The organism is Pseudonocardia hydrocarbonoxydans, assembly GCF_006539565.1.
GTDB lineage: Bacteria > Actinomycetota > Actinomycetes > Mycobacteriales > Pseudonocardiaceae > Pseudonocardia > Pseudonocardia hydrocarbonoxydans.
Genome location: NZ_BJNG01000041.1, coordinates 1 through 57671 on the forward strand (window position 1 = coordinate 1; position 57671 = coordinate 57671).

At 75.8% G+C, this 57671-nt stretch carries 52 protein-coding genes (1 of these 52 running past the window's edge); 32 read left to right on the top strand and 20 right to left on the bottom strand.

Going from position 1 to position 57671, the window contains the following annotated elements; genetic code table 11:
- The 4 genes from PHY01_RS22220 to PHY01_RS22235 form a co-directional block, all read right to left on the bottom strand.
- Nucleotides 1–443 (bottom strand): MaoC family dehydratase (locus PHY01_RS22220; RefSeq protein ID WP_141281510.1); only part of this gene is annotated, 443 nt, incomplete at its 3' end.
- Nucleotides 440–862, bottom strand: a complete 423-nt coding sequence (locus PHY01_RS22225) for a GlcG/HbpS family heme-binding protein (RefSeq protein ID WP_141281512.1) — start codon at nucleotides 860–862, stop codon at nucleotides 440–442. The genes PHY01_RS22225 and PHY01_RS22220, both read right to left, overlap by 4 nt.
- Nucleotides 863–892: 30 nt before the next feature.
- Nucleotides 893–2509: a peptide chain release factor 3 gene (locus PHY01_RS22230; protein WP_141281514.1), complete on the bottom strand. Its 1617-nt coding sequence runs from the start codon at nucleotides 2507–2509 to the stop codon at nucleotides 893–895.
- 514 nt (nucleotides 2510–3023) lie between these two features.
- Nucleotides 3024–3752 carry an inositol monophosphatase family protein gene (locus PHY01_RS22235; RefSeq protein ID WP_141281605.1) on the bottom strand — a complete coding sequence of 243 codons (729 nt, stop codon included), beginning with the start codon at nucleotides 3750–3752 and terminating at the stop codon, nucleotides 3024–3026.
- Between the two features lie 66 nt (nucleotides 3753–3818).
- Between PHY01_RS22235 and PHY01_RS22240 the strand changes: the two genes are divergently transcribed.
- Both PHY01_RS22240 and PHY01_RS22245 read left to right on the top strand, forming a co-directional pair.
- Nucleotides 3819–4475, top strand: a complete 657-nt coding sequence (locus tag PHY01_RS22240; RefSeq protein ID WP_141281516.1) for a response regulator transcription factor — start codon at nucleotides 3819–3821, stop codon at nucleotides 4473–4475.
- A gap of 3 nt (nucleotides 4476–4478) precedes the next feature.
- Entirely contained in the window at nucleotides 4479–5747 is a 1269-nt protein-coding gene (locus PHY01_RS22245; protein WP_141281518.1) for an ATP-binding protein, read from the top strand.
- On the opposite strand, the gene PHY01_RS22250 is transcribed toward PHY01_RS22245, so the two are convergent.
- The gene (locus tag PHY01_RS22250) at nucleotides 5744–6253 is read right to left on the bottom strand and encodes a GtrA family protein (protein ID WP_141281519.1); all 510 of its coding nucleotides are present in this window, start codon (nucleotides 6251–6253) and stop codon (nucleotides 5744–5746) included. The genes PHY01_RS22245 and PHY01_RS22250 overlap by 4 nt on opposite strands.
- 46 nt (nucleotides 6254–6299) lie before the next feature.
- Here PHY01_RS22250 and PHY01_RS22255 point away from each other — a divergent pair, with 46 nt between their 5' ends.
- From PHY01_RS22255 to PHY01_RS22285, 7 genes are all read left to right on the top strand, one after another.
- On the top strand, nucleotides 6300–7496 hold the full coding sequence (locus tag PHY01_RS22255) for a 5-(carboxyamino)imidazole ribonucleotide synthase (RefSeq protein WP_281283695.1): 1197 nt from the start codon (nucleotides 6300–6302) through the stop codon (nucleotides 7494–7496).
- Nucleotides 7489–7992, top strand: a complete 504-nt coding sequence (purE, locus tag PHY01_RS22260; RefSeq protein WP_174824150.1) for a 5-(carboxyamino)imidazole ribonucleotide mutase — start codon at nucleotides 7489–7491, stop codon at nucleotides 7990–7992. Before PHY01_RS22255 ends, purE begins: the two co-directional genes overlap by 8 nt.
- A 182-nt stretch (nucleotides 7993–8174) precedes the next feature.
- A complete protein-coding gene (locus tag PHY01_RS22265; protein WP_170183929.1) occupies nucleotides 8175–9083 on the top strand; it encodes a helix-turn-helix domain-containing protein in 909 nt (302 codons plus the stop codon).
- Between the two features lie 340 nt (nucleotides 9084–9423).
- Nucleotides 9424–11088, top strand: coding sequence for a DUF4331 domain-containing protein (locus PHY01_RS22270; RefSeq protein WP_141281523.1), 1665 nt, complete (start codon nucleotides 9424–9426; stop codon nucleotides 11086–11088).
- A 102-nt stretch (nucleotides 11089–11190) separates the two neighbouring features.
- Nucleotides 11191–12507 carry a tetratricopeptide repeat protein gene (locus PHY01_RS22275; RefSeq protein ID WP_141281525.1) on the top strand — a complete coding sequence of 439 codons (1317 nt, stop codon included), beginning with the start codon at nucleotides 11191–11193 and terminating at the stop codon, nucleotides 12505–12507.
- On the top strand, nucleotides 12504–14027 hold the full coding sequence (locus tag PHY01_RS22280; protein ID WP_246086076.1) for a High-affinity nickel-transporter: 1524 nt from the start codon (nucleotides 12504–12506) through the stop codon (nucleotides 14025–14027). Before PHY01_RS22275 ends, PHY01_RS22280 begins: the two co-directional genes overlap by 4 nt.
- 24 nt (nucleotides 14028–14051) lie before the next feature.
- Entirely contained in the window at nucleotides 14052–14384 is a 333-nt protein-coding gene (locus tag PHY01_RS22285) for a hypothetical protein (RefSeq protein ID WP_141281527.1), read from the top strand.
- Between the two features lie 254 nt (nucleotides 14385–14638).
- Here the strand turns inward: PHY01_RS22285 and PHY01_RS22290 are convergent, their stop codons facing one another.
- Complete coding sequence (locus PHY01_RS22290; protein WP_141281529.1) at nucleotides 14639–15313, bottom strand: TetR family transcriptional regulator; 675 nt, start codon at nucleotides 15311–15313, stop codon at nucleotides 14639–14641.
- Between the two features lie 59 nt (nucleotides 15314–15372).
- On the opposite strand from PHY01_RS22290, the gene PHY01_RS22295 reads away from it, so the two are divergent.
- Together PHY01_RS22295 and PHY01_RS22300 are read left to right on the top strand one after the other, a co-directional pair.
- A complete protein-coding gene (locus PHY01_RS22295) occupies nucleotides 15373–16527 on the top strand; it encodes an acyl-CoA dehydrogenase family protein (protein ID WP_141281531.1) in 1155 nt (384 codons plus the stop codon).
- A 195-nt stretch (nucleotides 16528–16722) separates the two neighbouring features.
- The gene (locus tag PHY01_RS22300; RefSeq protein ID WP_246086077.1) at nucleotides 16723–18105 is read left to right on the top strand and encodes a nitrate/nitrite transporter; all 1383 of its coding nucleotides are present in this window, start codon (nucleotides 16723–16725) and stop codon (nucleotides 18103–18105) included.
- Nucleotides 18106–18182: 77 nt separating this feature from the next.
- On the opposite strand, the gene PHY01_RS22305 is transcribed toward PHY01_RS22300, so the two are convergent.
- Complete coding sequence (locus PHY01_RS22305) at nucleotides 18183–18953, bottom strand: isocitrate lyase/PEP mutase family protein (protein ID WP_246086078.1); 771 nt, start codon at nucleotides 18951–18953, stop codon at nucleotides 18183–18185.
- Nucleotides 18954–19092: 139 nt separating this feature from the next.
- Here PHY01_RS22305 and nirB point away from each other — a divergent pair, with 139 nt between their 5' ends.
- The 4 genes from nirB to PHY01_RS22325 are packed head-to-tail and all read left to right on the top strand — an operon-like array spanning nucleotide 19093 to nucleotide 23823.
- Nucleotides 19093–21603, top strand: coding sequence for a nitrite reductase large subunit NirB (gene nirB, locus PHY01_RS22310; protein ID WP_141281535.1), 2511 nt, complete (start codon nucleotides 19093–19095; stop codon nucleotides 21601–21603).
- Entirely contained in the window at nucleotides 21600–21947 is a 348-nt protein-coding gene (gene nirD, locus PHY01_RS22315) for a nitrite reductase small subunit NirD (RefSeq protein WP_141281537.1), read from the top strand. Before nirB ends, nirD begins: the two co-directional genes overlap by 4 nt.
- 5 nt (nucleotides 21948–21952) lie before the next feature.
- Nucleotides 21953–23131, top strand: coding sequence for a uroporphyrinogen-III synthase (locus PHY01_RS22320; RefSeq protein WP_218030284.1), 1179 nt, complete (start codon nucleotides 21953–21955; stop codon nucleotides 23129–23131).
- A complete protein-coding gene (locus PHY01_RS22325) occupies nucleotides 23128–23823 on the top strand; it encodes a sirohydrochlorin chelatase (protein WP_141281541.1) in 696 nt (231 codons plus the stop codon). Before PHY01_RS22320 ends, PHY01_RS22325 begins: the two co-directional genes overlap by 4 nt.
- A 149-nt stretch (nucleotides 23824–23972) precedes the next feature.
- Here PHY01_RS22325 and PHY01_RS22330 read toward each other — a convergent pair whose 3' ends face one another.
- Entirely contained in the window at nucleotides 23973–24251 is a 279-nt protein-coding gene (locus tag PHY01_RS22330) for an MGMT family protein (protein ID WP_141281615.1), read from the bottom strand.
- A complete protein-coding gene (locus tag PHY01_RS22335; RefSeq protein ID WP_141281543.1) occupies nucleotides 24251–25003 on the bottom strand; it encodes an alpha/beta fold hydrolase in 753 nt (250 codons plus the stop codon). The genes PHY01_RS22330 and PHY01_RS22335 overlap by 1 nt, the downstream gene beginning before the upstream one ends.
- Nucleotides 25004–25134: 131 nt before the next feature.
- Between PHY01_RS22335 and PHY01_RS22340 the strand changes: the two genes are divergently transcribed.
- Both PHY01_RS22340 and PHY01_RS22345 read left to right on the top strand, forming a co-directional pair.
- On the top strand, nucleotides 25135–28383 hold the full coding sequence (locus tag PHY01_RS22340; protein WP_246086079.1) for an ATP-dependent helicase: 3249 nt from the start codon (nucleotides 25135–25137) through the stop codon (nucleotides 28381–28383).
- A gap of 3 nt (nucleotides 28384–28386) precedes the next feature.
- Nucleotides 28387–31836, top strand: a complete 3450-nt coding sequence (locus PHY01_RS22345; RefSeq protein ID WP_141281545.1) for an ATP-dependent helicase — start codon at nucleotides 28387–28389, stop codon at nucleotides 31834–31836.
- Here the strand turns inward: PHY01_RS22345 and PHY01_RS22350 are convergent.
- Nucleotides 31811–32335 carry a DUF1697 domain-containing protein gene (locus PHY01_RS22350; RefSeq protein ID WP_141281547.1) on the bottom strand — a complete coding sequence of 175 codons (525 nt, stop codon included), beginning with the start codon at nucleotides 32333–32335 and terminating at the stop codon, nucleotides 31811–31813. The two genes, PHY01_RS22345 and PHY01_RS22350, sit on opposite strands and share 26 nt — an antisense overlap.
- A gap of 52 nt (nucleotides 32336–32387) precedes the next feature.
- Between PHY01_RS22350 and PHY01_RS22355 the strand changes: the two genes are divergently transcribed.
- Nucleotides 32388–34133 (top strand): hypothetical protein, encoded by a 1746-nt coding sequence (locus PHY01_RS22355; RefSeq protein WP_141281549.1) that lies wholly within the window; start codon nucleotides 32388–32390, stop codon nucleotides 34131–34133.
- Here PHY01_RS22355 and PHY01_RS22360 read toward each other — a convergent pair.
- Nucleotides 34115–34501 carry a DoxX family protein gene (locus PHY01_RS22360; protein ID WP_246086080.1) on the bottom strand — a complete coding sequence of 129 codons (387 nt, stop codon included), beginning with the start codon at nucleotides 34499–34501 and terminating at the stop codon, nucleotides 34115–34117. The genes PHY01_RS22355 and PHY01_RS22360 overlap by 19 nt on opposite strands.
- 102 nt (nucleotides 34502–34603) lie before the next feature.
- On the opposite strand from PHY01_RS22360, the gene PHY01_RS22365 reads away from it, so the two are divergent.
- Complete coding sequence (locus PHY01_RS22365) at nucleotides 34604–35608, top strand: potassium channel family protein (protein ID WP_141281619.1); 1005 nt, start codon at nucleotides 34604–34606, stop codon at nucleotides 35606–35608.
- Here the strand turns inward: PHY01_RS22365 and PHY01_RS22370 are convergent.
- Both PHY01_RS22370 and PHY01_RS22375 read right to left on the bottom strand, forming a co-directional pair.
- Nucleotides 35569–36882, bottom strand: coding sequence for a HAMP domain-containing sensor histidine kinase (locus tag PHY01_RS22370; RefSeq protein ID WP_141281553.1), 1314 nt, complete (start codon nucleotides 36880–36882; stop codon nucleotides 35569–35571). The genes PHY01_RS22365 and PHY01_RS22370 overlap by 40 nt on opposite strands.
- A complete protein-coding gene (locus PHY01_RS22375; RefSeq protein WP_141281555.1) occupies nucleotides 36879–37541 on the bottom strand; it encodes a response regulator transcription factor in 663 nt (220 codons plus the stop codon). Before PHY01_RS22375 ends, PHY01_RS22370 begins: the two co-directional genes overlap by 4 nt.
- A 112-nt stretch (nucleotides 37542–37653) precedes the next feature.
- On the opposite strand from PHY01_RS22375, the gene PHY01_RS22380 reads away from it, so the two are divergent.
- Nucleotides 37654–38331, top strand: coding sequence for a hypothetical protein (locus PHY01_RS22380; RefSeq protein WP_141281557.1), 678 nt, complete (start codon nucleotides 37654–37656; stop codon nucleotides 38329–38331).
- Here PHY01_RS22380 and PHY01_RS22385 read toward each other — a convergent pair.
- From PHY01_RS22385 to xylA, 3 genes are read right to left on the bottom strand one after another with little or no spacing between them, the layout of a single operon-like run.
- Complete coding sequence (locus PHY01_RS22385) at nucleotides 38328–39425, bottom strand: ROK family transcriptional regulator (RefSeq protein WP_218030285.1); 1098 nt, start codon at nucleotides 39423–39425, stop codon at nucleotides 38328–38330. The two genes, PHY01_RS22380 and PHY01_RS22385, sit on opposite strands and share 4 nt — an antisense overlap.
- A 2-nt stretch (nucleotides 39426–39427) precedes the next feature.
- Nucleotides 39428–40819: a xylulokinase gene (locus tag PHY01_RS22390; protein WP_141281559.1), complete on the bottom strand. Its 1392-nt coding sequence runs from the start codon at nucleotides 40817–40819 to the stop codon at nucleotides 39428–39430.
- Nucleotides 40816–42000 carry a xylose isomerase gene (gene xylA / locus PHY01_RS22395; RefSeq protein ID WP_141281561.1) on the bottom strand — a complete coding sequence of 395 codons (1185 nt, stop codon included), beginning with the start codon at nucleotides 41998–42000 and terminating at the stop codon, nucleotides 40816–40818. Before xylA ends, PHY01_RS22390 begins: the two co-directional genes overlap by 4 nt.
- Before the next feature lie 55 nt (nucleotides 42001–42055).
- Here xylA and PHY01_RS22400 point away from each other — a divergent pair, with 55 nt between their 5' ends.
- The gene (locus PHY01_RS22400) at nucleotides 42056–42889 is read left to right on the top strand and encodes an exodeoxyribonuclease III (RefSeq protein WP_141281563.1); all 834 of its coding nucleotides are present in this window, start codon (nucleotides 42056–42058) and stop codon (nucleotides 42887–42889) included.
- 29 nt (nucleotides 42890–42918) lie between these two features.
- Here PHY01_RS22400 and PHY01_RS22405 read toward each other — a convergent pair whose 3' ends face one another.
- Nucleotides 42919–44292 (bottom strand): MFS transporter, encoded by a 1374-nt coding sequence (locus PHY01_RS22405; protein WP_141281565.1) that lies wholly within the window; start codon nucleotides 44290–44292, stop codon nucleotides 42919–42921.
- 160 nt (nucleotides 44293–44452) lie between these two features.
- Between PHY01_RS22405 and PHY01_RS22410 the strand changes: the two genes are divergently transcribed.
- The 7 genes from PHY01_RS22410 (at nucleotide 44453) to PHY01_RS22440 (ending at nucleotide 51955) form a co-directional block, all read left to right on the top strand.
- Entirely contained in the window at nucleotides 44453–45160 is a 708-nt protein-coding gene (locus PHY01_RS22410; RefSeq protein ID WP_170183930.1) for a DUF4142 domain-containing protein, read from the top strand.
- 20 nt (nucleotides 45161–45180) lie between these two features.
- Nucleotides 45181–45870 (top strand): class F sortase, encoded by a 690-nt coding sequence (locus PHY01_RS22415; protein ID WP_170183931.1) that lies wholly within the window; start codon nucleotides 45181–45183, stop codon nucleotides 45868–45870.
- Between the two features lie 126 nt (nucleotides 45871–45996).
- Nucleotides 45997–47262 carry an aldehyde dehydrogenase family protein gene (locus tag PHY01_RS22420; RefSeq protein ID WP_170183932.1) on the top strand — a complete coding sequence of 422 codons (1266 nt, stop codon included), beginning with the start codon at nucleotides 45997–45999 and terminating at the stop codon, nucleotides 47260–47262.
- Nucleotides 47263–47272: 10 nt separating this feature from the next.
- A complete protein-coding gene (locus PHY01_RS22425; RefSeq protein ID WP_141281571.1) occupies nucleotides 47273–48547 on the top strand; it encodes a M16 family metallopeptidase in 1275 nt (424 codons plus the stop codon).
- A complete protein-coding gene (locus PHY01_RS22430) occupies nucleotides 48544–49917 on the top strand; it encodes a M16 family metallopeptidase (RefSeq protein ID WP_141281572.1) in 1374 nt (457 codons plus the stop codon). The genes PHY01_RS22425 and PHY01_RS22430 overlap by 4 nt, the downstream gene beginning before the upstream one ends.
- On the top strand, nucleotides 49914–50900 hold the full coding sequence (gene nudC, locus PHY01_RS22435; protein WP_141281574.1) for an NAD(+) diphosphatase: 987 nt from the start codon (nucleotides 49914–49916) through the stop codon (nucleotides 50898–50900). The genes PHY01_RS22430 and nudC overlap by 4 nt, the downstream gene beginning before the upstream one ends.
- Nucleotides 50901–51052: 152 nt before the next feature.
- Complete coding sequence (locus PHY01_RS22440; RefSeq protein WP_141281576.1) at nucleotides 51053–51955, top strand: type IV toxin-antitoxin system AbiEi family antitoxin; 903 nt, start codon at nucleotides 51053–51055, stop codon at nucleotides 51953–51955.
- Nucleotides 51956–52027: 72 nt separating this feature from the next.
- Here PHY01_RS22440 and PHY01_RS22445 read toward each other — a convergent pair whose 3' ends face one another.
- Entirely contained in the window at nucleotides 52028–52267 is a 240-nt protein-coding gene (locus PHY01_RS22445; RefSeq protein WP_141281578.1) for a mycoredoxin, read from the bottom strand.
- Nucleotides 52268–52326: 59 nt separating this feature from the next.
- Here PHY01_RS22445 and PHY01_RS22450 point away from each other — a divergent pair, with 59 nt between their 5' ends.
- The 4 genes from PHY01_RS22450 (at nucleotide 52327) to PHY01_RS22460 (ending at nucleotide 55406) form a co-directional block, all read left to right on the top strand.
- Complete coding sequence (locus PHY01_RS22450; RefSeq protein ID WP_141281580.1) at nucleotides 52327–54360, top strand: ATP-dependent DNA helicase UvrD2; 2034 nt, start codon at nucleotides 52327–52329, stop codon at nucleotides 54358–54360.
- A gap of 125 nt (nucleotides 54361–54485) precedes the next feature.
- Nucleotides 54486–54662 carry a hypothetical protein gene (locus PHY01_RS26700; protein ID WP_170183933.1) on the top strand — a complete coding sequence of 59 codons (177 nt, stop codon included), beginning with the start codon at nucleotides 54486–54488 and terminating at the stop codon, nucleotides 54660–54662.
- Nucleotides 54663–54849: 187 nt separating this feature from the next.
- Complete coding sequence (locus tag PHY01_RS22455) at nucleotides 54850–55155, top strand: WhiB family transcriptional regulator (protein ID WP_141281628.1); 306 nt, start codon at nucleotides 54850–54852, stop codon at nucleotides 55153–55155.
- Nucleotides 55156–55187: 32 nt separating this feature from the next.
- Nucleotides 55188–55406, top strand: a complete 219-nt coding sequence (locus PHY01_RS22460) for a hypothetical protein (protein WP_141281582.1) — start codon at nucleotides 55188–55190, stop codon at nucleotides 55404–55406.
- An 86-nt stretch (nucleotides 55407–55492) separates the two neighbouring features.
- Here the strand turns inward: PHY01_RS22460 and PHY01_RS22465 are convergent, their stop codons facing one another.
- A complete protein-coding gene (locus PHY01_RS22465) occupies nucleotides 55493–56815 on the bottom strand; it encodes an ABC1 kinase family protein (RefSeq protein WP_170183934.1) in 1323 nt (440 codons plus the stop codon).
- Nucleotides 56812–57671 carry the 3' portion of a hypothetical protein gene (locus PHY01_RS22470; protein WP_141281586.1) on the bottom strand. Its footprint extends 145 nt past the window's final position, so the window shows 860 of its 1005 coding nt (coding positions 146–1005); its start codon lies beyond the right edge, outside the window; it ends in the stop codon at nucleotides 56812–56814. Before PHY01_RS22470 ends, PHY01_RS22465 begins: the two co-directional genes overlap by 4 nt.

A 57671-nucleotide genomic window follows, 5' to 3' on the forward strand; every position in this document is an offset into this window, starting at 1 on the left:
TCGCCGCGGGTCCCGAACATCCCGGTGAACGTGCTGCGGAAGACCTCGGTGTCGTCGCGGTGCAGCTGGGCGCGCAGCCGCACCAGCCCGAGCCCGGGGCGGCTGCGCGAGAGCCGGGCGTCGAGGATCTCCATCGTGGCGCGCAGCTGGTCACCGGCGAACACCGGCGCGGGCCAGGCGATGTCCTCCCCGCCGGGCGAACCCAGCGAGGTGGCCCGTGCGAGCACCGAGTCGACGTAGAGGCGCATCCACAGGCCCGCGGTGAACCAGCCCGACGCCGCCACCGCGCCGAACCAGGACGCCGCGGCGGCCTCGGGGTCGACGTGGAAGGGCTGGGGGTCGAAGCGGCGGGCGAAGGCGACCATCTCGTCGCCGTCGACCACCGTGGAGCCCAGCTCGAACACCCGGCCCGGGGTGAGGTCCTCGAAGGCGAGCTCGGTCATGCCAGGGCGGCCAGTCCCGCCTCGGCCACCTCCTGGTCCTGCGAGTAGTGCCCGCCGCTGACGCCGATCGCGCCGACCACGGCCCCGGCGACCTGGATCGGGTAGCCGCCACCGAAGATCACCAGCCGGGCGATGCCGGTGGTCGCGCCGGCCGCGAGCGGGGCGTCGTCCTTGATGAAGTCGTGCCATCCGTGCGTCGGCATCCCGAACCCGACGGCGGTGTAGGCCTTGTCCTGCGCGACCTGCGTGGACAGCAGCGCCGCGCCGTCCATCCGGGAGAACGCCTTGAGGTTGCCGCCGGTGTCGGCGATCGCGATGCACATCGGGACGCCGATCTCGGCGGCCTTCGCCTCCGCGGCCGCGATCACGCGGTGCGCGGCGTCGGTGGTGATGGTCGGGTTGTCGACGGTGTCGGCCACGGTGCCTCCTGGGGTCGGGTGTCGATCACGTTATCGGTCGACGGCCCCGGCCAGCAGCGGCTCCATCATCACGCCCTCGTGCTTGCGCCGGATCGTCTCCATCCGCCACTTGTTGACGAACACCGCGAGCAGTGCGCCGTCGACCGACCGGTGCAGCACCTCGGTCTCGCTCTCCCGGTTCAGCACCTCGGCGCCGGCCTCGTCGGTGAGCCGGGCGACGGTGTAGTTCAGCTGCTCCAGCGTCACCGGCGCGCCGAACTCGTCGGTCAGCCGCGCGGTGACCACCTCGAACTGCAGCGGCCCGACGGCGGCCAGCACCGGGGCCTGGTCGCCACGGCGGTCGGAGCGCAGGACCTGGATGACGCCCTCGGAGTCGAGCTGGGAGATCCCGCGGCGGAACTGCTTGTAGCGGCCCGCGTCCTTGGCCCGGACCACCGCGAAGTGCTCGGGGGCGAAGCTGGGGATCGCCGGGAACTCGACCGGCTCGTCGGCGTAGAGCGTGTCGCCCGGCCGCAGCGCACCGGCGTTCACCAGGCCCACGATGTCGCCGGGGAACGCCTCCTCCAGCGTGGTGCGCTGCTGGCCGAACACCGCCTGCGCGTACTTCGTGGCGAACGGTTTCCCGGACCCGGCGTGGGTGAGCACCATGCCGCGCTCGAAGCGGCCGGAGTTGATCCGCAGGAAGGCGGTGCGGTCACGGTGGCTGCGGTCCATGCCGGCCTGCACCTTGAACACCAGGCCGGACAGCGGGCGGTCCAGCTCGCGCGGCTTCCCGTCGGCGTCCGGACGCGGGGCGGGGGCCGGGGCCAGGTCGACGAGCGCGTCGAGCAGCCGCCCGACGCCGATGCCGAGCCGGGCCGCGCCGAACAGCACCGGGGTGGCGGTGCCGGCGAGGTAGTCGTCCTCGTCGAACTGCGCGCCGATCTCGCGCAGCAGCTCCAGCTCGTCGACGACGGTCTCGAGGTAGAGCGGCTCCTCGGCGGCGGCCCGCTCGGGGTCGAGCACCTCGACCTCGCCCTTCGTCGCCCCACCCGCGGTGCGCGTGTAGCGGCGCAGCTCGCCCGTCGCGCACTCGACGACCCCGCGCAGGTCGCCCGCGATCCCCACCGGCCAGGTGACGGGCATCGGCCGCAGCCCGATCGTCTGCTCCACCTCGTCGAGCAGCTCGAGCGCCTCGCGGCCCGGGACGTCCCACTTGTTGACGAAGGTCAGCACCGGGATCTTGCGGCTGCGGCAGACGTCGAACAGCTTGAGGGTCTGCGCCTCCAGGCCCTTCGAGGCGTCGAGCAGCATCACCGCGGCGTCGACGGCGGCGAGCACCCGGTAGGTGTCCTCGGAGAAGTCGCCGTGGCCGGGGGTGTCGAGCAGGTTGATCACGTGGTCGCGGTAGGAGAACTGCAGCACCGCGGAGGTGATCGAGATGCCGCGGGCGCGCTCCATCTCCATCCAGTCCGACGTGACGCCCTTGCGCCCGGCCTTGCCGTGCACCGCGCCCGCCGAGTCGATCACCTCGGCGTGCAGGGCGAGCGCCTCGGTGAGCGTCGACTTGCCGGCGTCGGGGTGGGAGATCACGGCGAAGGTCCGGCGACGCAGGGCCTGTGCGGCGATCTCGCCGCTGGCGCGGGGGCGGGTGGGTGACTCGGTCATGGTGCCCACCAGGCTACGGCCGCCCCGCGAGTCCCCCGTTCCCCGCCCGCGAGTCCCCCGTTCCCCGCCCGCGAGTCCCCCGAATCACGCCCGCGAGTCCCCCGGACCCCGTGGCTGAGGTTCGGGCGACCCCTCGGGTGGCGGACACGCGGCACGGGGAACCCGGGAGGGGGCCGACGCCGGTCACCGGCGCCGGCGACGAACTGCAGTGGGGGGGCTCTACTCCGACCCGGTCGGAGTAGAGCCACCCCACTGCAACCCCGGAGTCGCGGCGGCCGTGCCGTGAGCGTGGAACCGGGCGGCCCTCGCCGGAGCCCGCGTCGGCGGCCGCCCGCGGCGGACGGGGCGGGAGGGCGCGGGCTCGAGTCGTACGACCTGGGGTCGCCGGCCGAGCAGCCGACGGGCCGACGTCCTCGCCCACGAGCTGATGAGCGGGGACTCGCCCACGGAATCCGGGGGACTCGCGCGCGGAGAACGGGGGACTCGCGCGCGGAGAACGGGGGACTCGCGGGGGTCAGGGGGTGAGGTGGTGCAGGGCCGCCTCGTGGAGCGCCCCGTTGCTGGACAGTCCGTCGCCGCCGGTGAACCCCTCGTCGCCGGACAGCGAGGTCAGCCGTCCGCCCGCCTCCCGCAGCAGCGGGACGAGGGCGGCGAGGTCCCACGGGCTCGCCCCGGCGTCGACGGCGAGGTCGATGGCACCCTCGGCGACCAGGCAGTGCTGCCAGAAGTCGCCGAAGGCGCGGGTCTCCCACACCGCCGCCCCGAGCCGCTCCCACCGCAATCCGAGCCCGCGGGAGTCGGTGGTGGAGACGTAGGCGTCGGCGAGGTCGGACACCCCCGACACCGCGATGCGCCGCGTACCGGCGGCGTCGCGGGTCCACGCCCCGGTGCCGGGCGCGGCCCACCAGCGCCGGCCCAGCGCCGGGGCGCTGACGACGCCGACCGTCGCGGTGCCGTGCTCGGTCAGCCCGATCAGCGTCGCCCACACCGGGACGCCGCGGGAGAAGTTCTTGGTGCCGTCGATCGGGTCGAGCACCCAGCCGCGTGCCGCCCCGTCGACGGTGCCGCCCTCCTCCTCGCCGAGGACGGCGTCGCCGGGCCGCTCGGCCGTGACCAGCGCCCGCAACGCCTCCTCGACGGCGGTGTCGGCGTCGGTGACGGGCGTGCGGTCGGGCTTGCGGTCGACGCGCAGATCGGCGGCGCGGAACCGGGCGAGGGTGATCGCGTCGGCGGTGTCGGCCATGCGCAGGGCCAGGTCGAGGTCGGAGTCGCTCACGGGAGGCAGTCTGCCGGGCCTACTGTGGCGGTCATGACCACCGTCCTGCTCGCCGAGGACGACGCCGCCATCGCCGAGCCGCTCTCCCGCGCCCTGACCCGCGAGGGCTACGCGGTCACGGTGGCCACCGACGGCGTCGCGGCGCTCGACCGGGTGCACGCCGGCCACGTCGACCTGCTGGTGCTCGACCTGGGGCTGCCCGGGATGGACGGCCTGGAGGTCTGCCGCCGGGTCCGGCTGCACCAGCCCGACCTGCCGGTCCTCATGCTCACCGCGCGCACCGACGAGGTCGACTTCGTCGTCGGCCTCGACGCGGGCGCCGACGACTACGTCGGCAAGCCCTTCCGGCTCGCCGAGCTGCTGGCCCGGGTCCGGGCGCTGCTGCGCCGGCTCACCCCGGAGGCCGTCGAGGTGGCCGGGGTGCGGATGGAGCTGTCGGGGCGCCGCGTGCTCGTCGACGGGGCGGAGGTCAACCTGGCCAACAAGGAGTTCGAGCTGCTGCGGGTGCTGCTGCTGCGCGCCGGGCAGGTCGTCACCCGCGAGGAGATCCTGCGCGAGGTGTGGAACGACCCGGAGATGAAGACGTCCAAGACGCTGGACATGCACATGTCGTGGCTGCGCCGCAAGATCGGCGGGGAGCGGCGGATCGCCACCGTCCGCGGTGTCGGATTCCGCTTCAACACCGACTGACCCGTGCGCCGCCGCATCCTGCAGTCGACGCTGCTGGTCGTCGCGCTCACCGCACTGGTGCTCGGCGGCCCGCTGGCGATCACCACCTGGCAGCTCGTCGACGACTTCGACCGGGCCGAGCTGACCTCGCGCCTGGAGCAGGTCGCGACGCGGCTGGAGGGACCCGGGTCCGCCGTCGACATCGCCGGGCTGGAGCTGGCCGTGCCCACCGGCGGGCGGCTGACCCTGGAGCAGGCCGGGCGCCCGCCGCTGGTGATCGGCGACGACGTGGGCGCGGACCCGGTCGTGGAGACGCTGCCGATCGGGTCGGGCGGCACGATCACCCTGGAGGAGCCGCGGGCCGTGCTGCTCAGCCAGCAGGTGCAGGTGACGCTGGTCGTGCTGTTGCTCGTCGTGCTCTCGGTGGCCACGGGCACCGTCGTGGCCACGCTGACGGCCCGGCGCCTGGCCGAGCCGCTGCGCGACGTCGCCGACCGCGCCGCCCGGCTGGGCGCGGGCGACTTCCGCTCCGCGCCCGCCCGGCACGGCATCCCCGAGCTCGACGCCGTCTCCGAGGTCCTCGACACCTCCGCCGTCGCGCTCGCCGAGCTGGTGCAGCGCGAGCGTCAGCTCGTCGGCGACGTCTCCCACCAGCTGCGCAGCCGGCTCACCGCGCTCCAGCTGCGCCTGGACGAGCTGGCCACCCACCCCGATCCCAGCGCCCGCTCCGAGGCCCTGGCCGCGCTCGACCAGGCCGAGAAGCTGGCCGCCGTCCTCGACGAGCTGCTGGAGGCCGCCCGCGCCGCCCGTGCCGCGGGCGCCGAGCCGCTGGACCTGCGGGCCGGGTTGGAGGCCGTCGCCCAGGAGTGGCGCCCGGCGCTGCGGGCAGCCGGGCGCGGGCTCAAGGTGCGGGTGCCCGACGGCATGCGGGCGCGGGTCACGCCCGCGCGCATCCGCGAGGCGGTGGGCGCGCTGCTGGACAACGCGCTGCGCCACGGCGCCGGCACCGTCGTGCTGGCCGTGCGGGCCACGGAGAAGAGCGTGGTCGTCGAGGTCACCGACGCCGGGGACGGCGTGCCGGAGGAGCTGGTCGCGCACGTGTTCGAGCGCGGCGTGTCGGTCGGGTCCTCGACCGGGATCGGGCTGGCGCTGGCCCGCGCGCTGGTGGAGGCCGACGGCGGGCGCCTGGAGCTCTCCCGCGCCCGGCCCCCGACGTTCACGATCTTCCTGCCGGCCGCCCGCGCGGACGACGTCGTCGCACCGGCGGCGCGGCGGGCGAGCAGCCCGCGTTAGCCCTGGTCGGGCCGGCGCCGCACCTGCTCGTCGGGGAAGACGAAGCGGCGGAAGGCCCACCAGCGGAACGCCATCCCGAGCAGCACGCCCACGATCTGGCCGCTGACGAAGTCGGCGACCTCCTGGGTGAACAGGCTGACGTCGGGCACCGACAGGTGCAGCAGGTAGCGCGAGACGGCCAGCGGAGCGGTGTAGACGGCCACGCCGATGCCGCTGACCAGGAAGAACAGCGCCGCCTCGTGGTGGGTCTCGCGCCCGCCGCGGGTGCGGAAGGACCACTCCCGGTTGAGCACGTAGGACGCGATGGTGGCCACCAGCACCGCGATCACCTTCGCGGTGAGCGGCTTCTCGACCAGCACGGTGTTCTTCAGGAGCAGGAACACCGCCGTGTCGATGACCCAGGTGGTACCGCCGACCATCGCGAACTTGATCAGCTCGCGGTGCCGGATCGCGACGGAACGGTAGGGCTGGGGGATCTGGGCCAGCACCGACTCGACGACGGACACCCGGTGAATCGTGCCAGAGCCCCACGCTGGGTAGGCTCCCGGCACCGTGAACCCTCTCCCCGTCGTCGGCATGGTCGGTGCCGGCCAGCTCGCCCGGATGACCCACCAGGCCGCCATCGCGCTCGGCCAGTCGTTGCGGGTGCTCGCGGCGGGCAGCGGCGAGCCCGCCGCGCAGGTGTGCGCCGACGTCCGCCCCGGCGCCGCCGACGATCTCGCCGCCGTCCGGGCGTTCGCCGCGGGCTGCGCCGCGGTCACCTTCGACCACGAGCAGGTGCCGCAGGAGGTCCTGCGCGCGCTGGTCGCCGACGGCGTCACCGTCCACCCCGGCCCGGACGCCCTGCTGTTCGCCCAGGACAAGCTGGTGATGCGCCGCAGACTGAGCGGGCTGGGCGCCGCGGTCCCCCCGTTCGCCCCGGTGGAGCGCGCCGCCGACGTGACGGCGTTCGCGGCGGAGCACGGCCTGCCGGTCGTGCTCAAGGCCGTCCGCGGTGGGTACGACGGGCGCGGTGTGTGGATGCTGCGCGAGCCCGACGACGCGCTCGTCGACGAGCTGCTCGCCGCCGGCACGCCGCTGATGGTCGAGCAGGCGGTGCCGCTGCGCCGCGAGCTGGCCGCGCTCGTCGCCCGCTCGCCCTACGGTCAGGCCTCGGCGTGGCCGGTGGTCGAGACCGTGCAGGAGGCCGGGCAGTGCGTGCAGGTGCTCGCCCCCGCCCCCGGGCTCGACGAGGAGGTGGCCGCCGGGGCGCAGCGCCTGGCCCTGCGCCTGGCCGACGCGCTCGGCGTCACCGGGCTGCTGGCCGTCGAGCTGTTCGAGCGGACGGACGGCGTGCTGCTGGTCAACGAGCTGGCGATGCGGCCGCACAACTCCGGGCACTGGACGATCGAGGGCGCGCGGACCTCGCAGTTCGAGCAGCACCTGCGCGCCGTCCTGGACTACCCGCTCGGCGCCACCGCCCCCACCGCCGCCGCGGTGGTGATGGCCAACGTGCTGGGCGCGGCCGCCCCCGTCGCGATGGCCATGGACGAGCGGGTGCACCACCTGTTCGCGCGGTTCCCCGACGTGAAGGTGCACCTCTACGGCAAGACCGAACGCCCCGCGCGCAAGATCGGTCACGTGACGGTGCTCGGCGACGACATGGCCGGCGTCCGGCACCGCGCGGCGCTGGCGGCGCACTGGCTCTCCACCGCGGAATGGTCCGACGGCTGGTCGATCCACACCCCGCAGGAGGCGGCACGTGCCTGACCCGATCGTCGGCGTGATCATGGGCAGCGACTCGGACTGGCCCGTGATGGAGGCCGCCGCCGACGCGCTCGCCGAGTTCGACGTCCCCTTCGAGGTGGGGGTGTACTCCGCGCACCGCACGCCCCAGCGCATGCTCGACTACGCCCGTGACGCCGCGGGCCGCGGCCTGCGCGTGATCGTCGCGGGGGCGGGCGGGGCGGCGCACCTGCCCGGGATGGTCGCCTCGGCGACGCCGCTGCCGGTGATCGGCGTCCCGGTCCCGCTGGCCCGGCTCGACGGCCTGGACTCGCTGCTGTCGATCGTGCAGATGCCGGCGGGCGTGCCGGTGGCCACGGTGTCGGTGGGCGGGGCGCGCAACGCCGGCCTGCTCGCCGTGCGGATCCTCGCGGCCGCCGATCCCGCGCTGCGGGCCCGGATGGAGACCTTCCAGGTCGACCTGCACGACTCCGTCCTGGCCAAGGACGCCGCCCTGCGGGCGCTGGTCCGGCGCACCTGAAACCCAGTGTCACCCGTTCGGGTGACGACCGAATCGTGATCCGGCCCGAACAACCGTGACGACAGACGCAGGAGAATGATTTCCGGAATCCCCGGATCTCCCGGCGTGAATTAAGTTCCTTGCTATTCTGGGAACGGCGTCCGGCTTCGGAGTCCCGTGCAATGCGCGATATCCCACCGTTCGTGGTGGATCCCGACGACATCGGGGTGCTGCAGGAATGGGCCGCGGCCGGAACGGTCGGTGCGGCCGTGGCCCGGCGGGCCCGCATCGTCCTCGGTTCGGCCGATGGTCGGGGTTCCACGGCGCTGGCCGCCGAACTCGGCTGCTCCCCGCAGACCGTCCTGACCTGGCGTGAGCGCTACCGGGCCGAGGGTCTCGCCGGGCTGCAGGATGCTCCGCGACCCGGCCGTCCGGTGTCCGTCGATCCCGCCGCGGTCGTCGAGCGGACGCTGCGGGTGCCGCCGCCGCGGCTGCGCGCACCGCGGTGGTCGAGCCGGCTGCTGGGTGCGGAGCTCGGGGTGAGCAACGTGGCGGTGGCGAAGGTGTGGCGGAGCTGGGGCATCAGCCCGCTCGACGGCGGGCTGGTCAGGCTGGCCACCGACCCGCCGCTCGACCGGCCGCTCGCGGGCGTGGCCGGGATCCACATCGACGCCGCCGACCGCGTGCTGGCGGTGATCGCCACGGACCGGCCGGGGAGCCTGCCGCTGCGGGACCGTCCGCGGCTGGGTGCGCGGTTGGACGACCTCGACCACGGCGGTGCCGTCAACGCGGCGGGTCTCGCCCACCTGCTGCATCGGCTCGACGCCGTCCCGGGTGAGCGGATCCGCCTGCTGGTGGACCGCGCGACGCCGGAGCTGGCGCGGGTCGAACGGCGCGGCGGGCGGATCCACGTCGCGCCGGCGGGCCTGGCCTGGGCCCGGTTCGTGCGGGTCGCGGTGGTCCTCGCGGGCTCCACGGAGCACGGGGCGGCCTCGGTGGCGGCGCTGCGTCGCGCGGTCGTCGAGCACACGCCGGGCCGTCCGCTGCGGTGGGTCGCACCGGATCCGATCGTCGTCGAGGGCGGACCGGTCGACCCGGCCCGTGAACCCTGACCCCGGCGGAGCCGGCTCGGTGGCGGGCGCACGGGCCCTCCTCGATCGGTGCACCCCGGCCGGCCGGGGGCGGCGAGTCGCCCGCCGCGGGAGGTCGGGCTCCGCGCGGGCCGCCGACCCCGCACACCCCGTCGACAGCTTGACGCAAATGAGTTGCAACAGAATCGAAGGTTTTTACTTCACGATTTCGCCGGCGAATAGCCGTATCGGGTCGCACCCTCCGAATCGCAGGGGTCGTTGCCCGGTTGTCGACCCGTTCCGGGTCGTCCATGAGGAGTCAGGTGCGCAGGCACCGTCGCCCGGGCCGGATTCCCAGCCGGTGCTCGGGAAAGGATGGAAGATGTCCCAAACCCCACGCAGGCGTCGGGCGGGCACGGCAATGATCGTCGCCGGCACCGCGGTCGCCGCCACCGCCCTCGCGCTGGTGCCCGCCGGCGCCGCGAGCGCATCCTCCCACCGTGAGGCCCCGCTCATCGCGGACGCCCCCGCCTACGACAACACCGACGTGTACGCGTTCGTCTCCCCGGAGAGCCCGGACAAGGTGACGTTCGTGGCCAACTGGTTCGGCCTCCAGGAGCCGAACGGTGGCCCGACGTTCTACCCGTGGGCCGACGACGCCTACTACAACATCAAGATCGACTCCGACGGCGACGCGGTGGCCGACACCACCTACCGCTACGAGTTCACCACCGACGACGAGGCGCAGCAGAACACGTTCCTCTACGCCAACGGCCCGGTGGAGAGCCTCGACGACGAGAACCTGCTGTTCAAGCAGTACTACACGCTGACGAAGATCGACGCCTACGGCAAGGAGACCGTGGTCGCCGAGGGCCAGGCCGCACCGTCGAACACCGGGCCCGCGTCGGTCCCGGACTACGACGCGCTGATCGAGGACGCCACCGAGCCCGTGGGCAAGGACGGCAAGACCTTCGTCGGCCAGATCGAGGACCCGTTCTTCCTCGACCTGCGCGTGTTCGACCTGCTCTACGGCGGCGACCTGTCCGAGGTCGGCCAGGACACCCTCGCCGGCTACAACGTCAACACCACCGTGCTGGAGGTGCCGATCGACGAGGTCGCGCTCAACGGCAACGGCACGGACAACCCGGTCATCGGCGTGTGGAGCACCACCGACCGGGCCGCCAACGTCACCTTCGGTGGCGGTGTCGAGGAGTCCTCCGGCGACTACGTGCAGGTCTCGCGCCTGGGCAACCCGCTGGTCAACGAGGTCGTCATCCAGGTCGGCCTGAAGGACGCGTTCAACGCGATCGGCCCGGACGTCGACGCCACGATCCCGGCGGTCGTCGAGCGGGTCACCGACCCCGAGGTCCCGAAGCTCGTCGAGGCGATCTACGGCATCCCGGCCCCGGCCACCCCGCGCAACGACCTGGTCGAGATCTTCCTGACCGGCATCGCGATCGACGCACCCACGCTCGACGGTTCCGCCGCCCCGATCGCGGCCGACCTGAACAGCCAGATCCTCAACGCCGACGCCGACCCGAAGACGTTCGTGCCCTCGGAGATGCTGCGGCTCAACACCGCGATCAAGGAGCCGACCACCCTGGCCGGTGAGCCGACCCGGGCCAGCCGCCTCGGCGTGTTCGGCGACGACATCCAGGGCTTCCCGAACGGGCGCAGGCTCGCCGACGACGTCGTCGACATCGGCCTGCTCGCCCTGCAGGGCGCTGCCCTCGACCCCGCCGTGGTCTCCGGCCCGCTGGCCGGTGGCGACGAGGTCGACACGAACGACGCCGAGTTCAACGACCGGTTCCCCTACGTCGTGGCGGCCAGCAACCTCAACGTCAACGACGAGGCGAACAGCCAGGGCGACGGCACCGTCGCCCAGGGGCGCGACGGCGCGCCCGCGACCGGCGGCGCCGCTCCCAGCGGCTCCGGCGGCGGTGGCATGTTCGACTTCCTCGGTGACCTGCTCCCCGGCGTCATGACGGGCGCTGCGGGCATGGTGCTGATCGGCGCCGGGGCCACCCGGCACCTGCGTCAGAAGTGATCGGCTGACACCGCTCGGTCGTTGATCCACCCGAGATCCCCGGAGGGTCCGGCTCCGTTCCGAGCCGGACCCTGCGGGGTCCCGAACGAGAAGGTCGTCCCCATGACCGGTGAGCCCCGTTCGAGGGTCCCCGCCCTGCTCGTCGTGCTCGGGGTCCTGTTGCTGGTCGGCACGGTGGCAGGGCTGCTGACCGGTCGCGACACCCGCACCTCCCCGGTCGCCTCGGCGCCGGTGTCCCAGCCGTCCGCCCTGGACCAGACGATCCAGCGCGCACAGGTCGCGCTACGACGTACCCCCGAGAACGCGCCGCTGTGGGCGCAGCTGGGCGCCTCCTACGTCGAGAAGGCCCGTGTCTCCGGGGATCCGATCTACTACGGCCAGGCCCAGGGCGCGCTCGAGCGGTCGCTGGCCGTCGAACCGGACGGCAACGGCGAGGCGCTGATCGGACTGGGCCAGCTGGCCAACGCCCGCCACGACTTCGCCGCCGCCCGCGACCTGGGCGAGCAGGCCCGTGAGCTGCGTCCCTACACCGGCGCGGTCTACGGCGTGCTGGCCGACGCCTACACCCAGCTCGGTGACACCGCGGCCGCCTCCGCCGCCGTCGAGTCCATGCTCGGCGTGGACCCCGGCCTGGCCGCGTTCACCCGGGCGTCCTACGACCTGGAGCTGCACGGCAGGGTGGACGAGGCCCGGCAGGCCATGCAGCGAGCCCTGTCCTCCGCGCTCAGCCCCGCGGACGTCGCCTTCTGCCGCTACTACCTCGGCGAGCTGGCCTGGAACAGCGGTGACGTCGACGGGGCGGCGGAGCACTACGCGGCCGGCCTGGCCGCAGCCCCGGGCGACGTCGCGCTCACCCAGGGACAGGCCAAGGTCTCGTGGGCCCGGGGCCGGGTCGACGACGCGCTGGCGACCTACGCCGACCTCACCAACCGCGTGCCGCTGCCGCAGTACCTGCTGGAGTACGGCGAGCTGCTGGAATCGGCCGGGCGCGTCGACGAGGCCCGCGCCCAGTACGAGGTGCTCGCCGCGGCGCAGCGGCTCTACGCCGCGGAGGGCTCCACCGACGACCAGGTCGCGGCGCTCGTCGCGGCCGACCACGGTGACCCGGCCGAGGCGCTGCGCCTCGCGCAGGGGGAGTGGGACCGCAGGCAGAGCATGTTCAGCGCCGACGCCCTGGCCTGGGCGCTGCATGTCAACGGCCGCGACGCCGAGGCCCTGCCCTACGCCGAACTGGCATCGGCGACCGGCTGGCGCAACGCGACCCACGCCTATCACCGCGGCATGATCCTGGCCGGGCTCGACCGTCGCGAGGACGCGGTCGCCGCACTGGGCGAGGCGCTGGCGACCAACCCGAACTTCCATCCGCTGCACGCCCCCGTCGCCGCCTCGACCCTCGCCCGGCTGGAGTCGGGCGCGTGAGGGCGCTGCGCCGCGCCGCGGTACTGATCGGCACCGTCGTGGCACTGCTCGTCGTGCCGGTCGCGGTGGCGCAGGCCCATCCGCTGGGGAACTTCACCGTCAACCACTACGCCGGGCTGACGCTGCGGGCCGACGGCGTCGACGTGCTCGCCGTGCTGGACACCGCGGAGCTGCCCACCGTGCAGCAGCGCGCGACGGTCGACACCGACGCCGACGGCACGGTGTCGCCCGCCGAGGCCGCCGCGCACGCCGCGTCCGAGTGCGCGGCCCGCGTGGTGCTCACCTCGATCGCGGTCGACGGGGCCACGATCCCGCTGACCGTCGCGGCGTCATCCGCGGAGTTCCCCGTCGGCGAGCAGGGGCTGGCGACCACGCGGGTGACCTGCCGGTTCACCGGCCCCGCCGACCTGTCCGCGCCCGCCGTCGTCGTCTACACCGACGGGTTCCGCGTCGACCGGATCGGCTGGCGCGAGATCACCGCCACCGGTGACGGTGTGCGGATCGCGGCGTCCGACGTGCCGGGGGCGAGCACGTCGCAGGAGCTGCGGGCGTACCCGGAGGACCTGCTGGCGAGCCCGCTCGACCAGCGCTCGGCCCGGATCGAGGTGGCGCCGGGCCGGGGGTCCGCCGGGCCGCTGGCCGCGCTCCCGCCGACCGGGGTCGGCTGGCTCGACCGCGTGCTCGGTCAGGCCGAGGACGTCCTGTCCGGGCTCGCCGCCCGGCCCGCGCTGACCCCCGTCGTCGGCACGCTCGCCGTCCTGCTGTCGCTGCTGCTCGGAGCGTCGCACGCGATGCTGCCCGGGCACGGCAAGACGATCATGGCGGCGTACCTCGCCGGCAAGCAGGGCACGCGGCGCGACGCGGTCGTCGTGGGCGCGGCGGTGACGGTCACCCACACCGCAGGCGTGCTGGTGTTCGGGCTGCTGCTGGTGGCCGTCGCCGCGTTCGCGCCGCTGCGGGCGATGATGTGGCTCGGCGTCGTCAGCGGGTTGCTCGTGGCGGCCGTGGGCGCCGTCCTCCTCCGCACCGCGGTGGCGCGGCGTCGCGAGCTCGCCGCGGTGCCGGCCGCCCAGCGCGTCGGGGTGCTGGTCGGCGTGGGGGTGGGCGGAGCGCGCACGGGCCACGGCCACGGCCACGGCCACGGTCACGGCCACGGTCACGGTCACGGTCACGGTCACGCGGAGGATCGGTGGAGCCGCGCGAGCCTCGTCGGCATGGGGATGGCCGGTGGGCTGGTGCCCAGCCCCACCGCCCTGCTGGTTCTGCTCGGCGCGGTGAACCTGGGGCGCACGTGGTTCGGTGTCGCGCTGGTGATCTGCTACGGCCTCGGTATGGCCGGCACGCTCACCGCGGCCGGGCTGCTGCTGGTGTCGGTGCGCGACCGCATCGCCCGGATGGAACGCACCCGCGCCTGGCGGGACCGCGCAGGCCGGTTCGTCGGCGTGCTGCCGGTCGCCACCGCGGTCCTCGTCCTCGTCGTCGGGATCGGGCTGGCGCTGCGCAGCCTCTCCGGCGTCTGATCCCCGCAACCCCAGGAGAAACCGGTGCGCCGTCTCGTCATCCCCCTCGGCCTGGCCGTGGCCGTGCTCGCAGGCTGCTCGTCGGGGCCGGAGCTCGGCCCGGTGTTCGACGACGAGGCGGGCGCGAACGTGAGCTGCCTCGTGCACCAGACCGGGGAGCCGGGCGCGTTCTACACCGAGGCGGAGACACGCGAGACCGGCCGGGTGCTCGCGCTGATGAGGTACTACACGCAGTTCGGGGCCCTGCCGTTCTGCGACGGCGCTCCCGCGGGCGACGCCGACCGGGCCTGGGCGCAGGTGTACCTCGACCTCGGCGGCCCCGCGGAGAACGTGCCCACTCCACTCGCCGGGAATTGACGTGGCGCGCCCCCGCGGTGCGGTCGTAGGGTGGGGTCACACGTGAGAGGAGGTGGTCCAGCGTTGAGTAGCAACCGGACTCGTGAGGTGGCTGTCCGCTAGCACCTGAGGACGAAGATCCGACCGCGTGGAATGCCGGTAGGTGCCGGCGAGTCCCAGGCAGTCACCAGTGGTCCCCGGGCCCGAGCCCGTCCAGCTCGGCTTGCGCATCCGATGATGCGGCCCGGGGATCACCCATGTCCGGGGTCCGGGCCCTACGGGGCCGCGCCGCGCTCGAGCCGGCCGACCGCGATCTCCAGGCGCTCGGCGACGCCGAGCAGCCCCTCGTCGGCGGGGAGCAGGTCGGCGACGCGGCGGAAGCGGCCGCGGTAGGCGTCGAGCCGGTCGGCCGGGGCGCCGTCGGCGAGCCAGGCGCGCAGGGCCAGGTTGTGCGCCGCGACGACCGCCGCCCCGATGACGGCGGCGCGCAGGTCGCCGTCGGCCTCCCCGGCGAAGCGGGTGCGCAGGTAGCGGGTGAACAGGCGGCGGTAGTGGTCGACGCTGGCCGACTCGCGGTCGCGCAGGACCGCCACGTCGTGGGTGAGCCGGAAGCGGTCGACGGAGAGCGCGGGGTCGTCGGTGTAGAGGTCGAACACGGTCTCGCCCGCGCGCAGCACCAGGCTCGGCACCGGCTCGTCGGGGTGCGCGGTCTCGAAGACCTCCGCGATGCGGGCGAGCGCGGTCTCGTGGTCGGGCGAGATCGCGTCCTCCTTGCTGCGGAAGTAGCGGAAGAACGTGCGCCGCCCGACGCCCGCGGCCGCCGTGATGTCGTCGACGGTCGTCTCGTCGTAGCCGCGGTCGCGGAACAGCGCCACCGCGGCGGCCACCAGATCGCGCCGCACCTCGGCCCGGCCCTCGACGGACCGGCCTCTCCGCGTGGCGCCTGTCATGGCACGCAGGGTAACAGCGAGCTTGCCGAACGGCACGCAGTGCCGTTACGATCCGCGACATGAACTCCGACTTCGACAGCTACCGGCTCAGCGACGAGCACGAGGCCCTCCGCGACGCCGTGCGCACGCTGGCCGAGAAGGAGATCGCGCCGTACGCGGCGGAGGTCGACGAGCAGGGCCGCTACCCGGTCGAGGCCCAGGAGGCCCTGACCAAGGCGGGCTTCCACGCCATCACGATCCCCGAGCAGTTCGGCGGCGAGGGCGCCGACGAGCTCGCCGGCTGCATCGTGATCGAGGAGGTCGCCCGGGTCTGCGCGTCGTCCTCGCTGATCCCCGGCGTCAACGGGCTCGGGCTCACCCCGATCCTGCTCTCGGCCTCCGACGAGCTCAAGCAGCAGGTCTTCCCGTCGATCGCCTCCGGCGAGGCGATGATCAGCTACGCCCTCTCGGAGCGCGAGGCCGGCTCCGACGCCGCCGCGATGAAGACCCGCGCGGTGCGCGACGGCGACGACTGGGTGCTCAACGGCACCAAGTGCTGGATCACCAACGCCGGGGTCTCCACCTGGTACACGGTCATGGCCGTCACCGACCCGGAGAAGAAGGCCAACGGCATCTCGGCGTTCGTCGTGCACAAGGACGACCCGGGCTTCGAGGTCGGCCCCAAGGAGCGCAAGCTCGGCATCAACGGCTCGCCCACCCGCGAGATCTACTTCCAGAACTGCAGGATCCCCGGCGACCGGATCATCGGCGCCGAGGGCACCGGGTTCAAGACCGCGCTGCAGACCCTCGACCACACCCGGCCCACGATCGGGGCCCAGGCCGTCGGCATCGCCCAGGGCGCGCTGGACGTCGCGATCTCCTACGTCAAGGAGCGCAAGCAGTTCGGCAAGCACCTCGCCGAGTTCCAGGGCCTGCAGTTCATGATCGCCGACATGGCCATGAAGGTGGAGTCGGCCCGCCAGCTGGTCTACGTCGCCACCTCGCGCGCCGAGCGCGGCGAGCCCGGGCTGGGCTTCATCTCCAGCGCCGCCAAGTGCCTGGCCTCCGACGTCGCCATGAGCGTGACGACCGACGCGGTGCAGCTGCTCGGCGGCGCGGGCTACACCCGGGACTTCCCGGTGGAGCGGATGATGCGCGACGCGAAGATCACCCAGATCTACGAGGGCACCAACCAGGTCCAGCGCCTGGTGATGGCCCGCGCACTGCTGCGCTGACTGATCGCCAGAAGTGGTCGCCGGGTGTCGCGGGTGACACCCCACGACCACTTCCGGTGATCTTCCCGGCCCCTCACACCCGCCGCCCGTCGCGGTGAGCGTGGGTTGACGCGCGTGACACCTGGACCGGACCCGTCCGTAACGGGGTCTGCCTAGCGTCGCCGTCGACGAGGCCGACGACGGAAAGAGGACCCGGTGACCACCACCGACCAGGAGTTGCCCCAGGCACGATCGCCGCTGGCCGGGCGCTGGATCGACCACTGGGACCCGGAGGACACCGTGTTCTGGGAGCGCACCGGTGCGAAGATCGCGCGCCGCAACCTGTGGTTCTCGATCCTGTCCGAGCACATCGGGTTCTCGATCTGGACGATGTGGTCGGTGCTGGTGCTGTTCATGGGCCCCGAGTACGGCATCGACGCGGCGGGCAAGTTCTTCCTGGTCGCCGTGCCGACGCTGGTCGGGGCGATCCTGCGGCTGCCCTACACGTTCGCGGTGGCGCGCTTCGGCGGGCGCAACTGGACCGTCGTGTCCGCGCTGCTGCTGCTGGTCCCCACGATCCTGGCGGCGATCGTCATGCAGCCGGGCACCCCGTACTGGGTGTTCATCGCGGTCGCGGCGGTCGGCGGGCTCGGCGGCGGCAACTTCGCCTCGTCGATGGCCAACATCAACACCTTCTACCCGGAGCGGAAGAAGGGCTGGGCGCTGGGCCTCAACGCCGGGGGCGGCAACATCGGCGTCCCGGTCATCCAGCTGATCGGCCTGCTGATCATCGCGACGGCGGGCACCGCGGCGCCGCGCGTCCTGCTCGGCGTCTACATCCCGCTGATCCTGCTCGCCGCCGTGCTGGCCGCGGTGAAGATGGACAACCTGACCTCGGTGCGCAACGACACCGGCGCCTTCCGGGAGTCGATCCAGGAGGGCCAGACCTGGGTGATGTCGTTCCTCTACATCGGCACCTTCGGCTCGTTCATCGGCTACAGCTTCGCGTTCGGGCTCGTCCTGCAGAACCAGTTCGGACGCACCCCGCTGGAGGCCGCGGCCGTCACGTTCATCGGCCCGCTGCTGGGCTCGCTGATCCGACCGGTCGGGGGCACGCTGGCCGACCGGCTCGGTGGCGCCCGCGTCACCTTCTGGAACTTCCTCGCGATGGTGGCGGCCACCGCGGTCATCATCGGGGCCTCGGCGATCGACTCGCTGGGCCTGTTCACCGCCGGTTTCGTGCTGCTGTTCGTGCTCACCGGGCTGGGCAACGGCTCGACGTACAAGATGATCCCGGCGATCTTCCGCGGGCAGGCGAGGGTGGCCGTCGCCGCGGGCGGCGACGAGGCCGCGGCGATGCTGCGGGCCCGGCGGATCTCCGGCGCGGTCATCGGCATCGCGGGCGCGGTCGGGGCGCTGGGCGGGCTGTTCATCAACCTGGCGTTCCGCCAGTCGTTCCTGACGACGCAGACCGGCGACACGGCCTACTGGTCGTTCCTTGCGTTCTACGTGGTGTGCGCCGTCGTCACCTACGTGGTGTACCTGCGGCCCGCCCCGGCCGACGCCACCGCGCCCCGGGCGGCCTACGCGGGCGTCTGAGCGTTCACAGGAGCACATTTCCGGCCGGGTTCACGCAGCGTGAGAATCTCACTCTGCGTGAACCCGGCCGGCGCCGTTCAGTTGAGCGGCCGCGTGCCCTCGGGCAGCGCCCCGCCCGCGAGGAGGTCCTTCGTCAGGTCGGCCAGGTGGGTCAGCGCGGAGCGCTGCGTCCACGGGCCGAACGAGATGCGCGCGACGCCGAGCTCGGCCAGCCGCGCCTGCGGCAGCGAGCCGGGCACGTTGATCACGCTGACCTTCCGCTCGCCGATGCCCTCGACGAGCGCGACGACCGTCGGCTCGTCGAGCTTGCCCGGCACGAACACGCACGCCGCGCCCGCGTCGACGAACGCGCGGCCGCGCTCGATCGCGTCCGCCAGCACGTCGGCCCGGTCGCGGTCGCCCGCCTTGAGGAAGGCGTCGGTGCGGGCGTTGAGGACGAAGTCGACGCCCTCGGCCTCGCCCGCCTTCACCGCGGCGGCGACGGCGGCGACGGAGTCGGCCAGCGGCTGCATGCGGTCCTCGAGGTTGGCCCCGACGATGCCGACGCCGATCGCGCGGCGCACGGTCTCACCCGCGTCGCCGTAGCCGCTCTCCAGGTCGGCGCTCACCGGGATGTCGACGGCGGCGGCGATGCGGCCCACCATGTCGATCATCAGGTCGCGGGGGATCTGCTCCCCGTCGGGGTAGCCCAGCGTCGCGGCGATGGAGTGGCTGGCGGTGGCGAGGGCCTTGCTGCCCTGGTCGGCGACGACCCTGGCGGTGATCGCGTCCCAGACGTTGACGACGACGAGGACCTCGGGATCGGTGTGCAGGCGCCGCAGCTGGGCGGCCTTCTCGGAGAGGGTCACGCTGCGCAGGCTACGTGGGACGCGCCGGGCCGCCGGTGTCGCGGCGCTCACCGCCCCCACCCGCCGATGTGCGGTGGGCGTAACCGCGGCGTCATTCGGGGCCGCACGTCCGTAACGGCCGGTACCTACCGTCCCCGACATGAGGGAACTCGTCGTCATCGGCAACGGGATGGTCGGGCACCGGCTCGTCCAGGCCCTGTGCGACCGCGACTCCACCGGGGCGTGGCACGTCACCGTGCTGGGGGAGGAGGCGCGGCCCGCCTACGACCGGGTCGCGCTGTCGTCCTACGTGGACGGGGTCAGTGCCGAGGACCTGACGCTGCCGGGGCTCGCCGTGGACCTGCACCTGGGCGACCCGGCCGTGGCGATCGACCGCGACGCCCGCCGCGTGACCACCGAGGGCGGACGCGTGCTGCCCTACGACGCGCTCGTGCTCGCCACCGGCTCGGTACCGTTCGTGCCGCCGGTGCCGGGGCGCGACCTGCCGGGCTGCTTCGTCTACCGCACCCTCGACGACCTCGACGCGATCAAGGCCGCCGCCGCGGACGCCGTGGCCCGGCCCGGGCCCGGCAGGCGCTCGGCGGTCGTCGTCGGCGGGGGGCTGCTCGGGCTGGAGGCCGCGCGGGCGCTGCGCTCGCTCGGGCTCTCGCCGCAGGTCGTCGAGATCGCGCCGCGGCTGATGCCGGTGCAGGTCGACGAGGGCGGCGGGGCCCTGCTGCGGCGGCTCGTCGAGTCCCCATCGGGATCACACGCAGGGCTCGCCGTCCGGTGCGGGGTCTCGGTCGAGGGCATCGTGCGCGACCGCGACCGGCTCGTCGCGACCCTCTCCGACGGCGTCGAGCTCGACGCCGACGTCGTCGTCTTCTCCGCGGGCATCCGTCCCGCCGACGCCCTGGCCCGCGCGGCCGGGCTGGTGACGGGGGAGCGCGGCGGGGTGTTCGTCGACGACCGCTGCCGGACCTCCGACGAGCACGTGTGGGCGATCGGCGAGGTGGCGGCGCTGCAGGGCCGCACCTACGGGCTGGTCGCCCCGGGCTACGCGATGGCCGAGGTCGTGGCCGACCGGCTGCTCGGCGGGCGGGCGACGATGACGCCCGCGGAGCTGGACATGTCGACCCGGCTCAAGATGCTCGGCGTCGACGTGGCCAGCTTCGGCGACGCCCAGGCCACCACCCCGGGCGCGCTGGAGGTCGTCGTCAACGACCCGGTGGCCGGGACCTACGCCAAGCTGGTGATCTCCGACGACGCGCGCACGCTGCTCGGCGGGGTGCTCGTCGGCGACGCGTCGCGCTACGCCGCGCTGCGCCCGCTCGTCGGCTCGCCGCTGCCCGCCGACCCGGTGGCGCTGATCGCGCCCGGCGGGGTCGAGCTGGGGGCCGACGCCCTGCCGGACTCCGCGCAGATCTGCTCCTGCAACGCCGTCACCAAGGGCGCGATCGGGCAGGCGATCGCGGACGGGGCCGACACGGTGCCGGCGCTCAAGGCGTGCACGAGGGCCGGCACCAGCTGCGGGTCGTGCGTGCCGCTGCTGAAGAAGCTGCTGATCGACTCCGGCGTGCAGGTCTCGACGGCGCTGTGCGAGCACTTCGGGCAGTCCCGGGCCGAGCTGTTCGAGATCGTGGCGGGCACGGGGATCCGGACGTTCTCCGAGCTGGTGTCGCGCTTCGGCCGGGGGCGGGGCTGCGACATCTGCAAGCCCGCCGTGGCCTCGATCCTGGCGTCGCAGGGGGCGGGCCACGTGCACGACGGCGAGCAGGCCGCCCTGCAGGACACCAACGACCACTTCCTGGCCAACCTGCAGCGCAACGGCACCTACTCGGTGGTGCCGCGGCTGGCGGGCGGCGAGGTCACGCCCGAGGGGCTCATCGTCATCGGCGAGGTGGCCCGCGACTTCGGGCTCTACACCAAGATCACCGGGGGGCAGCGGATCGACATGTTCGGCGCCCGCGTCGAGCAGCTGCCCGCGATCTGGCGCCGCCTCGTCGACGCCGGGTTCGAGTCCGGGCACGCCTACGGCAAGTCGTTGCGCACGGTGAAGTCCTGCGTCGGGACGACCTGGTGCCGCTACGGCGTGCAGGACTCCGTGGGGCTCGCGGTGGCGCTGGAGCTGCGCTACCGGGGGCTGCGGGCGCCGCACAAGCTCAAGTCCGGGGTGTCGGGGTGCGCGCGCGAGTGCGCGGAGGCGCGCAGCAAGGACTTCGGGATCATCGCCACCGAGGAGGGCTGGAACCTCTACGTGGGCGGCAACGGCGGGTTCACCCCGCGCCACGCCGAGCTGCTGGCGTCCGACCTCGACACCGAGACGCTGGTCCGCTACCTCGACCGCTACCTCATGTTCTACGTCCGCACCGCCGACCGGCTGCAGCGCACCGCCCCGTGGATCGAGTCGCTCGAGGGCGGGCTCGACCACCTGCGCGCGGTCGTCGTCGAGGACTCGCTCGGCATCGGCGCCGACCTGGAGGCCGCCATGGAGGCCCACGTGGGCAGCTACGCCGACGAGTGGCGCGGGGTGCTGGAGGACGAGGAGAAGCTGAGCCGCTTCGTCAGCTTTGTCAACGCCCCCGACACGCCCGACCCGCTGGTGCGGACCCGGGAGGAACGCGGGCAGCCGGTGCCGGTCGCGCTGGGGATGCCGGGGGTGGGGGCATGACCGCGGTGGAGACGTCCGTCCACTGGACGACGGTCTGCCCGCTCGGGCGGCTGCTGCCGGAGCGGGGGGTCGCGGCGCTGGTCGGCGACGTCCAGGTGGCGATCTTCCGGCTGCACGACGGCTCGGTGCGTGCCGTGGGCAACGTCGACCCGTTCTCCGGGGCCGCGGTGATCTCGCGCGGGATCGTCGGCGACCGGGGCGGTGTGCCGACCGTCGCGTCGCCGGTCTACAAGCAGGTGTTCGGCCTCCTCGACGGGCGGTGCCTCGACGACGCGGACGTGTCGCTGCCCACCTACCCGGTGCGGATCCGGTACGGGCACCTGGACGTCGGGCTACCGTGGTAGCCGCCGTGCCGACCACCACCGCTGCTCCGTTCGCCGACGTCCCGCCGCTGGCCGGCTTCACCGTCGGTGTCACCGCCGCGCGCCGGGCCGAGGAGCTGGGCACGATGCTGGAACGCCGCGGGGCCAGCGTGCTGCACGGGCCCGCGCTGCGGATCGTCCCCGTCGCCGACGACACCGACCTGCAGGCCGCCACCCGCGACCTCATCGCGCACCCGCCCGACATCACCGTCGCCACCACCGGCATCGGCTACCGCGGCTGGGTCGAGGCCGCCGACGGGTGGGGGCTCGGCGAGGACCTGCTGGCCGCACTGGGGTCCGGGGTGCTGCTCGCCCGCGGCCCGAAGGCCCGCGGCGCGATCCGGGCCTCCGGGCTGGTCGACGCGTGGTCACCGCCCTCGGAGTCCTCGGCCGAGGTGCTGGAGTACCTGCTCGCGGGGCCGCTGGAGGGCAGGCGGATCGCGGTGCAGCTGCACGGCGAGCCGCTGCCCGACGTCGTCGAGGCGCTGGAGATCGCGGGCGCGTCGGTCGTCCAGGTGCCGGTGTACCGGTGGCTGCCGCCCGCCGACCTCGGCCCGCTCGACCGGCTGCTCGACGCCGTGCTCGGCGGCTCCGTCGACGCGCTCGCCTTCACCAGCGCCCCCGCCGCGGCCAGCCTGCTCGCCCGCGCCGCCGAGCGCGGCGTGCGCGACGGCCTGCTCGCCGCCCTGCGCGGGCCGGTGCTGGCGCTGTGCGTCGGGCCGGTCACCGCGGCGCCGCTGGAGGCCGTGGACGTCCCGACGGTGCAGCCGCAGCGCTCCCGCCTGGGCGCGATGGTGCGCACGCTGGAGGCCGAGATGCCCGACCGCGCCCGGCGGCTCCCCGTCGCCGGTCACCGCGTCGAGCTGCGCGGGCACGCCGTGCTCGTCGACGGGCGGCTGCGGGCGGTACCGCCCGCCGGGATGGCGCTGCTGCGCAGCCTCGCCCGCCGTCCGGGACGCGTGGTGGCCCGCGCCGACCTGCTCCGCGCGCTGCCCGGCGGCGGCGACGACGAGCACGCCGTGGAGACCGCGATGGCGCGGCTGCGGTCCGCGCTCGGCGAGCCGAAGCTGGTGCAGACCGTCGTCAAGCGGGGCTACCGGCTCGCGCTCGACCCGGCGGGCGGCACCGTGCTCGGCGGGCACTGCGTGCACGGGGACGGCGCGTGAACCTGCTGCTCGTCGCCCACGGCACCCGCGACCCGGCCGGGGCCGTCGTCACCGAGGAGGTGGCCGGGCGGGTCCGGCGTGCCCTCGGCGTGCGCGTCGAGCCCTGCTACGTCGACGTGCGCCGGCCGACCCCGGCCGACGCGCTCGCCACGCTGCCCGGGCCGTGCGTGGCCGTCCCGATGTTCCTGGCCGCGGGCTACCACGTGCGCGTCGACGTGCCCTCGCAGATCCGCGCCACCGGGCGGTCCGACGTGCGGATCGGCGGGACGTTCGGCCCCGATCCCGCCCTCGTCGGCGCGGCGGCCGACCGGCTGCGCACCGCGGGCCTGCGCGACGGCGACGCGGTCGTGCTCGCCGTCGCGGGGTCGAGCGACCCGTTCGCGCAGGCCGACGGCGAGCGCGCGGCCCGCAGGCTGGGGCGGTCGCTGGGCCGGCCCGTCACCCTCGCCACGATCGCCACCGGCGGACCGCGGGTGGGCGAGGCGGTCGCCGCGCTGCGCGCCGGCGGTGCCCGGCGGGTGGCGGTGGCGTCCTGGCTGCTCGCACCGGGGCTGTTCCAGCGCACGCTCGACGACTGCGGCGCCGACGTCGTCGGGGCCCCGATCGCGGCGCACGACGCCGTCGTCGAGCTGGTCGTGGACCGCTACCGGGCGGCACTGGGCCACGGGGCGGCGCGGCTGCGCACGGCGTAACCCGCCCCCAACCCGCCCCGCCCGCCGCGCACGCCCCGCCCTCATTGCAGTGGGGTGGCTTCACTCCAATGAGATGGCAGTAAAGCCACCCCACTGCAACGCGGGGCGGGGCGGGCGGGCGGGGTGGGCGGGCGCGGGGTGCGGGGGCGTCAGCGGTGGGGGCGGGGGAGGCGGCCGTTCTCCAGCAGGACGCCCTCGGCCCGCAGCCGCGCGCTCTGCTCCCGGGCGACCTGCGGGGCGCACGTCCCGTCGGCGCGCAGCACCCGGTGCCAGGGCAGGTCGTGGCCGTCCTCGGCGAGGATCCGGCCGACGAGCCGGGCGCGGCCGGGCAACCCGGCACGGGCGGCGACCTCGCCGTAGCTCGACGTCTCGCCCGCCGGGATGGCGCGCACGACCTCCCGGACCCGCTCGAGCGCCGCCTCGTCGATCACCGCAGGAACGCGCCGACGAGCCCGGCGACCTCGGCGGTGCGCTCCAGGAACACCATGTGCCCGGCGTCGACCGGGGCGACGGTGAGGTCGTCGCCGAGCGCCGCACGGCAGGCGTCGACCCAGGCGGGGGCGACGAACTCGGCCTTCGTGGCGGGGACCAGCAGCGTCGGGCCCACCGGTGTGACCGCCGGGCGGGCCATCTCGCCCCACGCCGCGACGACCGCGGCCCGGGAGTAGCGGTAGCGCAGCCGGTCGCCGTCGGGGACGAGGTGCGCGGCCAGCTCGGCCTCGACGAGCTCGTCGGCGATGCCCTCCCAGCGCTGCGCGCGGTCGGCGCGGGCGGCGTCGAGGTCGGGGTAGGACTCGTCGGCGCGGGTGTCCTCCGCGGTCTCCAGCATGTCGGCGGCGTCGAGGCCGATGGCGGGGTCGAGCAGCACGAGCCGCTCGACGCGCTCGGGCGCGGTGCGCGAGAGGTGCACGGCGATGGCGCCGCCGAACGAGTGGCCGATGACCGGGACGCGGTCGAGGCCCTCGGCGTCGAGGACGGCGAGCAGGTCCTCGACGTGCTGCTCCAGGCCCCACGGCGGGGTCCACGGGGACCGGCCGTGGCCGCGCAGGTCGACGCCGATCAGGCGGTGGCCGGGCAGCGCGTCGGCGAGGACCCGCCAGCGCTCCCCGTGACCGGTGACGCCGTGCAGGGCCAGGACGGGCGAGCCGTCGCCGAAGGAGTGCCGGTGCAGCGTGCTCACGGTGGGATCCTCGCACGTGCGGTCCGACGGGAACGGCAGCAAAGCCACTCTGCCGCCGGCTCCTGGCAGCACCGTGGCTGTGCTGCCACCCCGCGCCGGGACTGTCGGGGTCGGGTGGTTGCATCCCCGTCGTGACCCGAACCCTGCCGTCCGCCCGGGTGGCGCCCGGCCTGGTGCGGGCCCCGCGCCGGGGCGGCGTCCCCCCGGAGTGGGACGACGCCGCGCTGCGGGTGCTCGCGCACTCCGCCGGGCCGCTGCGGGTCGTCGGCGGGCCGGGCACGGGCAAGACGACGCTCCTGCTCGCCGCGGTGGCCGCGCGGGTCGCGGCGGGCGAGGACCCGGCGCGCACGTTGCTGCTGGTCGGCAGCAGGCGGGCGGCGGGGGAGTTCCGGGAGCGGCTGGCCGAGCACCCGGGCGACGGCGACCGCACGCTGCGCGAGCCGCTGGTCCGCACCGTGCACTCCTACGCCTTCGGGGTGCTGCGCCTGCACGCCGCCCGGCACGGCGACCCGCCGCCGCGGCTGCTGGCGAGCGCCGAGCAGGACGCCGTGGTGCGCGACCTGTTGGCCGGTGAGCTGTTCGAGGAGGTCCCCGGGTCGGGCTGGCCCGACCGGCTGCACCCGGCGCTGGGCCTGCCCGGGTTCGCCGCGGAGCTGCGCGAGCTGATCCTGCGGGCCGCCGAGCGCGGCCTGGGCCCCGACGAGCTGGCCGGGCTGGGCGAGGAGCACGACGTGCCCGCGTGGCGCGCGGCCGGGCGGTTCTTCCGCACCTACGAGCAGGTCACTCTGCTGCGCGGGGCCGCGGGCCGGGGCGCACCCCAGGCCACCGCGCCCGCGCTCGACGCCGCCGAGCTGGTCTCCGCCGCCCTCGACGCGCTGGCGTCGGACCCCGAACTCCTGGCCGCCGAGCGGCACCGCGTGCAGCACCTGCTCGTCGACGACGCCCAGGACCTCGACCCCCAGCAGATGGAGCTGGTGCGAGCACTGGGCTCCACCGCCCGCACCGTGCTGCTCGCGGGCGACCCCGACCAGGCGGTCCTGAACTTCCGCGGCGCCGACCCCACGGGGATGACCGCGATCGAGGCCGACACCGTCGTCCTCGGCACCGACCACCGCAGCGCCCCCGCCGTCCGCGCGGCCGGGGCCCGGCTGGCGGCGCGGCTGCCCGGCGCGGGGCCCGGCCGCCGGCGTACCGGGCCACCGGGGGAGGACGCGGCGGCGGGCGTCGTCGACGTCCGGATCTTCGCCTCGGCCGCGCAGGAGGCGGGCTGGGTGGCCGACCGGCTGCGCCGCGCCCACCTCACCGACGGCGTGCCCTGGTCGCGGATGGCGGTGCTGTCGCGGTCCACCCGCCGCTCGCTGCCCACGCTGCGCCGCGCGCTGCTGGCGGCGGGCGTCCCGATCGCGGCCCCGCCCGACGAGCTGCCCACCGCCCGCCAGCCCGCCGTGGTGCCGCTGCTGATGGTGCTGCGCTACGCCGCGCGCCCCGAGGACCTCGACGCCGACGCCGCCACCGCGCTGCTCACCTCGCCGCTGGGCTCGGCCGACCCGATGCGGATGCGCCGGTTGCGCCGGGGCCTGCTGCGGCTGCACGCCGGTGGTCCCGACGCCACGGTCGACGAGGGATCCGACCCGCTCCTCGTCGACGCGCTGCGCGCCGCGGCCCGCGGCCGGCCCGACCCGCTGGCCGCCCTCCCCCCGAACGAGACCGCCCCCCTGCGCCGGGTCGGCGCGCTGCTGGCGCTGGCCGGCGACGCCGTGCGCGAGGGGGAGAGCGCAGAGGAGGTGCTCTGGCGGGTGTGGCAGCGCTGCGGGCTCGGGCAGCGCTGGAGCGAGGCGAGCGCGCGGGGCGGCCCGGCGGGGGCCGCCGCCGACCGCGACCTCGACGCCGTCCTGGCCCTGTTCGACGCCGCGGCGCGGCACGCCGACCGGCTGCCCGGCGCGGGGGTCGTCGGGTTCACCGAGTACCTCACCGAGCAGCACCTCCCGGGCGACACCCTCGCCGCCCGTGCCCCGCAGGGCGAGGCCGTCGCCCTGCTCACCGCCCACGCCGCCCGGGGCCGCGAGTGGGACGTCGTCGCGGTGCCCGGGGTGCAGGAGGGGGCCTGGCCCGATCTGCGGCTGCGCGGGAGCCTGCTGGGCAACGAGCGGCTGGTCGACCTCGTCGCCGGGGTCGCGGGGCCGCAGGAGACGGTGTCGCGCACGGCGCCGCTGCTGGCCGAGGAGCGGCGGCTGTTCTACTCCGCGTGCACCCGCGCCCGCAGCACGCTGCTGGTGAGCGGGGTGCAGGGCGAGGACGAGCAGCCCTCGCGCTTCCTCGACGAGCTCGACCCGCTGCCCGCGGAGAAGTCGGAGCGGCCGGTGCACCGGCCGGGGCGTTCGCTGGTGCTCGCCGAGCTGGTCGGGGAGCTGCGCCGGGCCGTGTGCGACCCGGACGCCGATCCCGCCCGGCACGCGCGCGCCGCGCAGGGCCTGGCCCGGCTCGCCGAGGCCGGTGTGCCCGGGGCGCACCCCGACGACTGGTACGGGCTGGCCCCGCTCTCGGCGCAGGCCCCGCTGCGCGAGCCCGGCGAGGTCGTGCCGGTGTCGCCGTCGGACGTCGAGAAGATCCTGCGCTGCCCGCTGCGCTGGGTGCTCGAGCGCCACGGCGGGGGCGACGGCGGGGCGCTGGCCGCGGTCACCGGCTCGCTGGTGCACGCGCTGGTGCAGGCCGCGGCGGCGGGCACGGAGGCGGGGGAGCTGGAGACGGCGCTGCAGTCGGCGTGGGCCCGGCTCGACGCGGGTGCGCCCTGGTTCGGCCGCCGTGAGCTCACCCGCGTGCGCGCGATGCTGGCCGCGTTCGACGGGTGGGTGCGCTCCAGCCGCGCCGAGGGGCTGCGGCTGGTCGCGGTCGAGCATGCGGTGCAGCTCGACCTGCCACCCGACGAGGTCGAGGTCGGCACCGCGGGCCCGTGGCTGCGCCTCAAGGGCCGGGTCGACCGGCTGGAGGTCGACGCGCAGGGGCGCCCGGTCGTCGTCGACGTCAAGACGGGCAAGACGGCGGTGAGCGCGCGGGCGGCGGCCGAACACCCGCAGCTGGCGGTCTACCAGCTGGCGGCGGCGCTGGGCGCGTTCGGCGACCTCGTCGACGCCGCGGCCGGGCCGGGCGGCGCCCGCCTGGTCTACGTGGCCGACCGGAAGTCCGGCGGCGAGGCCAAGGAGCCCGTGCAGCCCCCGCTCGACGAGGGCGCGGTGGAGCACTGGCGGGCGGTGGTCCGCGACGCGGGCGGGCAGTCGTCGGGCTCGGTGTTCGTCGCCCGCCTGGGGCCCGACTGCGACCGCTGCCCGGTCCGCACCAGCTGCCCCGCCCACGGCGCCGGCCGCCCGGTCACGGAGGCCTGACCGGTGCTGCTCACCCCCCGCACCCTGGCCACCGCCCTCGGCGTCGACCCGCCGACCGACGAGCAGGCCGCCGTGATCTCCGCCCCCGCGCGCCCGGCGCTCGTCGTCGCCGGGGCGGGGGCGGGCAAGACCGAGACGATGGCGGCGCGGGTGGTCTGGCTCGTCGCCACCGGGGAGGTGCTGCCCGAGCAGGTACTGGGCCTCACCTTCACCCGCAAGGCCGCCCAGCAGCTCGGGGCGCGGGTGCGCTCGCGGCTGCGCCGGCTCGCGGGCTCCCGCCTGCTCGACGAGGTCGACCCCAGCGGGGAGCGCCGGGCGGCCGTGCTGGCCGGCGAGCCGACCGTGTCCACCTACCACGCCTACGCCGGGCGCCTGGTCGGCGAGCACGCGCTGCGGCTGCCCGCCGAGCCCGCCGCGCGGCTGCTCAGCCAGACGGCGGCCTGGCAGCTCGCGCACCGGGTCGTCAGAACCTGGGCCGAGGACCTCGACATCGATCGCGTGCCCGCCACCGTCACCGGCTACCTGCTCGCCCTGGCCGGGGAGCTGGGCGAGCACCTCGTCGACACCGACGCGGTCCGCCGGCACGCGGAGCGGCTGGTGGAGATCCTGTCGTCGGCGCCGCGGGGGAAGGGGCAGCGGGCCGAGCCGTCGCAGACCTACAAGCGCTGGATCGACGCCCAGCGGATGCGCCTGGAGCTGTTGCCCCTGGTGGAGGCGTTCGCGGCGCGCAAGCGGGCGGAGCGGGCCGTCGACTTCGCCGACCAGCTCGCCATCGCCGCCCGGGTCGCGCAGAGCCATCCCGAGGTCGGAGAGACCGAGCGCGCCACCTACCGCGCGGTGCTGCTCGACGAGTACCAGGACACCGGCCACGCCCAGCGCGTGCTGCTGCGCGCGCTGTTCGGCACCGCGCCCGGGGAGCCGGTGCGCGCCGGCGGACCGTCGGTCACCGCGGTCGGCGACCCGTGCCAGTCGATCTACGGGTGGCGCGGGGCGAGCGCGGGCAACCTCGTGCGGTTCCGCACCGACTTCCCCGCGGGCCCCGACGAGCCGGCCGACGAATTCGGCCTGCTCACCAGCTTCCGCAACCCCGCCGAGGTGCTGGCGCTGGCCAACGCGGTCTCCCAGCCGCTGCGGACCGCACCCGGGGCCGTCGGCGTCGGGGAGCTGCGGGCCGGATCCACCGAGGTGCGCGGCGACGTGCGGGTGGCGCTGCTGCCCGACGTCGCCACCGAGGTGGGGTGGCTGGCCGACGCGATCGCCGAGCAGTGGACCGGCGACCGCACGCCCAGCTCCGCGGTGCTCGTCCGCCGCCGCGCCGACATGGACGCCGTCGCCGACGCGCTGCGCGCCCGCGGGCTGCCGGTGGAGGTCGTCGGGCTGGGCGGGCTGCTCGACACCCCGGAGGTGCGCGACCTGGTCAGCGCCCTGAAGCTGGTGGCCGACCCGCTGGCCGGGCCGTCGGCGGTGCGGCTGCTCACCGGGGCCCGCTGGCGCCTGGGTGTCGCCGACCTCGCGGCGCTGTGGGCCCGCGCGCGCGAGCTGGTGCCGGGCCCGCCCCCGCGGCCCGGCCCGCGCAGCGCCGCCGAGCTCGCGGTCGGCGCGCTCCCCGCCGAGCAGGCCGAGCAGGCCGGGCTCGTCGACGCCCTCGACGACCCGGGCGACCCGGCGCGCTACACCCCGGCGGGCCACGACCGGATCGTCCGCCTGGGACGCGAGCTGGGGTGGCTGCGTGCCCGCGCCGCGGCGCCGCTCACCGACCTCGTCGCCGACGCGGAGCGCCTGCTGCTGCTCGACGCCGAGTCCGCGGCCCGCCCGGGCCCGGTCGGGCGCACCCACCTCGACGCCTTCGCCGACGTCGTCGCCGAGTTCGCCTCCGGCGCCGAGGTCGCCACGCTGCCCGCCCTGCTCGACTACCTCGACACCGCCGAGCAGGCCGAGGACGGGCTGACACCGGGCGACGTCGAGGTCGCCCACGACCGCGTCCAGGTGCTCACCGTGCACGCCGCGAAGGGCCTGGAGTGGCAGGTGGTGGCCGTGCCGCACCTGGTCTCGCAGGTGTTCCCCGGCCGCAAGATCGGCGGCACCTGGCTCACCGACCCCTCCGAGCTGCCGGTGGCGCTGCGCGGTGACGCGATCGACCTCCCCGGCCTCGACCTGCCGGGCGACGGCGACCGCAAGCAGGTCGAGAACGCGGTGAAGGCCCACTCCGAGGCGCTCGACGAGCGGCGGCTCACCGAGGAACGGCGCCTGTTCTACGTCGCGCTCACCCGCAGCGAACGGGTGCTGCTGGTGTCCGGGCACCGCTGGCCCGCGGCGGGCGACCGGCCGCGCGAGCCGTCGGAGTTCCTGGAGCAGATCGCCCGGGCCGTCCCCGACGCGGTCGAGCAGTGGGCCCACCCGCCCGAGGACGGTGCGGCCAACCCCGCGGTCGTCGACGGGCCGGGGGTGCCGTGGCCGCTGGACCCCCTCGGCGACCGTTCCGCCGACGTGCACGCCGGCGCCGGTCGGGTCCGCGCGGCGCTCGCGGACCTCGCCGCCGCCCGCGACGCCCGGGCGGCCGCGGCCGACCCGGGCTCCCAGCTCGAACTGCTCGACCCCCCGGCCGCCCCCGCCCCGGCTTCCCCGGCGCCGGTCGCCGACGCGGCCGCCCGCCGGGCGGGCCCCGCGGACCGCCACCCCGACGACCCCGGCCCCGACGACCCCGGACCCGACGGTGACGGGGTCGACGGTGACGGGGTCGACGGTGACGGGGTCGACCCGGACGACCCCGAGGGCTGGGCCGCGGACGTGGAGGTGCTGCTGGCCGAGCGGGCCGCCGCCCGTGCCCGGCCGACCGTGGCGCTCCCGGCGCAGCTGACGGTCAGCCAGCTCGTGGAGCTCGCGGCCGACCCGGCGATGCTGGCCGCCCGGCTGCGGCGCCCGCTGCCCCTGCCCCCGAACCCGCACACCCGCCGCGGCACCGCCTTCCACGCCTGGCTGGAGCAGCGCTTCGGCGCGGCCCAGCTGCTCGACCTCGACGAGCTGCCCGGCGCCGCCGACGAGGGCGCGGGCCCCGACGACTCCCTCGTCGAGCTGCAGGAGGCCTTCCTGGCGAGCGAGTGGGCGGATCGGCGGCCGCTGGAGGTGGAGGTGCCGTTCGAGACCGTCGTCGCCGGGGTGGGCGTGCGTGGCCGGATGGACGCGGTGTTCGCCGACCCCGGCGGCGGCTACACCGTCGTCGACTGGAAGACCGGCAGCCTCCCCGACGACGCCCGGCTGCCGGCGCTGTCGGTGCAGCTCGCGGCCTACCGGCTGGCGTGGGCGGCGCTGGCCGGGTGCGCGCCGGAGGAGGTCCGGGCCGCGTTCCACTACGTGCGCGCCGACGTCACGCTCCGCCCGGCCGACCTGCTCGACGCCGACGGCCTGCGCGCGCTGCTGGAAGCGGTGCCTACAGCAGGGAGTCCAGCTTCGTGACGGTGTTCCAGTTCCGGGCGGTCACCGTGACGCCCAGGTGCTTCTCGGCGAACGCGGCCAGCGGCGGCGCGGCGAGCAGGCCGTCCGGGCACCACTGGTAGAGCACCCGCGGCCCGAGCGCGGCCCGTTCCGGATCGAGGGCGACGACGTCGTGCGCGGCGAGCAGCGCGGGGTCCGGCGTCGCCGACAGCACGTGCGCCATCATCCGCGACCCGTTCGTCGCCACCTCGGCGAACGGGTTGCCGTCGACGATCGCGCGCAGCTCGCCCGCCGTCAGCACGATGGTGCGCACCTCGAACCCGAAGCGCTCCCGCAGCGCCGCCTCGATGCGCGGGGCGTGCTCGCCGTCGGGGCCGGTGACGGTGGCGTTGCCGCTGTTGAGGTGGGTGCGGACAGCGGTGAAGCCGAGCCCGGCGAGCAGCTCCCGCAGGTCGGCCATCGCGAGCCGCTTCGCGGTGCCGACGTTGATCCCGCGCAGCAGGACGGCGAACCGGGTCATGCGGGCCACCCTAGGACCGGGCCGCGCCCCGGTGTCCGGCAGAATCGGGGCGGTGACCAGCGGGCCGCACGCCGCGCCCCGCGTCGACCCGTGGGTCCGGCTGCTGCGCCACGAGTACGTGCTGGCCTGCGCCGGGGGCGTCGCGCTCGCCGTCGTGATGACCTGGATCGCCCCGCCGGTCGCGCTGTGGCTGCTCACCGCGGGGGAGCGCTGGGACGGCGTCGCGAACCCGGTGACGACGATCGCGGGCGACCTGGGCGACCCGACGCTGCAGGCCTGGCAGGTCGCCTGGACCGGGCACGCGCTGCTCGCCGACCCGGGGAACCTGTGGCACACCAACGCCTTCTTCCCGGAGCGGTACGCGCTGGCGTTCTCCGACAGCCTGCTGGGCTACGCGCCCGCCGGTCTGGTCGGCAGCGGGCCTGCGGCCGCGGTGCTGCGCTACAACGTGCTGTTCGTGCTGGCGTTCGCGCTCGCGTTCGTCGGCCTCTACGCGCTGGTCCGCCAGCTCGGCGCCGCGCGGGTCGCCGCGGTGGTGGCCGCGGCCGCGTTCGCCTACGCCCCGTGGCGCTACGGCCACACCGGCCACCTCAACGTGCTGTCCACCGGCGGCATCCCGCTGGCGCTGGCGATGCTCGCCCGGGGGCACGGGTGGTCGCTGCGCCGGGGGTACCGGCCGGAGCTGGTCCGGCCGGGCTGGGCGGTGGCCGGGTGGCTGGTCGTCGCCTGGCAGGTGTCGCTGGGCTTCGGGCTGGGGCTGCCCTTCGGCTACGTGCTGGGGGTCGGGGTGCTGGTGCTGTTGGTGCGCCGCGCCGTCGCGGGCGGCGCCCCGGTGCCCGCGGCGCTGTGGCGGGCCGACGCCCTCGGTGCGGCCGCCGCGCTCGCCGTGGTCGCCGCGCTGGTGTACCCCTACACGCAGGTGCGGGCCGCGTTCCCGGACAGCGTGCGGTCCTGGGAGTACGTCGGGGTGTTCTCGACGCCGCTGCGCGGGCTGCTCGTCGCCCCGGCCGAGTCGCTGGTGTGGCGCTCGTGGCACGGCCCGGCCCGCGACGCGCTGGGCTCGGCGGTGAACGAGAAGGCGCTGCTGTGCGGGTACGTGCTGATCGGGCTGGCCGCGGTCGGCCTGTTCCGCTCCGTGTGGCCGGCGCGGGCGCGGGCGCTGCTGGGCGTCGGAGTGCTGGTGAGCGCGCTGCTCGCGCTGGGCACCGAGGGGCCGCTGTACCGGGTGCTCTACGACCTCGCCCCCGGCTTCGACGGCATCCGCACCCCCGGCCGGCTCGTGCTGTGGACCTCGCTGCTGCTCGCCGTGCTGGCCGCCGGGGCGGTGACCGCGCTGCAGGAACGGCTCGCCGGGGAACGCCGGCCGGTCGCGGTGCTGCTGCTCGCACCGCTGACCGCGGCCGTCCTGGTGGAGGGCCTGCCGCTGCTCGGGCACCCGGTCGTGCCGCCCGCGCCGCCCGCCCTGGCCTCGGCCCCCGCCCCGCTGATGGTGCTGCCCACCGACGTGCTCGTCGACAACCGCATCCAGCTCTGGGGTACCGACACCTTCCCGGCGATGGTCAACGGCGGCAGCGGCCAGTTCCCGCCCCGGCAGGCGGAGCTGCGCGAGGCGATGCGCACCTTCCCCGACGCCGCCGCTGTCGAGGCGCTACGCCGGATCGGGGTGCGCAGCGTGGTGGTGCTGCGCGAGGAGGTCGCGGGCACCGACTACGCGGGGGCGCTCACCGGGCCGACGGCCGGGCTGGGCATCACCCGCCGCGAGGTGGGCCGCGACGTCGTCTACGACCTGGCGGGCTGAGCAGGCGCGGCGTCGCGGCGCACCCGCAGGGCCCACATCACGAGCAGGATCTGCAGCGGCAGGCGCCCGTAGGCGACGGCCTGCTCGGCGGCGGACCGGTCCGACCAGTCGATCGCCATCTTGACGTTGGCCGGGAACACCGCGACGAACAGCACCGCCGCGGCGAGCCCGCCCAGGCGGCGGGTCCGCGGCACCGCGACGGCCGCGGCCACCCCCAGCTCCGCGACCCCCGAGGCGTAGGTCCAGAACCGGGCCGGGCCGGGGAGCTGCTCGGGCACCATCGCGTCGAAGAACGCGGGGGCGACGAAGTGGGTGACCCCGGCGGCGGCGAGGAATCCGGCGAGGACGAGTGCGGCACGCGAGGTCACACCGCTGATCGTCGCACGGGTGGCTCGGGCTACCCTCCGCGCGTGAGGAGCGAGGGGCGCCGCAGGCCGGTCGCCGACCCGTCACTTGTCGGGCCGGTGCGCATGCCCGATTCCACGGTGACGCCGCTGGTGTCGCTGCTGCGCAGGCTGCTGATCGCCCTCGGCGCGCTGACCGCCACCGCGCTGATCGTCTACTTCGGGCGCGACGGGTACCTCGACAACAACTCCGACGGCGACCCGATCAGCCTGGCCGACGCCTTCTACTACGCCACGGTCTCGGTCTCCACCACCGGGTACGGCGACATCGTCCCGGTCACCGACGCGGCCCGGCTGTGGACCACGATCGCGGTCACCCCGCTGCGGCTGATCTTCCTCATCACGTTCGTCGGGACCACCGTCGAGCTGCTCACCGAACGCTCCCGGCAGTCCTTCCGGATCGAGCGCTGGAGGTCCAGGTTGCGCGACCACACCATCGTCGTCGGGTACGGCACCAAGGGGCGCGCCGCGGTGGAGACGCTGCTCGGCGACGACAAGTCGGCCGACGAGATCGTCGTCGTCGACACCGACCGGGCCCAGCTCGACGCCGCGTCGGCGCTCGGGCTGGTCACCGTCACCGGCAACGCCACGCGCTCGAGCGTGCTGCGCATCGCGGGCGTGGCGCACGCGTCGGCGATCATCGTGGCGACCAACCGCGACGACACCGCCGTCCTGGTCACGCTGACCGCGCGCGAGCTCGCCCCGTCCATCCGGATCGTGGCGGCGGTGCGGGAGTCGGAGAACGTGCACCTGCTGCGGCAGTCCGGCGCCAACTCCGTCGTGGTCTCCGCGGAGACGGCGGGCCGGCTGCTCGGTGCGGCCACCACGAACCCGAACGTCGTCGAGGTCGTCGAGGACCTGCTGACGCCGGACGCGGGCTTCGCCATCAGCGAGCGCGAGGTCGAGGAGTCCGAGGTGGGCGGCTCGCCGCGGCACCTGGGTGACATCGTGCTGGCCGTGGTGCGCGGCGACGACCTGTTCCGCGTCGACTCCCCCAAGGTCGACTCGCTGGAACGCGGCGACCGCCTGCTCTACGTCCGCAAGGCCACCCCGCCCGACGACGAGGACTGATCCGCGGGCAGCGTCAGCTCGAACACCGCGCCGCCTCCGGGCGGGGGCTCGACGCACCGCAGGTCGCCGCCGCTCGCCCGGGCGATGCCGCGGGCGATGGCCAGGCCCAGACCGGCGCCGCCGTCGTGGGCGGTGCGGGACTCGTCCAGGCGCACCAGCCGGTCGAAGATCCGCTCGCGGTCGGCGGGCGCGACGCCGGGTCCGTCGTCGGCCACCCGGACCAGCGGGCCGGGCCCGACCCGCACCTCGACCGCCCCGTGGCGCTGCGCGTTGTCGAGCAGGTTGGCCAGCACCTGGGCCAGGCGGGCGGGGTCGGCGTGCACCGTGACCGGCGTCCCGCTCACCTCGATGTCGCGCCCCGGCGCCCGCAGCCGGACCCGGTCGACCTCGGTGCGGGCCAGCGCCAGCAGGTCGACGGGCTCGGGCCGCAGCTCGATGCCGGCGTCGATCCGGGCCATCGCGAGCAGGTCGTCGACCAGGCGCCCGGCGCGGTGGCTCTCGCGCAGCAGCAGCAGGTGCAGGCGATCGCGCTCCTCGGCGTCGAGCCCGGGGGCGACGGCCGCCTCGGCCACCGCCTGCACCCCGGCCAGCGGGGTGCGCAGCTCGTGCGCGGCGTCGGCGACGAACCGGCGCGTGCGGGCCTCGGAGTCCCGCGCCTGGCGCTCGGCACCCTCCAGCGCGTCGAGCATGTCGTCGAAGGCGGCGGCGGTGCGGCCCAGCTCGGTGTCGGTGCGGTCGGGGGCCAGGCGACGGCCGCGGTCGCCGCGGGTGATGGAACGGGCGAGGGCGGTCATGCCGTCGAGCGGGGCGAGCGCGACGCGGGTCGTCACCAGCGTCACGATCCCGGCGACGGCGAGCGCGCCCGCGCTGAGCAGGAACAGGGTGCGGCGCAGGCGCTGCTGCGCGGCGGTGACCCCGTCGTCGACGGCCACCAGGGTGAGCTGCGAGCCGTCGGCCAGCGGCAGCCGCAGCACCCGGTCGTCGGGCCCGCGCCCGGGCCGCCCGCGCCGGTCGCCGAAGACCTCGCCGTCGGCGGCGACGAGCACCGCCCGGATCCCCGGCGCCTCGACCCGCCGCGCGATCTCCGCGGTGTCTACGCCGCGGGTCACCAGCTCGCCGGCGAGCGCGGCCCGCACGGACAGCTGGTCGCGCAGCTCGGCGCGGCTCTGCGCGGCGAACACGACGTCGGTGAGCACGCCGAGGACGAGCAGCACCGCGGCCAGCACCAGCAGGCTCGACGCCGTGACCCGCGCCCGCAGCGACCAGCCGCTCACGGCTCCGCCCGCAGCACGTAGCCCAGGCCGCGCACGGTGTGCAGCAGCCGCGGCTCGCCGAGCTTGCGGCGCAGCGCGGAGACGTGCACCTCGACGAGGTTCGGGTCGTACTCGGTGTAGCCCCAGACCCGGGTGAGGATCTGCCCCTTGCCGACGACGCGCCCGCGCTGGGCCGCGAGGTAGTCCAGCAGCCGCAGCTCGGTGGCCGTCAGCTCGATCGGCACCCCGGCGCGGCTGACGGCCCCGGCCGCGGCGTCGACGAGCAGGTCGCCCACCTCCACCGTCGACGGCGTGCGCCCCATCCGCCGCAGCACCGCGGTCACCCGTGCGAGCAGCTCGGCCAGCGCGAACGGCTTCACCACGTAGTCGTCGGCGCCGCCGTGCAGGCCGCGCAGCCGGTCGTCGACGGCGTCGCGGGCGGTGAGCATCAGCACCCCGGCGTCGCTGTGCCGGCGCACGACCTCCAGCAGCGCGAACCCGTCGCGGCCGGGGAGCATGACGTCGAGGACGACCAGGTCGGGGCGGAAGGCCTCCAGGTCGCGTTCCAGCGCGGCGCCGTCGGCGCGGCCCGCGGCGTGGAAACCCGCCCCGGTGAGCCCGGTGAGCACGGCCGTGCGGATCGCCTCGGCGTCCTCGACGACCAGCACCCGCGCTCCCACGCCGCCATCCTGCCCGCCCGACGCTGAAGATCGGCTGAAGGAGCCGCCGCCTTCAGGTTCCGGTCAGGTCCGCCGCGCAGGCTCGGTCCGACCGACGACCCGAGGAGCCCCGATGACCACTCCCGAGACCCCCACCCGCCGCCGCCCGCGCGGGCGCACCCTCGTGATCGGCGCCGTCGTGCTGGCGGTGCTGGTCGTGGCCGCGGTCGTCGCCGCGCTCGTGCTGCCCGGCGGCGGCCCGGGCCGCGACGGCGACCGGCGCGGCGGGCCGCCCGGGATCGGCCTCACCGGTGGGTTCGGCGAGTTCGACGAGCTCGGACCCGGTGGTGACCGTCCGCGGGGCCCGCGCGGGGGCGGGTGGCCGGGGGACGACCCCGTCCTCGTCGGGTCGGTCGTGTCGACGGCGCCGGGCTCGATCGTCGTCACCCCGGACGGCGGCGCGCCGCGCACCCTGCGCACCGACGACGACACCCGGGTCCGGGGCGGGGGCAACGCCGCGCTCGGCGACCTGGCCCCGGGGGAGCGCGTGGTGGTCCGCGTCGAGGGCACCGGTGACGCGGCCACCGCCGTCGGGATCCTCGCGCCGCAGGCCCGGGTCGCGGGGACCGTCACCGCGCTGACCGGCACCGCCGCGACCGTCGTGGCCGTCGACGGGCGGACCGTCGACGTCGACGTCGCCGCGCTCGGGCAGCAGCCCGCCGTCGGCGACGTGGTGGTGCTGACCGGCACGTTCGCCGACGGGACGACGCTGGTCGCCGACGGGGTCCGGGTCCTGCCCCGGGCCTCCTAGGGCCGCAGCAGCCGCTGCCGCACCACCGTCGCCGCGGCGGCCCGCAGCGCCCCGCCGGGGCCCAGCGCCGACAGGCGCACCTGCACGTCGGACCGGTGCACGACCCGCTCGCAGAGCCGGTCGTGCACCGCCGCGCGCAGCGCCTCGCCGAGCCGGGGGTAGATCCCGCCGAGGACGACGACCGGCACGTCGAGCAGGTTGACCGCGCCGGCCAGCGCCACGCCCAGGGCGCGCGCGGCGGCGTCGAGGACGTGCGCGGGCAGGGCGTCGAGATCGGTGGTGCGGCCCGCGCGCAGCAGCGCGTCGCGGCCCGCGACCTGCTCCAGGCAGCCGTGCCCGCCGCAGCGGCAGTTCGGCCCGTCTGGGTCGACGACGACGTGCCCCAGCTCGCCCGCGCGTCCGCCCGCCCCGCGGAACAGGCGCCCGCCCAGCACGATCCCCGCGCCCACCCCGACCCCGCCGGAGACGTAGAGGGCGTCGGGCGGGCCGTCGGCGAACCACAGCTCGGCGAGCGCGGCGAGGTCGGCCTCGTTGGCCGTGGTCACCGGCAGGCCGTCCAGCAGCGGGCCGACGTCGGCACCCGACCAGCGCGGCAGGTTGGGCGCCCGCACCACGATCCCGTCGGTGCCGACGACGCCGGGCACCGCCACCGCCACCCCGGCGACGTCCAGCCCGGCCTCGGCGCGGACCGCGCGGGCGAGCTCGGTCGCCCGGGCCAGCGCGACGCCCGGCGGGGCGTCACGGTGGTCCGAGGCGGCCCGGGCGGTGGCCCGCACCGCGCCGGTGAGGTCGACGACGCAGGCCGCGACGTGGTCGACCTCGATCTCGATCCCCAGGCCCGCGGGCCCGGACCGGTTGAGCTGCAACGGGTTCGCCGGCCGCCCGGGGCCGCCCCGGGCGGCCGCGAGCTCGTCGAGCAGCCCGGCGCCGAGCAGCTCCTCGACCAGTGAGGACACGGTGCCGCGGGTCAGCCCGGTGCGGGCGGCGATGGTCGCCCGCGAGACCGGCTCGGCGTCGACGACCTCCCCGAGGACCAGCGCGAGGTTGTGCCGCCGGACGTCGCCGCCCGCGGCGCGGGCACCGGACTCGCGCACGCTCAGGCCCCGACCCGCGCGACGGTGAGGTCGCGGGCCCGCGCGTAGCGCGCCCGGACCTCGGGGGTCGGGTCGGCGTCGAACGACTCGACCTGCGCCGCGTCCCACTCCGGCAGCGTCCCGGTCAGCACCCAGGCGGCCTGCCGGGCCGCGCCGTCGGCGACGTACTCGCCCGGCGTGGGCCGCAGCACCGGCCGCCCGAACACCGCGGGCGCGATGCCGGCCACCGCGTCGGAGCGGGCGCCGCCCCCGACCAGGAACACCCGCCGCACCGGCACGCCGGCCTCGACCAGGGCGTCGAGGGCGTCGGCGAGCCCGCACAGCAGCCCCTCGACCGAGGCGCGCGCGAGGTGCGCCGGGGTGGCGGTGCCGAGCGTGACCCCGTGCAGGGCGCCGGTGGAGTCGGGCCGGTTGGGGGTGCGCTCGCCCTCCAGGTAGGGCACCAGCACGAGCCCGCCGGACCCGGCGGGCGCGGACAGCGCGAGGCGCGCCAGCGCGGCGTGGTCGACGCCCAGCAGCGCACCCGCGGCGTCGAGCACCCGCGCCGCGTTGAGCGTGCACACCAGCGGCAGGTGCTCGCCGGTGGCGGAGGCGAACCCGGCGACGATCCCGGTGGCGTCCGCCGTGGGGGTGGGGCTGACCGCCGACACCACCCCCGAGGTGCCCAGCGACACCACGACGTCACCGGTGCGCGCCCCCAGCCCCAGCGCGGCACCGGCGTTGTCGCCCGCGCCCGGCCCGAGCAGCACGCCGTCGGGGGTGCGGCCCGCGGCCTCGCCGGGACCCAGCACCCGCGGCAGCCGGACGTCGGAGCGGCCGAAGGCGCGTTCCAGCAGGTCGAGGCGGTAGCCGTCGGATCCCCAGTAGCCGGTGCCGGAGGCGTCGGAGCGGTCGGTGACCAGGTCGTCGAGCGCGCCGGTGCCGCGCAGCCGCCAGGTCAGCCAGTCGTGCGGCAGGCACACCGCCGCGGTGGCCGCGGCGTGGTCGGGCTCGTGCGTGGCCAGCCAGCGCAGCTTGCTGGCGGTGATCGAGGCGACGGGCACGCTGCCGGTCGCGTCGGCCCACGCCTGCGCGCCCAGCTCGGCGACCAGGTCGTCGGCGGCGGCGGCCGAGCGGGTGTCGTTCCACAGCAGGGCGGGGCGGACGACCTCACCGGACCCCGACAGGCACACCATCCCGTGCTGCTGCCCGGCGACGGCGACCGCCTCGACGCCGTCGAGCCCGCCGGCCCGGTCGAGCGCCTCCTGCAACGCCGCCCACCAGGCGTCGGGGTGGACCTCGGTGCCCGACGGGTGCGGCGCCCGCCCGTGGCGCACCGGCGCACCCGTGTCGGCGTCACGGATCACGACGGTGCACGACTGCGTCGAGGAGTCGACGCCGGCGACGAGGCTCACCGCGCCCCCATCAGGTGCTCCACCGCCAGCTGGCCGAGCCTGCCGAAGCCGTAGCCCCGCTCGCCGGCCTTGTCGACGTCGAAGTCCTCGAACGCGGAACGGTCGGCGGCCAGGTCGGCCAGCGTCTCGCCCGCGTTCAGCGTGGGCGTCGAGAGCTCCGCGACGCCGGCCGTGGCCAGCGCCTGCTGCACCTCGGGATCGGCGCGGAAGGCGGCGGCCCGCTCGCGCAGCAGCAGGTAGGTGCGCATGTTGGCCGCAGCGGAGTCCCAGACGCCGGCGACGTCCTCGGTGCGCAGCGGCTTGTAGTCGAAGTGCCGCGGGCCGTCGTAGGCCGGAGCCCCGCCCACCCCGCCGTGCTCGATGAGGTCGACGAGGGAGAACGCGTTGATCAGGTCGCCGTGGCCGAAGATCAGGTCCTGGTCGTACTTGATGCCGCGCTGGCCGTTGAGGTCGAGGTGGAACAGCTTGCCCGCCCACAGCGCCTGCGCGATGCCCGCCGAGTAGTTGAGCCCGGCCATCTGCTCGTGCCCGACCTCGGGGTTCACGCCCACGATGTCACCGTGCTCCAGCTCGGCGATGAACGCCAGCGCGTGCCCGACCGTGGGCAGCAGGATGTCGCCGCGCGGCTCGTTGGGCTTGGGCTCGATCGCGAAGCGGATGCCGTAGCCCTGCTCCTTGACGTACGCCGCGAGGGTGTCGATGCCCTCGCGGTAGCGGTCGAGCGCGGCCCGGATGTCCTTGCCGGAGTCGACCTCGGCGCCCTCCCGGCCGCCCCAGAACACGTAGGTCGACGCGCCCAGCTCCGCCGCCAGGTCGAGGTTGCGCAGGATCTTGCGCAGCGCGAACCGGCGCACGCCCCGGTCGTTGCTGGTGAACGCCCCGTCCTTGAACACGGGGTGGGTGAAGGTGTTGGTGGTCATCATCGGGACCACCAGCCCGGTCTCGTCGAGCGCGGCGCGGAAGCGGGCGACGATGCGCGCGCGCTCGTCGGGCGACGACCCGAACGGGATCAGGTCGTCGTCGTGGAACGTGACGCCCCACGCGCCGAGGTCGGAGAGCCGGTGCACCGACTCGACGGGGTCGAGCCAGGGCCGCGTGGCGGTGCCGAACGGGTCGGCGGCGGGCCAGCCGACGGTCCAGAGCCCGAAACTGAAGTGGTCGTCACGAGTCGGCTGCACCATCGGGAAACCCTTTGTTCGATCATCGTACAAACTCGTCCACGGTAGCGTGCCCGGCGTGCGTCTGGCTACGTGGAACGTGAACTCCGCCCTCGTCCGGCTGCCCCGGCTGCTGCCCTGGCTCGACGAGCGCGCCCCCGACGTCGTCTGCCTGCAGGAGACGAAGCTGTCCGACGAGGCGTTCGCCGAGGCCTTCGACGCCCCGCTCAAGGAGCGCGGCTACGAGGTCGCGCACGTGGGGGAGGGGCGCTGGAACGGCGTGGCGCTGCTGTCGCGCGTCGGCCTGGAGGACGTCCGGCGCGCGCTGCCCGCAGCGCCCTCCTTCCAGGACGCCGTCGAGGCCCGCGCCGTCACCGCCACCTGCGGCGGGCTGCGTGTCACGTCGGTCTACGTGCCCAACGGCCGCACCCCCGACGACCCGCACTACGCCTACAAGCTGGAATGGCTGGCCGCGCTCGCCGCGTCGGTGGACGATCCGGGCCACACGGTGATCGCCGGTGACGTCAACATCGCCCCCACCGACGACGACGTGTGGGACCCGGCCCAGTTCGTCGACTCCACCCACGTGACGCCGGCCGAGCGCGGTGCGCTGGCGACGCTGCGCGACCTGGGCCTGTCCGACGTCGTCCGCGACCGCTGGCCCACCGAGCGCGTCTTCAGCTACTGGGACTACCGCGCCGGGCGCTTCCACCAGGACCTCGGCATGCGCATCGACCTGGTGCTCGCCGGGGCCGACCCGGCGGGGCGCGTGCGGGCCGCCTGGGTCGACCGCCACGCCCGCAAGGGCAAGGGCCCCAGCGACCACGCGCCCGTGATCGTCGACCTGGACACCGCCCCGGACGGCGACATCGGCCCGGTCGTCCCGCCGCCGTCGGCGCCCCGGCGCCGCTGACCCGCCGCCGTCGGCGCCCCGGCCGGCCCCTACTCGACCGCCGCCCGTCCCGCCACCACCGCACCGGCGACGGCGAGCCCGGCGAGCGCGGCCATCAGCACCGGGAGCGCCGCGGCCGGGGTACCGAGCAGCGCCAGCAGTGCCCCGCCCGCGCCGACGGTCGTGGCGACCATGAGGCCGTCGGTGATCTGCGCGGCGGAGGTGTGGAACCCGACCTGCCCGGCGGGCGACCCGCTGAGCAGCAGATAGGACACCGACGAGAAGCCCAGCCCCATCCCGGCCCCGGCGACGATCCAGAACGGCACCGCGAGCCAGGCCACCCCCCACTCGGGGACGACCAGCCCGATCCCGCCCACCCCGACGGCGAGCAGCACGAAGCCCGTGCGCAGCAGCCGGGCCCGGGGGACGTCCGGGCGCCGGCCCTGCCAGGCCGCCGCGCCCGACCAGCCCAGCGCGCCCAGCACCAGCGGGATCCCGGCCGCGGTGAGCGTCCAGCCGTGGGTGTCGGTGAGCACCAGCGGCAGGTAGGAGTTGACGCCGAAGAAGGTGCCCGCGAGCAGACCCCGGGAGGCGATGACGGTCGGCACCCCCCGGCCCGCCCGGAACACCCCCCGCGGCAGCAGCACCCGCAGCGACGGCACCAGCACCAGGACCGCGGCGACGGCGACCCCGGCCGCGACGGACCCCGGGTTCTGCGCGGAAGGGTCCTGGGCGGACAGGTTCTGGGCGGCCCAGCTCAGCGCCGACACCCCTACCGCGGCCCCCAGGGCGGCCGCCGCGGTGCCGCGGCGGCCGGGCGCCGGTGCCGCGGGCGGGCCGAGCGGGCGCACGGCCGGCACCACCAGCGCCGTCGCGACGAACACCAGCGGCACCAGCCCGAGGAACACCCAGTGCCACGACACCGTCTCGGTGACGAACCCCGAGACCGGCGGCCCCAGCAGCGCGGGCAGCACCCACGCCGCGGAGATCAGCCCGAACACCGCGGGCCGCAGCGGCTCCGGGTACACCACGGCGATCAGCACGAACACCGACACCGCCAGCGCGCCGGCCCCCAGCCCCTGCAGCACGCGCCCGGCCAGCAGCTGCGCCATGGTGCCCGCCGTCCCCGCCACGACGAGCCCGGCGCCGAACAGCAGCGGCCCGGCGAGCAGCGGGGGACGCGGCCCGGCACGGTCGCACCACCGCCCGCCCAGCACGGTGCCGAGCACGTTGGCGGCGAGGAACGCGACGAACGGCCAGGCGTAGAGGGCCAGCCCGCCGAGGTCGGCCACCAGCGCGGGCATCGTCGTGCCCACCCCCATCGCCTCGAACGCCACGAGGCTGATGAGCAGCACGATCCCGACCGTGGTCGCGCGGCGGGCCGGGCCGAACAGCTCCGAGCGGACGGCGGTGGGTGCGGTCATGGAGGCGATCGTGCTCCCTGAACCCGGGTCGAGGTCAATGCGGTTCCGGCGGCGGGCTCCTCACCTGATCGGTGGATCATGGCCGCCCGGCCCTGCGCGCCCGGCGGGACCCGGCCAGCCTCCGGGGGGTCTCCCCGTCCGCTCCCCGGAGGTCCGTCCCGTGCAGAACCGTTCCCTGACCGCCGCGAGCACGCTCGCCGCGCTCGCGCTCGTCACCGTCACCGCCTGCTCCGCCCCCGCGGCCCCGCCCGCCGGCGACGCCCCCGCCCCGTCGGCCGCCGCCGGTACGAGCGACGCCGGCGCGCAGGGCGCCGCGCTGGGCTCGGCGCTGACCGCCGCGACCGGTCTCGCCGCGCTCGGCGGCCTGGGCCAGGACCAGGGAGCCGGCGACCAGGTCCGCGGGCTGGGCGGCCAGCTCTCCACCGACGCCGAGGCCCTCACCGCGCAGCTCCGCACGCTCGCCGAGGAGCAGGGGGTGGCCGTCACCGACGCCCTCACCCCCGAGCAGCAGGCCCAGCTCGCCGATCTCGGGGCCCGCACCGGCGAGCCGTTCGACCAGGCCTGGCTCAGCGCCGCGGGTGAGGCTCTGGCCCAGGCCCGCAGCGCCGCCGAGGCCGTCCTGGCCTCCCCGGACGCCTCGCCGGAGGCCCGCGAGGCCGCGCAGCAGGCCCTCGACCGCCTCGACGCGCTCGCCGCGACCCTGGCGGGCGCCTCCACCGCGGCCGGGGCCGACGCGCCCACCGCGGTCGACGCGGGCAGCGGCGGCCAGGCCGCGCAGGACACCCCGCTGCTCGCGGTCGCCCTGCTCGGTGGCGGGGTCGCCCTGGTCGGCGGCGCGGCGGCCTGGCGCCGCCGTCAGGTCTCCTGACACCCGCAGGCCGGTGGCCGGTGCGGCTGGTCGCCGGCGCCGGGGTGGCGTGCCTGGTGGCCGGTGGGGCGTTGCTGCTCACCGGCCCCGGCCCGGCCGGGTTCGGACCCGTCCCGGGCACGCCTGTCGCCACCGCCTCGACCGGTGGATCCGACGCGGCCGGCGGGTGGCCGGGCTCCGGCGGCCGGCCGGTCGCAGCCCCGGCTCCCGCAGCCCCGGCCCCCGGATCAGCGGCCCCGGCGTCGGCGGCCCGGCCCTCGGCGACCGCGCTCGTCCCCGTCGAGCTGGCGCTGCCCGGGCGCGGGGTGCGCGCGCCGGTCGTGCCCGTCGGCACCGCCCCGGACGGGACGATGGTGATCCCGGACCCGCCCTCGACGGTCGGCTGGTGGGCCCCCGGGCCGCTGGCGGGCGGCGCGTCGGGCCCCGCGGTGCTGGCCGGGCACGTCGACACCGCCGAGGCGGGGATCGGCGCGCTCGCGGTGCTGCGCGAGGTCGCCCCGGGCGAGGAGGTCGTCGTCCGCGGCGCCGACGGCCGGGAGCTGCGCCACGTCGTCACGGTGCGGCGCGAGTACCGCAAGGCCGACCTCCCGCCGGACCTGTTCACCGCCGACGGCCCGCCGGGCCTGGTCCTCATCACCTGCGGCGGCGCCTTCGACGAGGCCGCGGGCCGCTACGAGGACAACGTCGTGGTGCACGCCGTCCCGGCCTGACCGGTTCGCGCGCCGAACCGGGTCTCGCACGCCCCCGGGGACGCGCGAGACCCGGGAACGCGCGCGAACCCCGGGCCGGCGGGCGCGACCGGACGGGTGCGCGGGGGACGTGGCAATCTGGGCGCCGTGAGCAGCAGCCTCGACTCCCGCACCGAAGCCCCCGAGTCCGCCGTCGTCCGCGAGGCCGCCCTCCGCGCCGCGGCCGCCGCGCCGGGGGTGCGGGCCGCCGGGGGCCCGGCCGTCGACGCCGCGCTGCGCACCGCTGCCACGCTGCTGCGGGAGAAGTCGCCGCTGCTGCTGGAGGCCAATCACGTCGACGTCACCGCGGCCGAGCAGAACGGCATGGCCCCGGGCCTGCTCGACCGGCTGCGGCTCACCCCCGAGCGCCTCGCCGACATGGCCACCCAGCTCGACGTCCTCGCCGCCACTCCGGAGCCCCCGCTGCAGCGCGAGGTCCGGACGCTGCCCACCGGGGAGCGGGTGTTCGAGCGGCGCGTGCCCGTCGGCGTCATCGGGGCGGTGTTCGAGGCCCGGCCCAACGTCACCGTCGACGTCGCCTCGCAGGTGCTCAAGGCCCGCAGCGCCGCGGTGCTGCGGACCGGGGCCGCGGCGCTGGGGTCGGCGACGGCGCTGGTCGAGCTGGTCCTCGCCCCGGCGCTGGAACAGCACGGCGTGCCCGCCGACGCCGTGCAGCTCGTCCCGGTCCCCGGCCACGCGGGTGCCGACGCGCTCGTCGGCCTTCCCGATCTGGTGCCGCTCGTGGTGGTCCGCGGCAGCGGGGAGGTCACCCGCCGGCTGTCCGCGCTGGGGGCCGCCGCGGGCACCCGCGTGCTCGCCCACGCCGACGGCGGCGGCGTGCTCTACCTGCACGCCTCCGCCGACGAGGACGACGTGGCGCGGCTGGTCACCGAGTCGACCGACCGGCTCGGCGTCTGCAACCGCCTCAACCTCCTGCTCATCGACGCCGACGCGCACGACCGCCTCTGGCCGGTCGCCGAGGAGGCGCTCGCCGACCGCGGGATCACCCCCAGCCTCGCCCCGCACGACCACCCGCTCGGCCACGAGTGGGCGCTCGACGCCGGTGCCGAGGCCCACGTGACGGTCGCGACCGTCGACGGCCCGGTCGACGCCGCGCTCACCGCGGTCCGCGAGACCTCCGGGCTGGCCGCCTGCGTCTGCGCCACCGACGCCGACGCCGCCGAGCGGTTCATCGACGCCTACACCGGCACCGGGGTCTTCTGGAACACCACCACGCGCCTGCTCGACGGCTACAAGCTGCTCGGCCTGCCCGAGACCGGCATCAACGTCGACCACACCCCCGGGCCCCGCGGCCCGGTCACCTACGTCGACCTGTCCCTGCGTCAGTTCGTGGTGTTGCCGCCCCACGACTAGATTCGGGCCCGTGCTGCATCGAACGACCCTCGCCAACGGGCTCAGGGTCCTGCTCGTCCCCGATCCCGCCACCCCCGTCGTCGGCGTCGCGGTACACGTCGACGTCGGGTTCCGCTCCGAGCCCGAGGGTCGGACGGGGTTCGCGCACCTGTTCGAGCACCTGATGTTCCAGGGCAGCGAGAGCCTGGAGAAGCTGGCGCACTTCCGGCACGTCCAGGGCTCGGGCGGGGTGTTCAACGGCTCGACCCACCAGGACTACACCGACTACTTCGAGGTGCTGCCCGCCGCGGCGCTGGAGCGGGCGCTGTTCCTGGAGGCCGACCGGCTGCGCGCGCCGAAGCTGACCGAGGAGAACCTGCGCAACCAGGTCGACGTGGTGAAGGAGGAGATCCGCCTCAACGTGCTCAACCGGCCCTACGGCGGGTTCCCCTGGATCCTGCTGCCGCCGGTCCTCTACGACACCTTCCCCAACGCGCACAACGGCTACGGCGACTTCTCCGAGCTGGAGCAGGCCTCCCTCGACGACGCCGCGGCGTTCTTCGACACCTACTACGCGCCGTCCAACGCGCAGGTCACCGTCGCGGGCTTCCTCGACGTCGACGAGACGCTGCGGCTGGTGGAGAAGCACTTCGGCGACATCCCGGCCCGGCCCACGCCCGTGCGCCCCAGCTTCGCCGAGCCGGTACCCGGTGCCGAGCGGCGGCGGTCCGTCCCCGACGCCCACGCCCCGCTGCCCGCGCTGGCCATGGGCTTCCGGCTGCCCGACCCGGCCACCGACCTCGACGGCTACCTCGCCCACATGCTGCTGGCCTCCGTGCTGGGCGAGGGCGAGGCCGCCCGCCTGCAGCGCCGGCTGGTGCACGCCGACGGGCTGGTCACCGACATCTCCGCCGCGGCGGGCCTGATGGGCTCCCTCGACGCCCGCGACCCCGACACCTTCACGGTCACCGCCGTGCACCCGGGCGCCGTCGACCCCGACCGGGTGATCACCGCCGTCGACGAGGAGCTCGACAAGCTGGCCGCGCAGGGCCCGGGGGCCGACGAGCTGTCCCGCCAGGTCGCGCGCTGGTCGGCCGGGGCGCACCAGGAGAACGACCGCGTCATGTACCGCATGCTCGGCCTGGGGGCGCGCGAGCTGCTCTACGGCCGTGCCGAGATCACCGACGAGCTGCCCGGGCGCCTCGCCGCCGTCACCCCCGCCGCCGTGAGCGCCGCCGCGGCGTCGCTGCGCGGTGCGGGTCGCGGCGTGCTGCTGGTGGAGCCGGGCAAGGGAGAGAACGCATGACGACCGCCACCCACCGCAGCGCGGAGGAGATCGGTCGCACCCCGGCCGGCCCGCGCCCGCTGCCGGAGCTCGGCGTCACCCGCGAGGTGCCGCTGCCCGACGTCGCCGACACGACGCTGCCCAACGGGCTGCGCGTGCTCGTCGCGCGCCGCGCGTCGGTGCCGATGGTGGAGCTGCGCCTGCGGGTGCCCTTCGCCGACCCGGCCCCCGGTTCGGGACACCCGGCGATCGCCGAGCTGCTCTCGGAGACCCTGCTGACGGGCACCGCCACCCGCGACCGCGTCGGCATCGACGACGAGCTCGCGACCGTCGGGGCCGACCTCGGCGCGAGCGTCGACCCGGAGCGGCTGCTCGTGCACGGGTCCGGGCTGGCCGAGGGCCTGCCGGTGATCCTGTCCGTCCTCGCCGACCTGCTCACCGGCGCCACCCACCCCGACCACGAGGTCGCCAGGGAGCGCGAGCGGCTCGTCGAGCGCATCGCGGTGGCCCGCGCCCAGCCGCGGACCATCGCCCGCGAGGCGCTGCAGCGGGTGCGCTTCGGCGACCACCCGATCACCGCCGAGATGCCGACGGCCGAGGCCGTCACCGCGGTGACGGCCGAGCAGGTCCGCGCCACGCACGCCGCGTCGCTGGTGCCGCGCGGCTCCACGCTCACCCTGGTCGGCGACGTCGACCCGGCTGCCGCGACCGCGGCCGTCGAGCGGGCGCTCGGCGGCTGGACCTCGCCCGCGACCGCCCTGGAGCTGGCCGCCCCGCCGTACCCGGCCCCCGGCGACCTCGTGCTGGTGCACCGGCCGGGCTCGGTCCAGTCGCAGCTGCGGCTGTCCGGGCCCGCGGTGCCGCGCGACGACCCCGCCTACGCCGCGCTGCAGCTGGCCAACCTCGTGTTCGGCGGCTACTTCTCCTCGCGCTGGATGGAGAACGTCCGCGAGGACAAGGGCTACACCTACGGCGCGCACTCCGGGCCCGAGTTCATCCCCGGCGGCGCGGTGCTGGGCGTCGACACCGACGTGGCCAGCGACGTCACCGCCGCGGCGCTGCTGGAGACCCGCTACGAGCTGGGGCGGCTGTCCGCGGTGCCGCCCACGGCCGCCGAGATCGAGGCCGCCCGCAGCTACGCCGTCGGCTCGCTGCTGATCTCGCTGGACAACCAGGGCGGCCTGGCGTCCACGATCGCCGGCCTGTCCGCGGTCGGGCTCGGCCTCGACTGGGTGCGCGAGCACCCCGCCCGCCTGCACGCCGTCACCGTCGACGAGGTGGCCGCCGCGGCGCTGCGGTTCTTCGCGCCGTCCGGGTTCACCGGGGTGGTCGTCGGCGACGCCGACGTCATCGGCCCGGGGGTCCGGGCGCTGGGCGGGATCGCCGGGTGACCGGCTTCGAGCTGATCGGCCCGCCGGTCCTGTCCCGCTCGGCCGTCCTGCGCGACGAGCCGCTGCGCACCGACACCGCACGCCAGGTGGCGGGGTGGCCGTCGGCGCAGCTCGTCGTCGTCGACGCCGAGGGGCGCACCCCGGTCGTCTGGGACGACGAGCCGGACGCCGGCTTCCTCGTCGGCGACGCCGGGAGCTGGGACGTCGGCGGCGGCGCCCGGCTCCGGACCCGCCCCACCACCGGCGACGCCCCGCCGCCCGGCGCGGTGCTGCTGGGCGAGCGCGACGGCGTCGCGTACTGGGCGGTGCGGGGCAAACCCGACCTGGCCGCGGGCGACGACCCCGCCGAGTGGGCCGACCTGCGGATGACCGGCGCCGTCCTCGACGCACTGGGCGCCGGCCTGTTCACCACCGCCGTCGCCGCGCTGAACTGGCACGACTCCGCCGGCTTCTGCTCCCGCGACGGCTCCCCGATGCACCCCGGCAACGCCGGCTGGCACCGGCACTGCGAGGCGGCGGCGCACGAGGAGTACCCGCGCACCGATCCCGCCGTCATCTGCCTGGTGCACGACGGCGGCAGCGGGCCCGACGCGCGCGTGCTGCTCGCCCGCCAGCCGGTGTGGCCGCAGCGGCGCTACTCGGTGCTCGCCGGGTTCGTCGAGGCGGGGGAGTCGCTGGAGGCGTGCGTGCTCCGCGAGATCCACGAGGAGGTCGGCGCCACCGTCCGCGACATCCGGTACCTGGGCAGCCAGTCGTGGCCGTTCCCGCGGAGCCTGATGGTCGGCTTCCACGCCGTCGCCGACCCCGACGTCCCCCTCGTCCCCGCCGACGGCGAGATCGCCGAGGCGTTCTGGGCCACCAGGGCCGACGTCCGGGTGGCACTGGGCGAGGGCGACTGGGCGGCGACGACGGAGGCGGAGTTCCTGCTGCCCGGCAAGGTCAGCATCGCCCGCAGCATGATCGAGTCCTGGGCCGCCCAGTAGTCCACACCCCGCGGCACCGTGCACACCGCACGGTCGCCGTGCACATGTCCCGGCGTGTGCACGGCGACACCGCGGTGTGCAGGGTCCGGGGTTATCCACAGGCGCGGGGTCGGGGGCTGGCCGGGGGCGGATCGCCCGGCCAGGCTGGCCCGATGGATCTGCGGACGCGGGGCCGGCTCCTCGCCGAGGGATACTCCGAGCGCGAGCTGCGCCGGATGCTGCGCACGGGGGAGCTCTGCCCGGTCCGACCGGGTGCCTACGTGTTCGGTGGCGCCCCGCCCGACCTGATCGCCCGGCACCTGCTGCAGGTGCGCGCCGCCTGCGAGCAGCTCTCCGGCCACGCGGTCGTCAGCCACGCGTCCGCGGCCGTCGTGCACGGCGTCGCGCTGTGGGCGGTCCCGCTCGACCACGTGCACGTGACGAGGAGCAGGCGCAGCTCCGGTGCCCGCCGCGGCCGCCGCGTGCACGTGCACTGCGCCGCCCTCGACGCCGACGAGGTGGTCATGGTCGACGGCCTCCGGGTCACGTCGGTGGAACGCACGCTCGTCGACCTCGCCCGGACCGTGCCGTTCGAACAGGCGGTCGTCGCGGCGGACTCGGCGCTGCACCGACACCTGACGAACCGTGCCGCGCTCGACCTGGCCTCGGCCCGCCGATCCCGCCTGCCCGGGATGCCGGCGGCCCGACGGGCACTGGCCTTCGCGGACGCGCGCAGCGCCAGCCCGGGGGAGTCGCGCAGCCGGGTGGTGATCGCGCGGGCCGGGCTGCCGGTGCCGGTGCTGCAGTGGGAGGTGCGCACGACGTCGGGGCTGTTCGTCGGCCGGGTCGATTTCGGCTGGCCCGAGCTGCGCACCGTCGGCGAGTTCGACGGCCGCGTCAAGTACGGGCGTGAGCTGCGGCCCGGCCGGGACCCGGTGGAGGTGCTGTACGAGGAGAAGTGCCGGGAGGACGAGCTCCGGGCCGAGGACCTCGGGATGGTCCGCTGGGGGTGGGTCGATCTCGACCGGTTCGCGCCGGTCGCACAGCGCCTGCGCGATCGGTACCGCCCGTGCTGATCCACCGTGCACACCGCACGGTCGCCGTGCACACGTGATGACGTGTGCACGGCGACCGGTGGGTGTGCATCCTCAGGCGGCGAGCTTCTGCTGCACCTGGGTCAGGGTGGGGTTCGTGGCCGTCGTGTCGTCCGGGAAGCGGATGACGGGGACCGTCTGGTTGCCGCCGTTGACGCCCTCGACGAACTTCGCCGCGTCGGGGTCGCGCTCGATGTCGATCTCCTCGTAGGCGATGCCGGCCTGGTCGAGCTGCAGCTTGAGGCGCCGGCAGTAGCCGCACCACGTGGTCGAGTACATCGTCACCTGGGACATGTCCCCCTCAACCGTGCGGTGGGCGCGGGTCTTCCCGCCGCGGGTGTCAGGATGGTCGCGTGCGTGATTCGGGTCTGGACGACGAGCAGCGGGCCGCGGTCACCGCCCCCCGGGGCCCCGTGTGCGTCCTGGCGGGAGCGGGCACCGGCAAGACCCGCACGATCACCCGCCGCATCGCGCACCTGGTGAGCACCGGGCACGTGGCCCCGGGCCAGGTCCTCGCGGTCACGTTCACGGCGCGCGCGGCGGGGGAGATGCGCACCCGCCTGCGGACGCTGGGCGTCTCCGGCGTGCAGGCCCGCACGTTCCACGCCGCGAGCCTGCGCCAGCTGCGCTACTTCTGGCCGCGGGTCGTCGGCGGCGACCAGTGGCAGCTGCTGGAGGGCAAGCTGCGGATCGTCGGGCAGGCCGCCGCACGGCTCAAGGCCGGCACCGACGCGGCCTCCCTGCGCGACTTCGCCGGCGAGATCGAGTGGGCCAAGGCCTGCCTGGTCACCCCGGACGCCTACCCGGCCGAGGTCGCGCGCCGCAGCCGCGACATCCCGGGGCCCGCCGAGCAGGTCGCCGCCGTCTACGCCGGGTACGAGGCGCTGAAGAACCGTGCCGAGATGCTCGACTTCGACGACCTGCTGCTGCACACCGCCGCCGCGCTGGAGGAGCACGCGGACGTCGCCGAGGAGTTCCGCGACCGCTACCGCTGCTTCGTCGTCGACGAGTACCAGGACGTCACGCCCCTGCAGCAGCGCGTCCTGGACGCCTGGCTCGGCGAGCGCGACGACCTCACCGTCGTCGGCGACGCCAACCAGACGATCTACACCTTCGCCGGCGCCACCCCGCGCCACCTGCTCGACTTCCCGCGCCGCTTCCCCGAGGCCGTCGTGGTGCGGCTGCAGCGCGACTACCGCTCCACCCCGCAGGTCGTGTCGTGCGCCAACACCCTCATCGGTGCGGCGCGCGGCCGGGCGGCGGGGAGCAGGCTCGCGCTGGTCGGGCAGCTGCCGCCCGGGCCGGAGCCCGACTTCACCGAGTACGACGACGAGCCTGCCGAGGCCGCCGCCGTCGCCGGGCAGATCCGCCGCCTCGTCGACGACGGCACCCCGGCCGGCGAGATCGCCGTGCTGTTCCGGATCAACGCGCAGTCGCAGGCCTACGAGCAGGCGCTCACCGAGGCCGGCGTGCCGTTCCAGGTGCGCGGCGGGGAGCGGTTCTTCTCCCGCCCCGAGGTGCGCAGGGCGATGAGCGCGCTGCGCATGGCGGGCGGGCGCACCGACCCCCTCGTCGATGCGGTGCGCGAGGTGCTGGCGCCCGTCGGGCTGACGCACGAGCCGCCCGGCGGTGCGGCGCAGCGGGCGCAGTGGGAGTCGCTGCTGGCGATCGTCGAGCTGGCCGAGCAGCTCGTCGCCGACGAGCCCGACGCCGACGTGCGCCGCTTCTGCACCGAGCTCGACGTCCGCGCCGACGCCGCGCACCCGCCCGCCGTCCAGGGCGTCACGCTGGCGTCGCTGCACGCGGCGAAGGGCCTGGAGTGGGACGTGGTGTTCCTCGTCGGGCTGGCGGACGGCACCCTGCCCATCCAGCACGCCGACGGTGACGACGCCGCGATCGAGGAGGAGCGCCGCCTGCTCTACGTCGGGGTGACCCGTGCGCGCCGACGCCTCGCGCTGTCCTGGGCACTGACCCGCCAGCCCGGCGGCGCGCGCAAGCGGCGCCGCAGCCGGTTCCTGCACGGCCTGATCCCCGACACCCACCCGGCGTCGCGGATCGCCGCGGTCTCCGGTGGCACGGGGACCAAGCCGAGATGCCGCGTGTGCGGCGCCCCGCTGCTCGGGATCGACGCGCTGAAGATGCGGCGCTGCGGCGACTGCCCGTCCGACGTCGACACCGAGCTGCTCGACCGGCTGCGCGGCTGGCGCGCCGAGGAGGCCAGGGAGCAGCAGGTCCCGGCCTACGTCGTGTTCACCGACGCCACCCTGACGGCGATCGCCGAGCACCGCCCCACCGACAGCGCCGCGCTCGTGTCGATCCCCGGCATCGGGGCCCGCAAGCTCGACCGCTACGGGCCGGCGGTTCTGGCCCTGGTCAGCGACGCCTGAGGCGGCCCGCGAAAAGTTCTCCGTAAATAGGTTGCCCACCCCGTCGGGGTATCCCTAACGTGTCTCCACGACGGACTGCGCCAGCCCGTTCCTCACCACGACCATCCGCAGAGGAGGTGCCCACGATGATCACGACGATGTCCTTCGTCCCCGTCCACGGCACCCGTCTGTGGACCGAGGCCGCCTTCGTGCCGGTCGGCCGCGCGCGCGTCGCGAAGCCGCGCCCGTCGGTCGTCACGCTCGGTGGGATCGATCTCGACAACAGCACAGGTATGTCCGCGGTGAGGTGTCGTCTCAGGTAGACGCCGACACGCACCGGCAGCAGTTCAGAGCCGCGGACCCGTACAGGGTTCGCGGCTCTTGTGTTTTCCGGAAGCAGTACGAGTACCAGGAGGTAGTGCGGTGCTAGTCCGATCAGTTCCGTTGGACGGCGGAGCGATCAACCCCGACCGGTCGGGTGGCGACCCCGCCTCCCCGCCGGGGTCCTTACTGGCCCTGCTCGACGAGGACCAGGGGCGACCCCGCGCCGGGCTGGACCTGCCCTGTCGCTCCGGCGACGCCGACCTGTGGTTCGCCGAGGCTCCCGCGGAGCTGGAGCGGGCCAAGGGCCTGTGCGGGGCGTGCCCGGTCCGGGTCGAATGCCTGGCCGGCGCGCTGGCGCGCGAGGAGCCGTGGGGGGTGTGGGGCGGCGAGATCTTCGAGCGCGGCGCCGTCATCCCGCGCAAGCGGCCCCGCGGCCGACCCAGCAAGGCCGACCTGGCCCGCGACCGCGCGTTCGCCGCGGCCACGGCCTGACCAGCACAGACACCCCGAGGAGACGACCGATCATGACCCTGAGCCCCTTCCCCTCCGCCATCCGCACCGACATCCCGGGAGACGCGATGTTGCTCATGAACGAAGCACTGGCCCGATCCCGACAGCGGGAGGCCGAACAGGCCGCACGTGAGCACGCGCTGGCCCGCAGCCTGGTGGCCGGCCGGAGGTGGTCGCGCCTCGCGGCCTACGCCGCCCGCCGCGCCGAGCGCGCGCGTCTCGCGGCGCGGTAGCCCACGACCCGCGGCACCCTCTGCGCGGTGCCGCCCCGATACCGACGGCGCCCCGGTCCTCCCGTGACCGGGGCGCCGTCGGCGCGTCAGCCCGCGTCCTCGGCGAAGATCCAGGGCTGCCAGCGGCGGACGATCCCGCGCAGCGGCACGTCGGTGTCGAGTTGGCAGAGCACACCGAGCGTGCCCATCGTGACGCGGTGGATCAGCAGGTACTGCGGCGGCAGGTTCAGCTCGCGGCCGGTGTTGAACTGCGGGCTGCGCAGGTCGCCGACGCGCTCGGCCTGGCTCTGCAGCCACTTGCGGTCGAAGCGGAACGACTCGGTGTGCAGCGGCTCGGTGAACGGCGAGAGGTAGGCGACGGCGTCGGCCGCGGTGAGGGCCGACCCGTTCCGGATGAACCCCTCCCTGCGGAGCAGGTCGAGCAGCTCGTCGGGCCGGTCGGCCAGCGCGAGGCGCACCATCTCCGACAGCGGGCGCGGCATCCCGTCGGGCAGCCGCGCGACCGCGCCGAAGTCGATGACCATGAGCCGGCCGTCGTCGAGGAGCTGGAAGTTGCCCGGGTGCGGGTCGGCGTGCAGCAGCCCCACCCGCTCGGGCGAGGCATAGAGGAACTCCGAGAGCTGCGTGGCGGCGTGGTCGCGCTCGGCCTGCGTGCCCCGGGCGATGACGTCGGAGAGCTTCCGCCCGGTGACCCACTCGGTGACCATCGCCTTCGGCGCCGACGCCACGACCCGCGGCACCTTCACCTGCGGGTCGCCGTCGTAGGCGGCGGCGAAGGCGCGCTGGTTGTCGGCCTCGTCGCGGTAGTCGAGCTCCTCGGCCATCCGGTCCTGCAGCTCGGTGATCAGCGGCCGGATCTCCAGGCCGGGCAGGAACGGCTGCATCAGCCTGCTCATCCGCGAGAGCTGGCGCAGGTCGGACAGCAGCGCCTGCTCCGCGCCCGGGTACTGCACCTTGACGGCGACCTCGCGCCCGTCCCGCCACACGGCCCGGTGCACCTGACCGATGCTGGCGGCCGCGGCCGGGGTGTCGTCGAACTCGGCGAACCGGGCGCGCCAGTTGCGCCCGAACTGCTCGGCGAGCATCCGGTCGACGTCGCGCGGGGGCATCGGCGGCGCGGCCGACTGCAGCTTGACCAGCGACTCCCGGAACGGCGCGGCGTACTCCTCGGGCACCGCGGCCTCGAACACCGACAGGGCCTGGCCGAACTTCATCGCCCCGCCCTTGAGCTCGCCCAGCACCGCGAACAGCTGCTCGGCACTGCGCTGCATCATCTGGGCGGAGATCTCGTCGCCGTCGCCGCCGGCGAGCCGGCGACCCCAGCCCGCGGCGACCCGCCCCGCCGCCCCGAGCGGGAGACTGGCGAGCTTGGCGGTGCGCGCGGCCGTACGCCGTGGGATGTCCGTCACGGCTCCAGTCTCCCCCGAGCCGGGCCCGCCCCGCATGTCGCCGGGGGGTGTCGCGGGCCACCGCAGGTGCAGTCCGGGTGCCGCGACCAGCGCCGCGTGGCCAGCGTCGCGGCCGTCACGTCGATCTCGACGGTGGCGTCCAGCACGGCGGGCGCGGCCGTGTCGTCGAGCGCGGCGAGGGCCTGGGCGGTGCCGAGGGCGGCGGTGGCCGCGACGCACGCCGGGTCGGCCCGGCCGGTCGCCCCGACGAGCTGGGTCGCGACGCCCGGCCAGCCCGGCTCACGGGCGGCGCGGTGCAGGTCGAGGCAGCGCAGGCAGGCCGAGCGCCCGGGCAGCACCAGCGGCCCCACGACCCCCACGCCGTCGCGCAGCCGGACCGCCAGGTGCGCGACGCCGTCGCCGAGCAGCCGCTGCTCCCGCTGCGGCGGGACGGCCTGCGCGTCGGCGAGCACGACGAGGTCGGGCGCGAGCCGCTGCGGCGCAGCGGTGACGACGGTGCCGGGCACCAACCGGGCGGCGGCCCGCGCCACCGCCCGTTCCCGCCGCACACCGCGGTCGGCCTCGATCAGGCCGGTGCCGAGGTCGGCGGAGCCGACGGTGCCGCCCGCCTCGACGTGCACCGAGCCGACGCCCGCCCGCGCCAACCCGGTGACGACGCCCGCGGCGAGCGGACCGTCGCCCACGACCAGTACGACGTGGTGGGCCCGCCGCCCCGTGACCCGCCGGGCCGCGGCCGCGTCGACCACGGCGCCGTGCGCGAGCAGCACCTCCAGCAGCTCGACGGCCGCCGCGCGGTCGGCGCCGCGGCGCTCGGCGCGGTCGAGCAGTGCCGCGGGGCCGACGGGGGAGTCGAGCT

Coding starts and splice junctions, on each gene's coding strand:
- PHY01_RS22380 (WP_141281557.1), top strand. CDS start 37,654: ATGACCACTCCCGAGACCCCCACCCGCCGCCGCCCGCGCGGGCGCACC.
- PHY01_RS22235 (WP_141281605.1), bottom strand. CDS start 3,752: ATGGCCGACACCGCCGACGCGATCACCCTCGCCCGGTTCCGCGCCGCC.
- PHY01_RS26700 (WP_170183933.1), top strand. CDS start 54,486: ATGATCACGACGATGTCCTTCGTCCCCGTCCACGGCACCCGTCTGTGG.
- PHY01_RS22295 (WP_141281531.1), top strand. CDS start 15,373: ATGAACTCCGACTTCGACAGCTACCGGCTCAGCGACGAGCACGAGGCC.
- xylA (WP_141281561.1), bottom strand. CDS start 42,000: ATGGTGCAGCCGACTCGTGACGACCACTTCAGTTTCGGGCTCTGGACC.
- PHY01_RS22230 (WP_141281514.1), bottom strand. CDS start 2,509: ATGACCGAGTCACCCACCCGCCCCCGCGCCAGCGGCGAGATCGCCGCA.
- PHY01_RS22445 (WP_141281578.1), bottom strand. CDS start 52,267: ATGTCCCAGGTGACGATGTACTCGACCACGTGGTGCGGCTACTGCCGG.
- nirB (WP_141281535.1), top strand. CDS start 19,093: ATGAGGGAACTCGTCGTCATCGGCAACGGGATGGTCGGGCACCGGCTC.
- nirD (WP_141281537.1), top strand. CDS start 21,600: ATGACCGCGGTGGAGACGTCCGTCCACTGGACGACGGTCTGCCCGCTC.
- PHY01_RS22350 (WP_141281547.1), bottom strand. CDS start 32,335: ATGACCCGGTTCGCCGTCCTGCTGCGCGGGATCAACGTCGGCACCGCG.
- PHY01_RS22275 (WP_141281525.1), top strand. CDS start 11,191: ATGACCGGTGAGCCCCGTTCGAGGGTCCCCGCCCTGCTCGTCGTGCTC.
- PHY01_RS22365 (WP_141281619.1), top strand. CDS start 34,604: ATGCCCGATTCCACGGTGACGCCGCTGGTGTCGCTGCTGCGCAGGCTG.
- PHY01_RS22440 (WP_141281576.1), top strand. CDS start 51,053: ATGGATCTGCGGACGCGGGGCCGGCTCCTCGCCGAGGGATACTCCGAG.
- PHY01_RS22460 (WP_141281582.1), top strand. CDS start 55,188: ATGACCCTGAGCCCCTTCCCCTCCGCCATCCGCACCGACATCCCGGGA.
- PHY01_RS22290 (WP_141281529.1), bottom strand. CDS start 15,313: ATGACAGGCGCCACGCGGAGAGGCCGGTCCGTCGAGGGCCGGGCCGAG.
- PHY01_RS22270 (WP_141281523.1), top strand. CDS start 9,424: ATGTCCCAAACCCCACGCAGGCGTCGGGCGGGCACGGCAATGATCGTC.
- PHY01_RS22430 (WP_141281572.1), top strand. CDS start 48,544: ATGACGACCGCCACCCACCGCAGCGCGGAGGAGATCGGTCGCACCCCG.
- PHY01_RS22240 (WP_141281516.1), top strand. CDS start 3,819: ATGACCACCGTCCTGCTCGCCGAGGACGACGCCGCCATCGCCGAGCCG.
- PHY01_RS22405 (WP_141281565.1), bottom strand. CDS start 44,292: ATGACCGCACCCACCGCCGTCCGCTCGGAGCTGTTCGGCCCGGCCCGC.